Origin of the sequence: Kitasatospora cinereorecta (genome assembly GCF_024172095.1) — a bacterium.
GTDB lineage: Bacteria > Actinomycetota > Actinomycetes > Streptomycetales > Streptomycetaceae > Kitasatospora > Kitasatospora cinereorecta.
In genome coordinates, this window is sequence record NZ_JAMZDX010000001.1 from 827,980 (window position 1) to 885,650 (window position 57,671).

At 72.0% G+C, this 57,671-nt stretch carries 44 protein-coding genes, 1 pseudogene and 1 riboswitch (2 of these 46 only partly in view); of the genes and pseudogenes, 35 read left to right on the plus strand and 10 right to left on the minus strand.

The features are described from left to right. Window positions 1-1,624: the 5' portion of an ABC transporter ATP-binding protein gene (locus FHR36_RS03785; RefSeq protein WP_253793734.1), read on the minus strand. Its footprint begins 236 nt before the window's first position; only the first 1,624 of its 1,860 coding nucleotides appear in the window; the start codon lies at window positions 1,622-1,624; its stop codon lies beyond the left edge, outside the window. After that, complete coding sequence (locus tag FHR36_RS03790) at window positions 1,621-3,489, minus strand: ABC transporter ATP-binding protein (protein WP_253793737.1); 1,869 nt, start codon at window positions 3,487-3,489, stop codon at window positions 1,621-1,623. The genes FHR36_RS03785 and FHR36_RS03790 overlap by 4 nt, the downstream gene beginning before the upstream one ends. 234 nt (window positions 3,490-3,723) lie before the next feature. Between FHR36_RS03790 and FHR36_RS03795 the strand changes: the two genes are divergently transcribed. Continuing rightward, a complete protein-coding gene (locus FHR36_RS03795) occupies window positions 3,724-5,142 on the plus strand; it encodes a family 2B encapsulin nanocompartment shell protein (protein WP_253793738.1) in 1,419 nt (472 codons plus the stop codon). Window positions 5,143-5,159: 17 nt separating this feature from the next. Here the strand turns inward: FHR36_RS03795 and glgX are convergent, their stop codons facing one another. After that, window positions 5,160-7,391 (minus strand): glycogen debranching protein GlgX, encoded by a 2,232-nt coding sequence (gene glgX / locus FHR36_RS03800; RefSeq protein WP_253793739.1) that lies wholly within the window; start codon window positions 7,389-7,391, stop codon window positions 5,160-5,162. 224 nt (window positions 7,392-7,615) lie between these two features. Between glgX and FHR36_RS03805 the strand changes: the two genes are divergently transcribed. The 4 genes from FHR36_RS03805 to FHR36_RS03820 all read left to right on the plus strand — a co-directional run bounded on the left by FHR36_RS03805 (window position 7,616) and on the right by FHR36_RS03820 (window position 12,323). Beyond that, window positions 7,616-8,854: a L,D-transpeptidase gene (locus tag FHR36_RS03805; RefSeq protein ID WP_253793740.1), complete on the plus strand. Its 1,239-nt coding sequence runs from the start codon at window positions 7,616-7,618 to the stop codon at window positions 8,852-8,854. 136 nt (window positions 8,855-8,990) lie between these two features. Further along, window positions 8,991-10,256 (plus strand): L,D-transpeptidase, encoded by a 1,266-nt coding sequence (locus FHR36_RS03810; RefSeq protein ID WP_253793741.1) that lies wholly within the window; start codon window positions 8,991-8,993, stop codon window positions 10,254-10,256. A 193-nt stretch (window positions 10,257-10,449) separates the two neighbouring features. Then, on the plus strand, window positions 10,450-11,649 hold the full coding sequence (locus tag FHR36_RS03815; RefSeq protein ID WP_253793742.1) for a L,D-transpeptidase: 1,200 nt from the start codon (window positions 10,450-10,452) through the stop codon (window positions 11,647-11,649). 173 nt (window positions 11,650-11,822) lie between these two features. Further along, window positions 11,823-12,323 carry an ATP-binding protein gene (locus FHR36_RS03820; RefSeq protein WP_253793743.1) on the plus strand — a complete coding sequence of 167 codons (501 nt, stop codon included), beginning with the start codon at window positions 11,823-11,825 and terminating at the stop codon, window positions 12,321-12,323. A gap of 334 nt (window positions 12,324-12,657) precedes the next feature. On the opposite strand, the gene FHR36_RS03825 is transcribed toward FHR36_RS03820, so the two are convergent. The 5 genes from FHR36_RS03825 to gcvT form a co-directional block, all read right to left on the minus strand. Continuing rightward, window positions 12,658-13,440: a S1 family peptidase gene (locus FHR36_RS03825; RefSeq protein WP_253794712.1), complete on the minus strand. Its 783-nt coding sequence runs from the start codon at window positions 13,438-13,440 to the stop codon at window positions 12,658-12,660. Window positions 13,441-13,847: 407 nt separating this feature from the next. Beyond that, entirely contained in the window at window positions 13,848-15,215 is a 1,368-nt protein-coding gene (locus tag FHR36_RS03830; protein WP_253793745.1) for an L-serine ammonia-lyase, read from the minus strand. A 138-nt stretch (window positions 15,216-15,353) separates the two neighbouring features. Next, window positions 15,354-16,622, minus strand: a complete 1,269-nt coding sequence (locus tag FHR36_RS03835) for a serine hydroxymethyltransferase (protein WP_253793747.1) — start codon at window positions 16,620-16,622, stop codon at window positions 15,354-15,356. An 81-nt stretch (window positions 16,623-16,703) separates the two neighbouring features. Next, on the minus strand, window positions 16,704-17,078 hold the full coding sequence (gene gcvH / locus FHR36_RS03840) for a glycine cleavage system protein GcvH (RefSeq protein WP_253793749.1): 375 nt from the start codon (window positions 17,076-17,078) through the stop codon (window positions 16,704-16,706). A 103-nt stretch (window positions 17,079-17,181) separates the two neighbouring features. Then, window positions 17,182-18,300 (minus strand): glycine cleavage system aminomethyltransferase GcvT, encoded by a 1,119-nt coding sequence (gene gcvT, locus FHR36_RS03845; protein WP_253793751.1) that lies wholly within the window; start codon window positions 18,298-18,300, stop codon window positions 17,182-17,184. Window positions 18,301-18,449: 149 nt separating this feature from the next. After that, window positions 18,450-18,553, minus strand: a riboswitch (glycine riboswitch). Window positions 18,554-18,696: 143 nt separating this feature from the next. Between gcvT and FHR36_RS03850 the strand changes: the two genes are divergently transcribed. The 10 genes from FHR36_RS03850 to FHR36_RS03895 all read left to right on the plus strand — a co-directional run bounded on the left by FHR36_RS03850 (window position 18,697) and on the right by FHR36_RS03895 (window position 29,604). Further along, complete coding sequence (locus FHR36_RS03850) at window positions 18,697-19,473, plus strand: enhanced serine sensitivity protein SseB (RefSeq protein WP_253793753.1); 777 nt, start codon at window positions 18,697-18,699, stop codon at window positions 19,471-19,473. A gap of 103 nt (window positions 19,474-19,576) precedes the next feature. Continuing rightward, entirely contained in the window at window positions 19,577-20,428 is an 852-nt protein-coding gene (locus FHR36_RS03855) for an enhanced serine sensitivity protein SseB C-terminal domain-containing protein (RefSeq protein ID WP_253793755.1), read from the plus strand. Window positions 20,429-20,920: 492 nt separating this feature from the next. Further along, on the plus strand, window positions 20,921-21,919 hold the full coding sequence (locus FHR36_RS03860; protein WP_253793757.1) for an ABC transporter permease: 999 nt from the start codon (window positions 20,921-20,923) through the stop codon (window positions 21,917-21,919). A 39-nt stretch (window positions 21,920-21,958) separates the two neighbouring features. After that, window positions 21,959-23,728, plus strand: a complete 1,770-nt coding sequence (locus FHR36_RS03865; RefSeq protein ID WP_253793759.1) for an ABC transporter substrate-binding protein — start codon at window positions 21,959-21,961, stop codon at window positions 23,726-23,728. A 117-nt stretch (window positions 23,729-23,845) separates the two neighbouring features. Beyond that, entirely contained in the window at window positions 23,846-24,844 is a 999-nt protein-coding gene (locus tag FHR36_RS03870; protein WP_253794714.1) for an ABC transporter permease, read from the plus strand. Beyond that, window positions 24,841-25,887 carry an ABC transporter ATP-binding protein gene (locus FHR36_RS03875; RefSeq protein WP_253793761.1) on the plus strand — a complete coding sequence of 349 codons (1,047 nt, stop codon included), beginning with the start codon at window positions 24,841-24,843 and terminating at the stop codon, window positions 25,885-25,887. The genes FHR36_RS03870 and FHR36_RS03875 overlap by 4 nt, the downstream gene beginning before the upstream one ends. A gap of 28 nt (window positions 25,888-25,915) precedes the next feature. Continuing rightward, complete coding sequence (locus FHR36_RS03880) at window positions 25,916-26,968, plus strand: ABC transporter ATP-binding protein (RefSeq protein ID WP_253793763.1); 1,053 nt, start codon at window positions 25,916-25,918, stop codon at window positions 26,966-26,968. A 195-nt stretch (window positions 26,969-27,163) separates the two neighbouring features. Continuing rightward, window positions 27,164-27,955, plus strand: a complete 792-nt coding sequence (locus FHR36_RS03885; protein ID WP_253793765.1) for a class I SAM-dependent methyltransferase — start codon at window positions 27,164-27,166, stop codon at window positions 27,953-27,955. 131 nt (window positions 27,956-28,086) lie between these two features. Further along, the gene (locus tag FHR36_RS03890; RefSeq protein WP_253794716.1) at window positions 28,087-28,866 is read left to right on the plus strand and encodes a ferritin-like domain-containing protein; all 780 of its coding nucleotides are present in this window, start codon (window positions 28,087-28,089) and stop codon (window positions 28,864-28,866) included. Window positions 28,867-28,944: 78 nt separating this feature from the next. Next, window positions 28,945-29,604: a trimeric intracellular cation channel family protein gene (locus tag FHR36_RS03895; RefSeq protein ID WP_253793767.1), complete on the plus strand. Its 660-nt coding sequence runs from the start codon at window positions 28,945-28,947 to the stop codon at window positions 29,602-29,604. On the opposite strand, the gene FHR36_RS03900 is transcribed toward FHR36_RS03895, so the two are convergent. Then, a complete protein-coding gene (locus tag FHR36_RS03900; RefSeq protein ID WP_253793769.1) occupies window positions 29,540-30,361 on the minus strand; it encodes an IclR family transcriptional regulator in 822 nt (273 codons plus the stop codon). The two genes, FHR36_RS03895 and FHR36_RS03900, sit on opposite strands and share 65 nt — an antisense overlap. Before the next feature lie 120 nt (window positions 30,362-30,481). On the opposite strand from FHR36_RS03900, the gene FHR36_RS03905 reads away from it, so the two are divergent. After that, window positions 30,482-31,660: a cysteine desulfurase family protein gene (locus FHR36_RS03905; protein ID WP_253793770.1), complete on the plus strand. Its 1,179-nt coding sequence runs from the start codon at window positions 30,482-30,484 to the stop codon at window positions 31,658-31,660. Between the two features lie 166 nt (window positions 31,661-31,826). On the opposite strand, the gene FHR36_RS03910 is transcribed toward FHR36_RS03905, so the two are convergent. Continuing rightward, window positions 31,827-33,218: an IS4 family transposase gene (locus FHR36_RS03910; protein WP_253793771.1), complete on the minus strand. Its 1,392-nt coding sequence runs from the start codon at window positions 33,216-33,218 to the stop codon at window positions 31,827-31,829. Window positions 33,219-33,391: 173 nt separating this feature from the next. Here FHR36_RS03910 and mnmA point away from each other — a divergent pair, with 173 nt between their 5' ends. The 19 genes and pseudogenes from mnmA to FHR36_RS04005 form a co-directional block, all read left to right on the plus strand. After that, window positions 33,392-34,531: a tRNA 2-thiouridine(34) synthase MnmA gene (gene mnmA / locus FHR36_RS03915; RefSeq protein WP_253793772.1), complete on the plus strand. Its 1,140-nt coding sequence runs from the start codon at window positions 33,392-33,394 to the stop codon at window positions 34,529-34,531. 55 nt (window positions 34,532-34,586) lie between these two features. After that, entirely contained in the window at window positions 34,587-35,111 is a 525-nt protein-coding gene (locus FHR36_RS03920; RefSeq protein WP_253793773.1) for an LOG family protein, read from the plus strand. 14 nt (window positions 35,112-35,125) lie between these two features. Further along, window positions 35,126-35,815 (plus strand): SDR family oxidoreductase, encoded by a 690-nt coding sequence (locus tag FHR36_RS03925; RefSeq protein WP_253793774.1) that lies wholly within the window; start codon window positions 35,126-35,128, stop codon window positions 35,813-35,815. 97 nt (window positions 35,816-35,912) lie between these two features. Next, entirely contained in the window at window positions 35,913-36,866 is a 954-nt protein-coding gene (locus FHR36_RS03930) for a methionine synthase (RefSeq protein WP_253794718.1), read from the plus strand. Between the two features lie 23 nt (window positions 36,867-36,889). After that, entirely contained in the window at window positions 36,890-39,151 is a 2,262-nt protein-coding gene (ligA, locus tag FHR36_RS03935) for an NAD-dependent DNA ligase LigA (RefSeq protein WP_253794720.1), read from the plus strand. A 356-nt stretch (window positions 39,152-39,507) separates the two neighbouring features. Next, window positions 39,508-40,992 (plus strand): annotated as a pseudogene (locus tag FHR36_RS03940) (putative bifunctional diguanylate cyclase/phosphodiesterase); the annotation flags it as partial. Window positions 40,993-41,195: 203 nt separating this feature from the next. Then, window positions 41,196-41,492 carry an Asp-tRNA(Asn)/Glu-tRNA(Gln) amidotransferase subunit GatC gene (gene gatC, locus FHR36_RS03945; RefSeq protein ID WP_253793775.1) on the plus strand — a complete coding sequence of 99 codons (297 nt, stop codon included), beginning with the start codon at window positions 41,196-41,198 and terminating at the stop codon, window positions 41,490-41,492. Window positions 41,493-41,497: 5 nt separating this feature from the next. Then, a complete protein-coding gene (gene gatA / locus FHR36_RS03950; RefSeq protein WP_253793776.1) occupies window positions 41,498-42,991 on the plus strand; it encodes an Asp-tRNA(Asn)/Glu-tRNA(Gln) amidotransferase subunit GatA in 1,494 nt (497 codons plus the stop codon). After that, on the plus strand, window positions 42,988-43,227 hold the full coding sequence (locus FHR36_RS03955; RefSeq protein WP_253793778.1) for a hypothetical protein: 240 nt from the start codon (window positions 42,988-42,990) through the stop codon (window positions 43,225-43,227). Before gatA ends, FHR36_RS03955 begins: the two co-directional genes overlap by 4 nt. Window positions 43,228-43,259: 32 nt before the next feature. Continuing rightward, on the plus strand, window positions 43,260-44,759 hold the full coding sequence (gatB, locus tag FHR36_RS03960; RefSeq protein WP_308199152.1) for an Asp-tRNA(Asn)/Glu-tRNA(Gln) amidotransferase subunit GatB: 1,500 nt from the start codon (window positions 43,260-43,262) through the stop codon (window positions 44,757-44,759). A gap of 181 nt (window positions 44,760-44,940) precedes the next feature. Beyond that, on the plus strand, window positions 44,941-45,129 hold the full coding sequence (locus FHR36_RS03965; protein WP_253793780.1) for a hypothetical protein: 189 nt from the start codon (window positions 44,941-44,943) through the stop codon (window positions 45,127-45,129). 119 nt (window positions 45,130-45,248) lie between these two features. Continuing rightward, on the plus strand, window positions 45,249-48,326 hold the full coding sequence (locus FHR36_RS03970; protein WP_253793782.1) for a helix-turn-helix transcriptional regulator: 3,078 nt from the start codon (window positions 45,249-45,251) through the stop codon (window positions 48,324-48,326). Window positions 48,327-48,504: 178 nt separating this feature from the next. After that, window positions 48,505-51,477, plus strand: a complete 2,973-nt coding sequence (locus FHR36_RS03975) for a putative bifunctional diguanylate cyclase/phosphodiesterase (protein ID WP_253793784.1) — start codon at window positions 48,505-48,507, stop codon at window positions 51,475-51,477. 262 nt (window positions 51,478-51,739) lie between these two features. After that, window positions 51,740-53,590: an acetolactate synthase large subunit gene (locus tag FHR36_RS03980; RefSeq protein WP_253793785.1), complete on the plus strand. Its 1,851-nt coding sequence runs from the start codon at window positions 51,740-51,742 to the stop codon at window positions 53,588-53,590. Window positions 53,591-53,627: 37 nt separating this feature from the next. Then, window positions 53,628-54,152: an acetolactate synthase small subunit gene (gene ilvN / locus FHR36_RS03985; protein WP_253793787.1), complete on the plus strand. Its 525-nt coding sequence runs from the start codon at window positions 53,628-53,630 to the stop codon at window positions 54,150-54,152. A 109-nt stretch (window positions 54,153-54,261) separates the two neighbouring features. Beyond that, window positions 54,262-55,260 (plus strand): ketol-acid reductoisomerase, encoded by a 999-nt coding sequence (ilvC, locus tag FHR36_RS03990; protein WP_253793789.1) that lies wholly within the window; start codon window positions 54,262-54,264, stop codon window positions 55,258-55,260. A 219-nt stretch (window positions 55,261-55,479) separates the two neighbouring features. Beyond that, complete coding sequence (gene serA / locus FHR36_RS03995; RefSeq protein ID WP_253793790.1) at window positions 55,480-57,060, plus strand: phosphoglycerate dehydrogenase; 1,581 nt, start codon at window positions 55,480-55,482, stop codon at window positions 57,058-57,060. 279 nt (window positions 57,061-57,339) lie between these two features. Next, on the plus strand, window positions 57,340-57,492 hold the full coding sequence (locus FHR36_RS04000) for a hypothetical protein (protein WP_253793791.1): 153 nt from the start codon (window positions 57,340-57,342) through the stop codon (window positions 57,490-57,492). A 76-nt stretch (window positions 57,493-57,568) separates the two neighbouring features. Then, window positions 57,569-57,671, plus strand: partial view of a S8 family serine peptidase gene (locus tag FHR36_RS04005; RefSeq protein WP_253793792.1) — the beginning only. The gene runs 3,053 nt beyond the window's last position; 103 of the gene's 3,156 nt are visible here — the first part of the coding sequence; the start codon lies at window positions 57,569-57,571; its stop codon lies off the right edge, out of view.

The window sequence follows — 57,671 nt, forward strand, 5'->3', positions numbered from 1 at the left end:
CCTCGTCCAGGATCAGCACCGCCGGGTCGGCCAGCAGGGCGCGGGCGAAGGCGACCAGCTGGCGCTGGCCGGCCGAGATCCGGCCGCCGCGCTTGCGCACGTCGGTGTCGTAGCCGTCCGGCAGCTCGGCGATGAACTCGTGCGCGCCGATCGCCCTCGCCGCCGCCTCCACCTCCGCCCGGGTGGCGTCGGGCTTGCCGATGGCGATGTTCTCGGCGACCGTCCCGGAGAACAGGAACGACTCCTGGGTCACCATCACCACGTTGCGCCGCAGCTCGGGGGTGGCGAGGTCGCGCAGGTCGACGCCGTCCAGGGCGACCCGGCCGTCGGTCGGGTCGTAGAACCGGGCCAGCAGCTTGGCCAGGGTGGACTTGCCCGCACCGGTGGCGCCGACCACGGCGACGGTCTGCCCGGCCGGCAGCACCAGGTCGAAGGCGGGCAGCACCTCCTTGCCGTTCCGGTACGCGAAGCGCACCCCGTCGAAGCCCACGTCGCGGCCCTTGCCGGCGGCGGCCGGCAGCTCGACCGGCTCGGCCGGCTCGGCGACGCTGGGCTCGTGGGCGAGCAGGCCGGCCATCTTCTCCAGCGCGGCCGCGGCCGACTGGTAGCTGTTCAGGAACATGGCCAGCTGGTCGATCGGGTCGTACAGCCGGCGCAGGTACAGCACGAAGGCGGTGAGCACGCCGAGCGCCAGGCTGCCGTCGGTGACCAGGTAGGCGCCGACCAGGACCACGCCGGTGATCCAGACGTTGGCCGTGGTCCGGGACAGGCCCACGTACCGGGCCATCTCCAGCAGGCCGTCCGCGGTGGCGTCGGCGGACTGCCGGTTGACGGCGCCGAAGGCGCGCTCGTTGGCGGCCTCGCGGCGGAACGCCTGGACCGGGCGGATGCCGTTCATGGTCTCGGTGAACCGGACGATCAGCGCGGCCACCGCCGTCCGGGAGCGCCGGTACACCTTCTGCGAGCGGCGCCGGAAGGAGCGGACGATCAGGTACATCGGCAGGAAGGACACCAGTGCGGCCAGGCCGAGCCGCCAGTCCATCCACAGCAGCACCACGGTGATGTAGCAGACCGACAGAGCCACCATCAGCAGCTCCTGCAGGCCCTCGGCGAGCAGTTCGCGCAGCGCGTCCACGTCGCTGGTGGCGCGGGAGATGATCCGGCCGGAGGTGTAGCGCTCGTGGAAGTCCAGGCTGAGCCGCTGGGCGTGCCGGAAGATCCGGCCACGGAGGTCGAGCAGGATGTCCTGGTTGATCCGGCCGCTGAGCCGGATGAAGGCGCGCTGCAGCAGGGTGGCGACCAGCGCGCAGCCCAGGTACGCGGCGGTGACCGCGATCAGCGGGCCGCTGTCGTGGTCGCGCAGCGCCGGGATGCCGCGGTCCATGGCGACGGCGACCAGCAGCGGGCCGGACTGCATGGCGGCCTGCTGGATCAGGATCAGCAGCACCGCGACGGTGATCCGGCGGCGGTGCGGGCCGAGCAGCTGTCCGAGCAGCGCCCGGGCCGCGCCGGGCGGGACGGGGATGTCCTCGTCCTCGGCGGCGGCCAGGGCGGCCTGCGTGTCGGCTTCGGGCGGGGGCAGCTCGTCCTCGGCGGGCGTGGCCGGTTGGACGGTGGTGGTCATCGCGGGAGGGACCCTTCCAGCTCGGGGGCGGCCTCGCCGGACATCAGCGCCCGGTAGGCCGGGGAGCTGTGCAGCAGCTCCTGGTGCGTGCCGACCGCCTCGATCCGGCCGTCGGCGAGGAGGGCGACGCGGTCGGCCAGCAGCACGGTGGACGGGCGGTGGGCGACCACCAGCGCGGTGGTGGAGGCCAGCACCGTGCGCAGCGCCTGCTCGACCAGCGCCTCGGTGTGCACGTCCAGCGCCGAGAGCGGGTCGTCCAGCACCAGGAACCGCGGGTCGCCGACCACCGCGCGGGCCAGCGCGAGGCGCTGGCGCTGGCCGCCGGACAGGCTCAGGCCCTGCTCGCCGACCTGGGTGTCGGCCCCCTCCGGCAGGCCCGCGACGAAGCCGGCCTGGGCGGTGGCGAGCGCGGTGGCCAGCCGCTCCTCGTCGGCCTCGGGCGCGCCCATCAGGACGTTCTCCCGGACGCTGGCGGAGAACAGCGTCGGCTCCTCGAAGGCGACCGAGACCAGCTCGCGCAGCCGGAGCCGGGACAGGTCGCGGATGTCGGTGCCGTCCAGGGTGATCGAGCCGGCGGTCGCCTCGTACAGCCGGGGGATCAGCGCGGTGAGGGTGGTCTTGCCGCAGCCGGTGGCGCCGACCAGGGCCATCGTCTCGCCGGGGCGGACGTGCAGGTCGATCCCGGTCAGCAGGTCGGGCGTGCCCTCGGGCGCGTCCGGGTAGCGGAACCGGACGCCGGTGAACCGGATGCCCGGGTCGTCGGCGGCCGGGGCGCCGGAGGGGGCTCCCTCAGCGGCGGCGAGTGAGGAAGGCTCGGGCTCGTCCATCACCTCGAAGAAGCGGTTGGCGGCGCTGCCGGCCTCGGCGGCGAAGCCGAGCAGCCAGCCGAGCGACTCCACCGGCCAGCGCAGCGCCAGCGCGGTGGACAGGAAGGCGACCAGGGTGCCGGCCGACATCCCGTCCTCGGCCACCTGCCAGGCGCCGACCGCCAGCGCGCAGCCGAGCGCCAGCTCCGGCAGGCCGACGATCACCGCCCAGAGGTTGGCCAGCAGCCCGGCCTTGCGCAGCTCGGTGGTGCGCAGCTCGCCGCTGTGCTGGCGGAACTCCTCGGCCATGCTGCGGTGCCGGCCGAAGGCCTTGAGGATCCGGATGCCGAGGATGGACTCCTCGACCACGGTGGCCAGGTCGCCGTTCTGGTCCTGGGCCATACGGGAGGCGGTCTGGTAGTTGCCCTCGAACCGGCGGGTGTAGAGGATCAGTGGCACCGCCGGCACCAGGGTGATCAGCGCGAGCCGCCAGTCCAGGGTGAACATCAGCACGGTGCCGGTGACGAAGACCGTCGAGTTGACGATCAGGAAGACCAGCGGGAAGACGAAGAACAGCCGCATCACGAACATGTCCGAGGTCGCCCGCGAGAGCAGCTGGCCGGAGGGCCAGCGGTCGTGGAAGGAGACCGGCAGCCGCTGCAGCTTGGCGTAGAGGTCGCCGCGCATCGCGGTCTCCACCCCGGCCATCGGACGGGCCAGGATCACCCGGCGGGTGTAGAACAGTGCGGCCTCGGCCAGGCCGAGCACCAGCAGCAGCCCGATGAGCGGCCGCAGCGCGGCCAGGTCGTGGTGGGCGATCGGGCCGTCCACGATCCGGCGCAGCACCATGGGCACCGCGAGCACGCTGAGCGAGGCCAGCCCGGCGGCGGCGACGGAGCCGGCGATCCGCCAGCGGGCCACCCGGGCGTACGGCCACAGCCGGAGCAGCGCCCGCACGGTGGAGTGACGTGCGGGGGGTGATTCCGGTGGGTGTTCGGTTGACGCTCCGTCGGCGTCCGCGGGGGTGGGCGGGGCGGCGGGGTTCTGGTTCTCGGCCATCGCGGAGAGGGTAGGACGAGTCCGCGACATTTCTCACCAGGTTTTATGCCCCTGTCGGCGAGAACCGGCCAGCCCGGCCCCACGGGCGCGTGCGCGTGCGAACGGCGCGCACCGGCGCACCGCGGCCCGGTTGCGCCTCGGGCGCCCCTTGCGTACCACCGGTCCCGGCGCGATTCCATCTGTACCGAAACGGATCAGTGACGAAGCCGATCACCGGAGCACCAGGAGAGACGCATGACGGTCGAGACCGAGCCCGCGCCCGGGACCCACGTCGAGGTACGCGCGCAGCTCAGCCTCAGCACGGTCGCGGCGAGGAACCTCGCCACCACGACCAAGTCCAAGCCCCAGATGCAGGAGATCAGCTCCCGCTGGCTGCTGCGCAAGCTCCCCTGGGTGCACGTCAAGGCCGGCACGTACCGGGTCAACCGGCGCCTCAGCCACGCGGTCGGGCGGGGCCGGGTCGGCTTCGTCAAGACCGGCCGCGAGGTCAGGGTGGTCGCGCCCACCCTGTGCGAGCTGCCGGTGCTGCGCGGCTTCGTCGACGACGGCGTGCTCGGCGAGCTGGCCGGCCGCTTCGTCCAGCGCGACGTCGCCGCAGGCCAGGTGCTGGTAGAGGAGGGCGCCGAGATCTCCGAGGTGTTCCTGATCGCCCACGGCAAGCTGGAGCGGATCGGCACCGGCAAGTACGGCGACACCACGGTCCTCGCCGTGCACGCCGACGGCGAGCCGATCGGCGACGAGGCGCTGACCGTCGAGGACAACCGCTGGCCCTACAGCGTCCGGGCGGTCACCGCCGGCACCGTGCTGACCCTTTCCTGGTCGGCGTTCCGGGAGCTGGCGGGGCGCTCCCCGGCGCTGCGCGCCCAGATCGACCGCTACGTCGAGGGCGTCCGGCACCCGCAGAACGCGCACGGCGAGGCCGAGATCGGGATGTCCGCCGGGCACGAGGGCGAGTACGCGCTGCCCAGCACCTTCGTGGACTACGAGCTGGCGCCGCGCGAGTACGAGCTGAGCGTCGCCCAGACCGTGCTGCGGGTGCACAGCCGGGTCGCCGACCTGTTCAACCACCCGATGAACCAGACCGAGGAGCAGCTGAAGCTCACCGTCGAGGCGCTGCGCGAGCGCCAGGAGCACGAGCTGGTCAACAACCAGGACTTCGGGCTGCTCGCCAACTGCGCCTTCGACCAGCGGATCCAGACCCACTCCGGCCCGCCCACCCCGGACGACCTGGACGAGCTGCTCGCGATGCGCCGCGACACCGACGCGATCTTCGCCCACCCGAAGGCGATCGCCGCGTTCGGCCGCGAGTGCAACCGGCGCGGGGTCTACTTCTCCACCGCCGAGTTCGGCGGCCACCACGTGCCCGCCTGGCGGGGCGTCCCGATCTACCCCTGCGGCAAGATCCCGGTGGTCGGCGGCCACTCGACCTCGATGATCGCGATGCGCACCGGCGAGGACAACCAGGGCGTGGTCGGGCTGACCCAGATCGGCATCCCGGACGAGGTCGAGCCCGGCCTCAACGTCCGCTTCATGGGCATCGACGACAAGGCGGTCGTCAACTACCTGGTCTCCACGTACTACTCCGCCGCGATCCTGGTGCCGGACGCCATCGGCGTGCTGGAGAACGTCGAGATCTCCCGCCCGCGCGGCTGACCCCGGCCCCCGCCCCGCTAGGTGCGCGCCCGCAGCAGGAGCAGCGAGCGCGCGCCCAGCGGCACCCCCTCCAGGGCGCGGTGGGCGGCGTCCGGTTCGCCGGGCAGGGCGGTGTCCACCACGGTCTCCCAGGCGGAGGCCCAGGGCTCGCCGGGGAGGGTGAACTCCGCCGGCTCGTGGCCGCCGTTGAGCAGCAGCAGGAAGCTGTCGTCACGGACGGCGCAGCCGTGCTGGTCGCGCTCCGACATCGCCGCGCCCGACAGCAGCATGCCCAGCGCGTGGCCCGGGGCGAACCAGTCGGCCTCGGTCATCTCCCGGCCGGACGGGGCGAACCAGGCCAGGTCCCGCTGCCCGTTCGGGGCGGTGGCCCGGCCGGAGAAGAACGCCCGCTGCCGCAGCACCGGGTGCGCCCGGCGCAGCCGGATCAGCCGCGCGGTCAGCTCCAGCAGCGAGCGCCACTCCGGCCGGTCCGCCAGCGACCAGTCCAGCCAGCTCACCGGGGTGTCCTGGCAGTACGCGTTGTTGTTGCCGCCCTGGGTACGGCCCAGCTCGTCGCCGGCGGTGATCATCGGCACCCCGGTGGAGAGCAGCAGGGTGGCCATCAGGTTGCGCAGCTGCCGGGCCCTCAGCTCGGTGACCGCGGGATCGGCGGACTCGCCCTCGGCGCCGCAGTTCCAGGAGCGGTTGTCGTCGGTGCCGTCCCGGTTGTCCTCGCCGTTGGCCTCGTTGTGCTTGCGGTTGTAGGTGACCAGGTCGCGCAGGGTGAAGCCGTCGTGCGCGGTGACGAAGTTGACCGAGGCGTACGGGCGGCGGCCGCCGCGCTGGTAGAGGTCGGAGGAGCCGGAGAGCCGGTAGCCGAGCTCCCGGACGTCCGGCCGCGCGCCGCGCCAGAAGTCGCGGACGGTGTCCCGGTACTTGTCGTTCCACTCGGCCCACAGCGGCGGGAAGCCGCCGACCTGGTAGCCGCCCGGGCCGACGTCCCACGGCTCGGCGATCAGCTTGACCCGGCTGAGCAGCGGGTCCTGGGAGACCGCGGCGAGGAACGGGTGGTGCATCTCCACCCCGTCGCCGCCGCGGGCGAGCGCCGCGGCCAGGTCAAAGCGGAAGCCGTCCACCCCCATCTCGGCGACCCAGTACCGCAGCGAGTCGGTGATCAGCCGGATCACGTGCGGCTGCCGGGTGTCCAGGGTGTTGCCGCAGCCGGTGTAGTCGGCGTAGCCGCGCCGGGAGCGGTCGAGGCGGTAGTAGCCGCCGTTGTCGACGCCGCGGAAGGACAGCGACGGGCCCATCACCCCGCTCTCCGCGGTGTGGTTGTAGACCACGTCGAGGATCACCTCGATCCCGGCCGCGTGCAGCGCCCGGACCATCCGCTTGAACTCGCCGACCTGCTGGCCGCGGCTGCCGGAGGCGGAGTAGCCGGCGTGCGGGGCGAAGAAGCCGAGGGTGTTGTAGCCCCAGTAGTTGGTCAGCCCGCGGGCCTGCAGGTGGTCCTCGCTGACGTGGTGGTGGACCGGCAGCAGCTCGACCGCGGTCACCCCGAGCCGGACCAGGTGGTCGATCGCGGCCGGGTGCGCCATCCCGGCGTAGGTGCCGCGCAGGTGCGGCGGGATGTCCGGGTGCAGCCGGGTGAAGCCGCGGACGTGCACCTCGTAGATCACCGTCTCGGCCCACGGGGTCTTCGGCCGCTGGTCGTCGTACCAGTCGTCGTCGTCGTGGACCACCACCGCCTTGGGCACGTACGGCGCCGAGTCCCGGTTGTCGCGGACGGTGTCGGCGACGTCCCGCTCGGGCCAGCCGCGCACCGCCGCGCAGGTGGCGTCGTGCGCCAGGTAGTGGCCGTCGATGGCCCTCGCGTACGGGTCGACCAGCAGCTTGGCCGGGTTCCAGCGGGCGCCGGTCCACGGGTCCCAGCGGCCGTGCACCCGGAAGCCGTAGCGGGTGCCGGGGAGGACGCCGGGGAGGTAGCCGTGCCACGTCTGGAAGTTCTGCTCGGCGAGGCGGTGTCTGCTCTCCCGCCCGTCCTCGCCGAACAGGCAGAGCTCGACCGCCTCCGCGCCGGGCGCCCAGAGCGCGAAGTTGGTGCCGTGGGTGCCCTCGGCGTCGGTGCGGTAGCGGGCGCCGAGCGGCTGCCAGCTGCCGGGCCAGGGCGCGGCGGGTTCGGGGTGGGGGGCCGTGCCGTTCAGTGCGGCGGCCGGGGCGTGCCCGACGCCCCGGGCCGCGCCCGTTCCCAGCTCCCGCCATGCCGTCATGGCACCCTCCCAGCCATCCGGGGGCCCGTCCCCGTCCTCCTCTTGTTTCCCTGATCGGAGGCGGTCGTCACCCGCCCGACCGGGTCGTGACGCAGGGTGATCACCCGGTCGGTCTCCGGAGCCGGCGGGTGAAACGTTCACTCGTGTCCGTCACCGCGGGTGGTCGTTGGACGGTGCGACACCGGCCGGCACCGGCCGGACCGGGATCACGCGGGAGGACCGGGATGCGCCCAGGAGTACGGGTCTGGGCACGGCGGGCGGCGGCGTTCGGGCTGGTCCTGCTGGCCGGCTGCACGGGACCGGGCCCTGGTCCCGCGCCGGGCGGCCCGGCGGCCGCGGGCACGGCGCTGAGCATGGACGGCGCCCCGCCGAGCCCGCCGGTCTCCCGGGCGCAGCTGACCACCGCGCCGGCCGACGGTGCCCAGGAGGTCCCGCTGGAGGGCGCGGTCCGGGTCGCCGTGGCGCAGGGACGGCTGGTCCAGGTCCGCCTGGCCGACGACCGGGGCACCCCGGTGGCCGGCACCGCGGCCCCGGACGGCACCGGGTGGACGCCGGGCGCCCGGCTGGCCCCGGCCACCGCGTACACCCTGGACGTGGTCGCCGAGGACGCGTCCGGGCTGCGCGCCGCCCAGCACACCGCCTTCACCACCCGGACCCCCGAGCGCACCTTCGTCGCCTTCTTCACCCCGGAGGACGGTTCGACGGTCGGCGTCGGCATGCCGGTCTCGCTGCGCTTCACCCGTCCGGTCGCCGACCGGGCGGCGGTGGAGCGGGCGGTCGCGGTGACCGCGGACCCGCCGGTGCCGGTGGTCGGGCACTGGTTCGGCGACCAGCGCCTGGACCTGCGGCCCGAGACGTACTGGGCGGCCGGGACCAGGGTGACCGTGGCGCTGCGGCTGAAGGACGTCCAGGCCGCGCCCGGGTACGTCGGCACCCAGTCCAAGGACGTGCACTTCACGGTCGGTCGCTCCCAGGTCAGCGTGGTCGACCTGGCGGCGCACACCATGGCGGTCCGCCAGGACGGCCGGCTGCTGCGCACCCTGCGGATCAGCGGCGGCAGCCCGGAGCACGCCACCTACCTGGGCGCGATGGTGGTCTCGGAGAAGTTCGAGGTGACCCGGATGGACTCGCAGACCGTCGGCCTCGGTGACGAGTACGACATCAAGGACGTCCCGCACGCGATGCGGCTGACCGCCTCCGGCACCTTCGTGCACGGCAACTACTGGGCCGACCCGGAGGTCTTCGGCCGCGCCAACACCAGTCACGGCTGCATCGGCCTGGCCGACGCCAAGGGCGGCTGGGACCAGGCGCCGGCCGGCTGGTTCTACGAACACACCCTGGTCGGCGACGTGATCGAGGTGCGCGGTCCCACCGGCGACCGGGTGCCCCCCGACAACGGCCTGAACGGCTGGAACCTGTCCTGGTCGCAGTGGGTGAGGGGGAGCGCGCTCGCGCCCCGCTGACAGTTCACGGAACCGGCACCCACCTCCCGCTCAAGATTCACTCAGAGACGCCCGTTATCCTGCGAGTCCCGGTGCAACCGTCCCGGGCGAAGACGCGTGTGTATTCGCTGTGGATACCGGGAGGGGAGCAGACCGAGTGAAGCCGGTAAGGGCGGCCGACGCCGCGATACGTACGACTGCGCGGACGGCCGCGCGAGGCCGGGCGGCGCAGGCCGGTGTCGCCGTACTGATGGGGGGCGCGCTGCTGTTGACGGCGGCGTGCAGCGGTTCCAAGGGCGGCGGGTCGACCGACGCCGGCGGCAGTGGTGGCGGCGGCTCGTCGGCGGCCTCGCCGGCTGCGCCGAAGACCTCGACCGCCCAGCTGACGGTGACCCCGCAGGACGGGGCCACCGATGTCGCCCCCAAGGACGGCCTGCAGGTCAGCGTCGCCAGCGGCACGCTGACCAGCGTCGAGGTGACCGACAAGAACGGCAAGGCGGTGCCCGGCACCATCGCGTCCGACGGGCTGAGCTGGAAGCCGAGCGAGGCGCTCACCGTCGGCATGGTCTACAAGGTGAACGCCCAGGCGAAGGACGCCGCCGGCCTGGTGGCCGCGTCGACCACCAGCTTCACCACGCTGACCCCGGCCAAGACCGTCGCGACCAACGACAACATCGCCGACAACGGCACCTACGGTGTCGGCATGATCGTCTCGGTGGCGTTCAGCAAGTCGGTGAAGAACAAGGACGCGGTGCTCAAGGGCATCACCGTCGAGGGCTCCGACGGCACCGTGGCCAAGGGCCACTGGTTCGGCACCCAGCGCCTGGACTTCCGTCCGCAGGAGTACTGGAAGCCCGGCACCAAGGTGACCGTCAAGTACCACCTGAAGAACGTCGAGATCTCGCCCGGCGTCTACGGCGACGTGGACAAGGACGAGCCGTTCACCATCGGCCGCTACCAGGTGTCGGTGGCCGACGCCGGCAGCCACATGATGACGGTCAAGAAGGGCGACGGCTCCACCCAGCAGATCCCGATCACCGCGGGCAACGACGACAACCCGTCGTGGAACGGCACCATGGTCATCTCCGGCAAGGAGAAGGTGACCCGGATGAACTCCGCCACCGTGGCCAACGTCAAGGGCGAGGAGTACGACGTCCCGGACGTGCCGCACGCGATGCGGCTGACCGCCTCGGGCACGTACGTGCACGGCAACTACTGGGGCAACGCCTTCGGCAAGTCCAACGCCAGCCACGGCTGCATCTCGATGCAGGACGGCAAGGGTGGCGACGACAGCTCGACGGCCGGCAAGTTCTTCGCCGCCTCGATGATCGGCGACGTCGTGACGATCAAGAACTCCAAGGGCCAGACGGTCTCGCCGGACAACGGCCTGAGCGGCTGGACGCTGCCCTGGAGCCAGTGGTGACCCCGGCTCGTTGAGCCAGCACGGCCCGGCCGCTCCTCGGAGCCGCCGGGCCGTTCTGCGTTCGTGACCGAATCACGACGTTCGCTATGCAACTTCCCGCTTGGGTAGACCGTGTTATGAGCTGACGGACCGGGGTGGATCGCCCGCGCGGCCGTCGTAGCGACCGTGTGGGGAGTTGGGGAACGTGAAGTCGATGCGCAGGGGCCTCGCGGTGGGGGCGCTCGGAGGCGCCCTGGTGCTGATGGCGGTGACCGGGTGCAGTGCCGGTGGGACGAAGGACAAGGGCGGCGACAGCGGCGCCGCCGCCGCGAAGATCGCGGCGCCGGCCAAGCCGACCGTCTCGGCGGCGGTGGTCTCCATCGAGCCCGCCAACGGCACCAAGGACGTCAAGCCGGCCGGCGCGCTCAAGGTCTCGGTGGCCAGCGGCAAGCTGACCACCGTCAAGGTGACCGGCCCGGACGGCAAGGAGGTGCCCGGCGCCGTCGCCGCGGACGGCCTCAGCTGGCTCCCCACCGGCACCCTGGACGTCTCCACCGACTACAAGGTGAACGCCCAGGCCGTGGACGCCCAGGGCGTCGCCACCGCCGCCGAGAGCGGCTTCACCACCCTCACCCCGGCCAAGGACGCCGGCGCGCACGACAACATCACCGACAACGAGACCTACGGCGTCGGCATGATCGTCTCGCTCACCTTCCAGCGGCCGGTCAAGGACAAGGACGCGGTGGTCAAGGGCATCACCTTCGAGGCGTCCGACGGCACCGTGGTCAAGGGCCACTGGTTCGGCGACCAGCGGGTCGACTTCCGCCCCGAGAAGTACTGGACCCCGGGCACCAAGGTGACCGTCAAGTACCGGCTGAAGAGCGTCGAGGTGGCGCCCGGCGTGTACGGCGGGGTCGACCACGACGAGCCGTTCACCATCGGCCGCTCCCAGGTCTCCACCGCCGACATCAACACCCACCGGATGACCGTGGTCCGCGACGGCCAGCAGATCGACTCGGTCCCGTTCACCGCCGGCAAGGCGGGCTTCGACACCTGGAACGGCTCGATGGTGGTCGAGGCGATGGAGGGCACCACCCGGATGACGTCCAACGGCGTCACCTCTCCGGGTTCCGGCGACGAGTACGACCTGGTGGTTCCGCACGCCATCAGGTTGACGGACTCGGGCACGTACGTGCACGGCAACTACTGGAGCAGCGCCATCGGCAACTCCAACGCCAGCCACGGCTGCATCGGCGTCCAGGACACCCAGGGCGGCAGCGACAGCTCCCGCGCGGGCAAGTTCTACCAGTCCTCGATGGTCGGTGACGTGGTCACGGTGGTGAATTCCAAGGGGGACACGGTCTCCGCGGACAACGGTCTCGGTGGCTGGAACGTCGCCTGGGGCTCCTGGTAGGACGCGGGCCGGACGCCGCGGGCGTCCGGCCGTCCGTTCGGTTGCGGGCGGCATATGCCACCTGAATAGTGATCGTTTGGTCATTGTCCGTACGCACCCGCTCGCGTTCCGCAATGATGGGGCGCATGGCGGGAATCGGCGAAGCGACTCTGGTGGCACATCAGTTGGCCCGTTTGGAAGATGACGATCCGTCGGCGGCCGGCGAACACGTGGTGCTGGCGGATCTGGAGAAGCTGACGGCGGCGGAGATGGAGCGCGACTACACCGCGCTGCTCCGCGATCCCGCCGTGCCGCGGGAGGTGCCGCTGCCCTCCCGGCCCGAGTCGGCCGGGGTGGCCCGCCGGGTGGTGCTCGCCGTCCTGCGGCTGTGGGGGCTCCAGCAGCATCTGGAGGCGGCCGAGTTACTCACCGGCGAAATCGTCGCCAACGCGGTCCGGCACGCCGGTGGGCGGATGGTCGGACTGCGCCTGCACCGGCGGCCCGGCTGGATCCGGGTCGAGGTGCGGGACTCCTCACGGGCGCTGCCCTGTCTGATCCTCGCCAACGAGGCCGGCTACGAGAGCGGCAACGGCCTGCGGATCGTCGATGCCGTCGCCGACCGCTGGGGCGCCGACCTGCTGCCCCGCGGCAAGGGCGTCTGGTTCGAGCTGAAGGTCCGCGAGCGGGCCGCCTGAGGCCCGTACCGGGCCCGGAAAACCATGCGGGGCCCCCGTCCACCGATCGTGTGGTCTGGGGGCCCCTGCGGTGTCACCGCGCAGGCCAGGGGGGTGCGTGCCGCGCGATGGAACGGCCGAACCGGGTCAGGGAGGCCGTGGATCGTGGGCGATGTGCCCGACTTATTCGACTATCGCACGGTCTCACCGGGTGAAACAAATTGGATCCGAAGGTCTGTGGTCGAGTTCACCTTCGCATCCGAGGTTTCCGCCCCGGGTGGCCCGATCGGCACGCCGCGCGCGGCAACGAGCGGCGCCGTGCCGGGCGGGCCGGCCTGCCCCCGGGGCGGGCAGCTCAGAGGCTGTTGGCCGCGCGCGCTATGTCGGCGGCGAAATGGGACACCTGGGTGTACACGCCCGGGTAGCCCGGAGCGGCGCAACCCGCGCCCCAGCTGACGATGCCGACCTCGATCCACTTGCCGGAGTCGTCCTTGCGGAACATCGGCCCGCCCGAGTCGCCCGGGCAGGAGTTGACACTGCCTCCCAGGCGACCGGCGCAGATCTCGTCGCTGGGCACGAGGTTGTCCGGGTACTCCTTCCCGCAGGTCGCGTCGTCCACGAACGGGACGGTCGCCTTGCGCAGGTAACGTTGCTGGTCGCCGCTCCCGTCGTCGCCCCAGCCGGCGATGGTGAAATCGCCCTTGTCGTACTTCCCGTTGGTGGCGATGGGCAGGGTGGGCAGGTTGAAGGGCTTCGCGAGCTTGATCAGTGCCCAGTCCTTGCCCCACCCCGTGTAGCCCGGGGCCTCGAACACCTTGGTGGACTGGATGGAGACGGCCTTGCCCGACCGGAGGTCGACGCTGCCGGCGGTGACGGTGATCCTGGTCTCGTCGCGGGTCTCGCCGACGCAGTGCGCGGCGGTGAGCACGACGTCCTTCTTGTAGAGGGCGCCGCCGCAGCCCATCGACAGCCGGACCATGAACGGGAACTCGCCCTCGGCGGCCCGGGTTCCGCCGACCACGGCGGGGCTGCGGTCGGCGAAGGGCGCCGGCTCGGCGGCGGCCTGGGCGACCGGCTGGAGGGAGAAGGCGGCGAGGGCGACGGCACTGGCGGCCAGCGCTCGTCGGGGTGCGGGCATCTTGCGCAGCAGGGTCAACGCGCTTCCATTCGCGGGTAGGGGGATCCGACGCCTCGGCGGCGTGGATCGGCACGTGAACCAGGTGACTCCGCACGCGCATCGAGCAGGTTGAGCGTGAACCGGCCGGCTCTGACGAGTGCTGCGCGTGAGGCGCACCTGACAACTCCGAGAATTCCTGCCGCGACCTCGGCCGGCCAATAAGGGACGGCTGAAATACGTATCCCTAACCGGCGCCGCATGACGAGTACGCAGGCACGCAAGGAGACTGACGGTCCGTCACCGCATGCCGTCGTGGGGAAACGCATCGAGGCCCGGCCGCTGCGCGAACGCCTGCGGCCGGGCCCCGATCACCTGCTGGGCAGTGCCCGCCGAAACGGGCGCTGAACAGCGGGCCGGAGCGCCTGAACTCAGCACTCGATGACGTTGACGGCGAGGCCGCCGCGCGAGGTCTCCTTGTACTTGATCTTCATGTCGGCGCCGGTCTCCTTCATAGTCTTGATCGCCTTGTCGAGGGAGACGTGGTGCCGACCGTCGCCGCGCAGGGCCATCCGGGCCGCGGTGACCGCCTTGACGGAGGCCATGCCGTTGCGCTCGATGCAGGGGATCTGGACCAGACCGCCGACCGGGTCGCAGGTGAGGCCGAGGTTGTGCTCGATGCCGATCTCGGCGGCGTTCTCGACCTGCTCGGGGGTGCCGCCGAGGACCTCGGCGAGGCCGCCCGCGGCCATCGAGCAGGCGGAGCCCACCTCGCCCTGGCAGCCGACCTCGGCGCCGGAGATGGAGGCGTTCTCCTTGAAGAGCATGCCGATCGCGCCCGCGGCGAGCAGGAAGCGGACGATGCCGTCGTCGTCGGCGCCCGGGATGAAGTTCAGGAAGTAGTGCAGGACGGCCGGGATGATGCCGGCGGCGCCGTTGGTCGGTGCGGTGACCACCCGGCGGCCGGAGGCGTTCTCCTCGTTGACCGCCATCGCGTAGAGGGTGACCCACTCCATCGCGTTGGCCGGGCCGATGCCCTCGGCGCGCAGCGCCCGGGCCCCGGCGGCCGCCCGGCGGCGGACCTTCAGCCCGCCCGGCAGGATGCCCTCGCGGGCCATGCCGGCCGCCACGCACTCCTGCATCACGGCCCAGATCTCCAGCAGCCCGGCGCGGATCTCCGCCTCGCTGCGCCAGGCCTTCTCGTTCTCCAGCATCAGGCCGGAGATGGACAGGCCGGTCTCCCGGGTGAGCCGCAGCAGCTCCTCGCCGGTGCGGAAGGGGTAGCGCAGCTGGGTGTCGTCGGGGACGACCCGGTCGGCGCCGATGGCGTCCTCGTCGACCACGAAGCCGCCGCCGACCGAGTAGTAGGTCTTCTCCAGCAGGGTGGAGCCGTCGGCGGCGAAGGCCCACAGGGTCATGCCGTTGGCGTGGTACGGCAGCGCCTTGCGCCGGTGCAGGACCAGCTGGGTGTCGGGGTCGAACGGGATCTCGTGCAGGCCGAGCAGGTTGATCCGCTTCTCGGCGCGGATCCGCTCCACGTCCTGGTCGGCCCGGTCGACGTCGACCGTCCGGGGCGAGTTGTTCTCCAGACCGAGCAGCACCGCCTTGGGCGTGCCGTGGCCGTGGCCGGTGGCGCCGAGCGAGCCGTACAGCTCGGCGCGGAGCGAGGCGACCTCGGTCAGCAGGCCCTCGGACTTCAGGCGCCGGGCGAACATCCGGGCGGCGCGCATCGGTCCGACGGTGTGCGAGGAGGACGGCCCGATGCCGATGGAAAAGAGGTCGAACACGCTGATGGCCACGGGGTGACGTCCTTGTCTGGTCTCGTGGGACGAACTGGGGCGGTGCATGGGACGGGGCACCGCACGCACGTGTTCCAGTGTGCGCGGTGCCCCGGAAAGCGGGGGTGACGGGCCGGGTGAGGCCCGTCACCCACCGGGTTACAGCTCGGGGTAGAGCGGGTGCTTGGCGGCCAGCGCGGTGACGCGGGCCTTGAGCGCCTCGGCCTTGGCCTCGTCGAAGCCCGGCAGCAGGGTCTCGGCGATGACGTCGGCGACCTCGCGGAAGTCCTCGGCCTGGAAGCCGCGGGTGGCCAGGGCCGGGGTGCCGATGCGCAGGCCGGAGGTGACCATCGGCGGGCGCGGGTCGTTCGGGACGGCGTTGCGGTTGACCGTGATGCCGACCTCGTGCAGGCGGTCCTCGGCGTCCTGGCCGTTCAGCTCGCTGTTGCGCAGGTCGACCAGGACCAGGTGCACGTCGGTGCCCCCGGACAGGACCGAGACGCCGGAACCGGCCACGTCCTCCTTGAGCAGGCGCTCGGCGAGGATCTTGGCGCCGTCGAGGGTGCGCTGCTGGCGCTCCTTGAACTCCTCCGAGGCGGCGACCTTGAAGGCCACGGCCTTGGCGGCGATCACGTGCTCCAGCGGGCCGCCCTGCTGGCCGGGGAAGACCGCCGAGTTGATCTTCTTGGCGTGCTCGGCCTTGGAGAGGATGACGCCGCCGCGCGGGCCGCCCAGGGTCTTGTGGGTGGTCGTGGTGACCACGTCCGCGTACGGCACCGGCGAGGGGTGCAGACCGGCGGCGACCAGGCCGGCGAAGTGGGCCATGTCGACCATCAGCAGGGCGCCGACCTCGTCCGCGACGCGGCGGAACTCGGCGAAGTCCAGCTGGCGGGGGTAGGCGGACCAGCCGGCGATGATCAGCTTGGGCTGGTGCTCCTTGGCGAGGCGCTCGACCTCGGCCATGTCGACCTGGCCGGTCTTCTCGTCGACGTGGTACGCGACCACGTTGTAGAGCTTGCCGGAGAAGTTGATCTTCATGCCGTGGGTCAGGTGACCGCCGTGGGCCAGGTTGAGGCCCAGGATGGTGTCGCCCGGCTGGATCAGGGCGAACATCGCGGCGGCGTTGGCCTGCGCACCGGAGTGGGGCTGGACGTTGGCGTGCTCGGCGCCGAACAGCTCCTTGATGCGGTCGATGGCGATCTGCTCGACCACGTCGACGTGCTCGCAGCCGCCGTAGTAGCGGCGGCCGGGGTAGCCCTCGGCGTACTTGTTGGTCAGCACCGACCCCTGGGCCTCCATGACCGCCACCGGGGCGAAGTTCTCGGAGGCGATCATTTCGAGGGTGGTCTGCTGGCGGTGCAGCTCGGCGTCGACCGCGGCGGCGATCTCCGGGTCGAGCGCGTGCAGGGACTGGTTCAGAACCGTCATGAGGTGGATCTCCCCGTGGGGCGGTGGGCGGGAGGCGGGGCGGCCGCCGCGCTGCGGCCGCCCCCGGGAACGCGCGTCGGGTCAGGCGCCGATGAAGGCGGTGTACTCGTCGGCGCCGAGCAGCTCGTCGGTGGCCTCGACGCGGACCTTGAAGAGCCAGCCGCCCTCGAAGGGCTCGGCGTTCACCAGGGCCGGCTCGTCGACGACGGCCTGGTTGACCTCGGTGACCTCGCCGGTGGCGGGGGAGTAGAGGTCGCTGACCGACTTGGTGGACTCGAGCTCGCCACAGGTCTCACCCGCGGTCACGGTGTCGCCGACCTCCGGGAGCTGGACGTAGACGATGTCGCCGAGGGCGTCGGCGGCGTGGGCGGTGATGCCGACGGTCGAGACACCGTCCTCAGCGGCGGTCAGCCACTCGTGCTCCTTGGTGTACTGCAGGTGCGTGGGGTTGCTCATGACGTCATTCTCCAGGATCGCAAGAGGGTAGGGCGGAGCCGTCCGCTGAGCGGACCGGGCGGGGGGAACGTCGGGAAGGCGTTCGGGAGGAGCCGCGGCGGGGTCAGCGGGCGCGCTTGTAGAACGGCAGCGCGACGACCTCGACCGGCTCGTGCTTGCCGCGCACGTCGACCGCGACCGCGGTGCCCGGCTCGGCGTGGGCGGCGTCCACGTACGCGATGGCGATCGGCTTGCCCAGGGTCGGGGAGGGGGAGCCGGAGGTGATGGTGCCGATCGGGGCGCCCTCGGTGGAGACCACGGTGTACTCGGCGCGCGGCACCCGCTTGCCCTCGGAGACCAGGCCGACCAGCTTGCGCGGCGCCTTGGCCTCGGCCTGGGCGGCGGCCGCCTCCAGCGCCTTGCGGCCGACGAACTCGCCGCCGTTGGTGGTCTTGTCGAAGCGCACCACGCGGCCGAGGCCGGCGTCGAACGGGGTCAGCTCGGTGGTCAGCTCGTGGCCGTACAGCGGCATGCCGGCCTCCAGGCGCAGCGTGTCGCGGCAGGACAGGCCGCACGGCACCAGGCCCTTGTCGGCGCCGGCCTCGGTGAGGGCGGTCCACAGGTGCTCGGCGTCGGCCGGGGCGCAGAAGATCTCGAAGCCGTCCTCGCCGGTGTAGCCGGTGCGGGCCAGCCAGACGTCCTTGCCGGCCACCGTGGCGGGCAGCAGGGCGTAGTACTTCAGACCGGGCAGGTCGGCGTCGGTCACCGAGGCGAGGATGCCGTTGGCCTCCGGGCCCTGGACGGCGAGCAGGGCGTACGCGTCGCGGTCGTCGCGGACCTGCACGTCGAAGCCGCCGGTGCGCTCGGTCAGCGCGTCCAGCACCACCTGGGCGTTGGAGGCGTTGGCGACCACCATGTACTCGTTCTCCGCGGTGCGGTAGACGATCAGGTCGTCCAGGATGCCGCCGTCCTCGCGGCAGATCATGGTGTAGCGGGCGCGCAGCACGCCGAGCGCGGAGATGAAGCCGACCAGGGCGTGGTCGAGGAACTCGCCGGCCTGCGGGCCCGAGACGGTGATCTCGCCCATGTGCGAGAGGTCGAACAGGCCGGCCTTGGTGCGGACCGCGATGTGCTCCTCGCGCTCGCTGCCGTAGCGCAGCGGCATGTCCCAGCCGGCGAAGTCGGTCATGGTGGCACCGAGAGAGCGGTGCAGTGCGTCGAGCGCGGTGAGGCGGAGGGACATGACGGCAGAGCTCCTTGGCAGCGAAAGGGCATGCGGGGGTGGAGTCTCCCCGTCTGTCGTCACAACCTGAGAGCTTCACCGCATCCAAGGATGGCGGCTTGCACCGTGGGTGGGCGCACGGCGCGGCCGTGTCCACTTTCCAGATGTGCCTCGCCCGTGCGGTATGGGGGCCTGAGAGATTCCGGGGAGGACTTGCTCCTTCGGCGCCGGTCGCGCCCGGTCAAGGGCGTTCCGGCTCTCCCGCACGGGTTCGAGCGGCCAGTATGAAGTTCGGCGCGCACATCATGGCATGCCGCGGGCCCGCAAGGGGAGTGGGGTCCGAATCGTGCGCGTGCGGGGTCGGCCGCGCGCCGACCGCTACCCTTCTGGACAGGAGCGGTTCAGGAGGGGTGGTCGATGGGATTCCCGGTGGGTGAGGCGCTGCAGGGCGGCGGCTGGCCGGCCAACGAGCTGGAGCAGGTGCTGACCGCGGCCCTGGGCGATCCCGGGGCGACGCCCCGGGTGATCGAGGTGCTCGGCCGCAGCCAGGTGTGGATCCCGCTGCCGTCCGGCGCCGACCCGCAGGGCGGCTCGCTGGACCTGCCGACGATCGAGCTGGCCGGTGCACCGTACGTCCCGGTCTTCTCCTCCCAGGAGCAGTTCCTGCAGCACGCGCCGGGCATGGCGTTCGCGGTCGCCCCGATGTGGGAGTTCGCCCGCGGCCTGCCGCTGGGCATCGGCATCGCGGTCAACCCCGAGGCGCCGGTGGGCATCCCGGTGCCGCCGGAGGGCGTCGGCGAGCTGCGGCGCGGGCCGCGCGGCGACCGCTGGTCCGGGGACGGCGCCGAGGCCGTGCCGGAGGGCGCCCGCGTGGTGCTGAAGGAGCCCGAGGCGCACCAGGAGCCGTTCGCCTTCCTGGCCGCCGTCACCGGCGAACTTGCCGCACTGCCGGGCGTGTTGACCGCCCGCCGGGCGCTGGCCCGGGTGGAGGGTGAGCCGACCCTGCTGTACGTCGCCGTCCAGCTGGACCCGGCGGCGCCCGCCGACCCGGCCGAGGTCAACCTGGCGCTCGGCCGCGCCCTGGGAACCGCCCCGCCGAGCTGGGGCGTCCACCTGGTGCTGCTCGACGTGGCGGCGGACCCGGTGGTCGACTGGTTGCTGACCCGGGTGCAGCCCTTCTACGTCCGGCAGTGACCACCCGACGGCAACCGGCCAGTAGGGGGACGGCGGCATGACGGCTGTCGGGCACGCCCCATAGGGTTGGCCCCGACACGCCAGTCGGACGGAAGAGGGCGACGTGACGGGAGCAGCCGGCGACCCGGGCGCGATCGAGCGCGCCCTCAGAGCGGTCGCGCCGGAGCGCTGGGAGGCGTACGAGACGCTGCTGGGCGCGCTGGCCGCGGGGCAGGTCTGGATGCTGCTCTGGCACGGTACGCCGGGCAGCCCGGACGCCCAGTACGGGAACATGGAGATCGGCGGCCACGGCTACGCGCCCTGCGTCACCTCCCCCGAGCAGCTGACCGCCAGTGGCTGGGCCCGCGGCCACGAGGTGATCTCCGGCCTGGAGATCGCGAACGCGCTGTACCGCACCCGCTGGGGCCTGTGGCTGGATCCGCACCGCCCGGGCGGCGGCGTCGGCGTGCCCTGGGCCGACCTGCGGAGGATCGCGGTCGGGCTGGACCGGCTGCCGGCCGGCCCGCTGCGGCTGAGCGAACCCCAGGTGCAGGCCGGGCAGTTCTACACCGTGCTGGAGCAGCAGGCGGGCGAGGTGCGCCCGCTGCGCTCGCTGCGCCGGTGCTGGGTCCAGCCGGTACTGGGCCAGCCGTACCTGGCCATCGGTCTCGACCTGTACGACACCTCGCCGCCGGCCATCGAGGCGGCCCGGGCGCTGGTGCAGCGCGCCGCGGCGCTGGCGCCGGAGGGGCTGGCGGTGTCCACCGTGATGATGGCCGACGAGTTCGACCCGGTGGCGCTGTGGCTGTGGGCCAACGCCCGGCCGTTCTTCGACCGGGACGCCGGCCACGGGCATCCGGGACCGGCCGCTCCGGCTCCGCAGCACCCGACCGGTTTTGGTTACGGAGTGCCACCACAGCAGGCGCCGGCCCAGCCGTGGCCGCAGCAGCCGTGGCCGGGATATCCGGGCCGCTGAAAGAAGTTCGCACACCCCCGCAATGACCTTTCCTCAGGTCGGCGGGGGTGTTTTCGCGTTCATGCCCACTCGCGGCCGACCTGGCACTTTTCCGCCACTGGCGAGGTCCCGTCAGCATGCGTCTTGACGGATCTGCAACAGCTGTGTGAAGAGCGATATGCGGTGGCAACGGTCGTGCATGCCAACAGATCACAGGTTCGCATCCTTCCCCGGAGGGGTCTTCCGCCCGGCACTTCCCATGACAGAGAGTGCTGCGCAATGCGACATGCGGACGCGAACCCCACAAAGGTGAACGCACGGTCGCCGCAGCATGAACCGCACGACGCGTATTCCGTGCGGCTGCTCCATGCACGCCAGCAGTACACCGCCTGACCCTGCTCGCACGAACTTCTGCACCGCCGCAACGGCGTACGGCACCACCGCACCGCTCTGCACCGCACCCGCTGCGACTCCGTGGGCCGGCCACCGTCGGCGAGGGGAACGAACTGACTCATGACCACACCCACCGAGACCACCGGCCCCGCGGCCGGGGCCGAGCCCGAAGCGAACTCCGCCGCGGCTGTGGCCAAGAAGATCGAGGGACGGTCGCCCGGCCGGATCGCCTGGGACCGCCTCAAGCGTGACAAGGTCGCCCTCGCGGGCGGCGCCGTGGTGATCCTGCTGATCCTGGCCGCGATCTTCGCGCCCGTCCTGACCGCGCTGTTCGGCCACCCGGTCGACCAGCCGCACCCGGACCAGATCAACCCGGACCTCGGTCTGCCCAAGGGCTCCTTCGGCGGCATCAACAGCGACTTCCTGCTCGGCGTCGACCCGACCTTCGGCCGCGACGTCTTCAGCCGCATCCTCTACGGCGCCCGGATCTCCCTGCTGGTGGCCTTCCTCGCCGCCACCGTCTCGGTCCTGATCGGCGTCGTGATGGGCATCATGGCCGGCTACTTCGGTGGCTGGGTGGACTCGGTGATCAGCCGCGTCATGGACGTGCTGCTGGCCTTCCCGCAGCTGCTGTTCTCCATCGCCCTGGTCTCGGTCATGCCCAACTCGCTGCTCGGCCTCAACGACACCGGCGTGCGCGTGCTCGTCCTGGTCGTGGTCATCGGCTTCTTCGGCTGGCCCTACATCGGGCGCATCGTCCGAGGACAGGCCCTGTCCCTGCGCGAACGGGAGTTCGTGGACGCCGCCCGCAGCCTCGGCGCGGGCAAGGCCCACATCCTGTTCCGCGAACTGCTGCCCAACCTGGTGGCCCCGATCCTCGTCTACGCGACGCTGATCATCCCCACCAACATCCTCAACGAGGCCGCGCTCAGCTTCCTGGGCGCCGGCGTCCGACCCCCGACGCCGTCCTGGGGGCAGATGCTCTCGGACGCGGTCGCGATCTACCAGTCCGACCCGACCTACATGGTCGTCCCTGGCCTCGCGATCTTCATCACGGTGCTCGCCTTCAACCTCTTCGGTGACGGCCTGCGCGACGCGCTCGACCCCAAGGGCAACTGAGCCCCCTCTTCAGTTCCATCCCAGGAGGATTTCCTTCCCATGAAGCGAAACAGGACTCTCGCCGCCGCTGCCCTGGCGGCCACCCTCGCGCTGACCGTCTCCGCCTGCGGCGGCCACAAGGGCGGCACCACGGGTGACAGCGCCGGCGCCAAGGGCGCCGCGGGCTTCAACGCCGCGGTGGACAAGGTGGTGAACGCGTCCGACAAGAAGGGCGGCACCCTCAACCTGTGGTCCAGCACGGACGTCGACTCGCTCGACCCGGGCCGCGCCTACTACGCGTCGGTGTGGAACTTCGAGCGCTTCTACGCCCGCACCCTGCTCGCCTTCGACGGCAAGCCGGGCAAGGACGGTCTGAAGCTCGTCCCCGACCTGGCCTCCGCCCAGCCGGAGATCTCGGCCGACGGCAAGACCTACACCTTCAAGCTGAAGTCCGGCCTGAAGTACGAGGACGGCTCGGTCATCACCTCGAAGGACATCAAGTACGGCATCGAGCGCGTCTTCGCGCAGGACGTCATCTCCGGCGGCCCGACCTACCTGATCAACGAGCTGGACCAGGGCCAGGGCTACAAGGGCCCCTACACCGACACCGACCCCAACAAGCTGGGTCTGAAGTCGGTCGCCACCCCGGACGACTCCACCATCGTCTTCACCCTGGCGAAGCCGAACTCGGACTTCCCGTACCTGCTCGCGATGGGCTCGGCCTCGCCGGTCCCGCAGAAGCTGGACACCGGCGCCAAGTACGGTGACAAGCCGGTCTCCTCGGGCCCGTACAAGTTCAAGAGCGTGGACCCGGGCAAGGGCTACGAGCTGGTCCGCAACGAGAACTGGGACCCGGCCTCCGACCCGTTCCGCAAGGCCCTGCCGGACTCGGTCAAGCTGACCATCACCACCAACGCCGACGACATGGACTCCCGTCTGCTGGCCGGCACCGCCGACCTCGACTGGGGCCAGACCGGTCTCTCCCAGGCCGCCCAGGCGAAGGTCCTGCAGGACAACGCCCTCAAGGACAACACCGACGACGCCTACAACGGCTTCATCCGTTACGTGTCGATCGTCCCCAAGGTCGCGCCGTTCGACAACATCCACTGCCGCAACGCCGTGCTGTACGCGGCCGACACCACCGCGCTGCAGACCGCGCGCGGCGGCTCGGTGGCCGGCTCGCTGTTCGGCTCGATGCTGCCCCCGAACATCCTCGGCTCGGACGACTACGACCCGTACGGCCTGACCAAGGGCAAGCCGAACCTGGACAAGGCCAAGGACGAGCTGAAGCAGTGCGGCAAGCCTGACGGCTTCAAGACCACGGTCGCCGTCCGCGGCAACAAGGCCAAGGAGGTCAACTCGGCCGTCGCGCTGCAGACCGCCCTCAAGGCCATCAACATCGACGTCACCGTCGACCAGTACGACGGCAAGCTGATCTCCTCGGTGATCGGTGCGCCGGACGTCGTCCACAGCAAGAACTACGGCCTGATCGTGATGGGCTGGGGCGCCGACTACCCGACCGGCTCCGGCTACCTGCAGCCGCTGGTCGACGGCCGCTTCATCACCAGCAACGGCAACAACAACTTCTCGGAGATCAACGACCCGGCGATCAACGGTCTGTTCGACCAGGCCGCGGCCGAGAAGGACCCGGCCAAGGCCGCCGACCTCTACAAGCAGGTCAACCACAAGGTCGTCGACGGCGCGTACTACCTGCCGATCGTGGCCGACAAGGCGCTCAACTACCGCAACCCGCGCCTGACCAACGTGTACATCACCGACGCCTTCGGCGAGGTGGACTTCCAGGCGCTCGGCGTCTCCGACGGCAAGTGACCTGACCCTCTCCCGTAGTTCGCACAGCTAGTCCGAAGGGCAGGTGAAGGCTCTGTCCGGTCCGGCCGGAGAACTCCCACCGGAGTTCCCGGCCGGCCCGTGGCAGGGCCGACCGCAGTGCTCGTGTACGTCTTCAGGCGACTCGTCAACGTCGTCTTCATGCTGCTGGTGGTCGCCGCGGTGACCTTCGGCATCTTCTTCATGGTGCCCAAGCTCACCGGTAGTGACCCCGCCCTGCTCTATGTCGGCAAGATCGCGGACAAGGCGGCCGTCGAAGGTATCCGCCACAAGATGGGCCTCGACAAGTCGATCATCGAGCAGTTCTGGCTGTTCCTGAAGGGGATCTTCGTCGGCCGCGACTTCAACGCGGGCGTCGACGTGACCCACTGCTCGGCCCCCTGCCTCGGCTACTCGTTCAAGACCGAGCGCGAGGTCTGGCCGCTGCTGCTCGACCGGGTCGGCGTGGACTTCTCGCTCGCCGTCGGCGCCTCGATCCTCTGGGTCGTGCTCGGCACCGGCACCGGCGTGGTCTCCGCGCTGCGCCGCGGCACCCTGCTCGACCGCATCACCATGACCGGCGCGCTGGCCGGCGTCTCGCTGCCGATGTACTTCACCGGTCTGGTGGCGCTGGCGGTCTTCGCCAACAACCTCGGCTGGTTCCCGAACAACTACACGGACTTCGCCGACGATCCGCTGCTCTGGTTCGAGGGCCTGGTCCTGCCGTGGATCACCCTGGCGTTCCTGTTCGCGGCGACCTACGCCCGACTCAGCCGGGCCACCCTGTTGGACGTGCTCGGTGAGGACTACATCCGCACCGCGCGCGCCAAGGGCCTCGCCGAGCCGGTGGTCATCGGCAAGCACGCCATGCGCTCCACGCTGACCCCGATCCTGACCATCTTCGGCATGGACCTCGGCGGTCTGCTCGGCGGCGCCGTGCTCACCGAGAAGACCTTCAACCTCCGCGGCCTCGGCTACGAGGCCGTCACCTCGATCGCGTCCAGCGACCTCCCGGTGATCATGGGCGTGACCCTGTTCGCCGCCTTCTTCATCATCATGGCCAACCTGCTGGTGGACATGCTGTACGCCGTCGTCGACCCGCGGGTGAGGCTGGGATGAGCATCAACGACAAGCCCTTCCTCTCGGTCCGCGACCTCAAGGTCCACTTCCCGACCGACGACGGCCTGGTCAAGTCGGTCAACGGGCTCAGCTTCGACCTGGAGAAGGGCAAGACCCTCGGCATCGTCGGCGAGTCCGGCTCCGGGAAGTCCGTCACCTCGCTGTCGATCATGGGTCTGCACCGCGCCGGCGGCAAGCGCGGCGCCCCGCAGATCAGCGGCGAGATCTGGCTGGACGGCGAGGACCTGGTCGCGGCCGGCCCGGACCGGGTCCGCAAGCTCCGCGGCCAGAAGATGGCCATGATCTTCCAGGACCCGCTGACCGCGATGCACCCCTACTACACGGTGGGTGCGCAGATCGTCGAGGGCTACCGGGCGCACCACCCGGGCGTCTCCAAGCGGGAGGCCCGCAAGCGCGCGATCGAGATGCTCGACCGGGTCGGCATCCCGCAGCCGGACAAGCGGGTGGACAACTACCCGCACGAGTTCTCCGGCGGCATGCGCCAGCGCGCGATGATCGCGATGGCGCTGGTCAACGACCCCTCGCTGCTGATCGCCGACGAGCCGACCACCGCCCTGGACGTCACCGTCCAGGCGCAGATCCTGGACCTGATCCGGGACCTGCAGAAGGAGTTCGGCTCCGCGGTCATCATCATCACGCACGACCTCGGAGTGGTCGCCGAGCTCGCCGACGACATCCTGGTGATGTACGGCGGCAAGCCGGTCGAGCGCGGCCCCGCCGCCACCCTCTTCGAGTCCCCCGAGCACCCCTACACCTGGGGTCTGCTCGGCTCGATGCCCCGGCTCGACCGGGAGCTCCAGGACCGGCTGACCCCGGTCAAGGGCACCCCGCCGAGCCTCATCAACGTGCCGTCCGGCTGCGCGTTCCACCCGCGCTGCCCGTACGCCGAGCTCACCGGCGGGCGCTCCACCACCGAGGTGCCCGTGCTGGCCGAGGCGGCGCCCCAGCATCACGCCGCCTGCCACCTGCCGATCGCCGAACGCCACCGGATCTTCGCCGACGAGATCGCGCCCCGGCTGTGAGCACGTACCACCCACTTGGAGACAACCGATGACGGACAGCCAGACGGCGGCCCCCCAGACAGCGACGGTGCCCGCTCCTGCTCCCGCCTCCGACCGTGAGCCGCTGCTCAGGGTGACCGGCCTGACCCGGCACTTCCCGGTGACCAAGGGTCTGTTCAAGCGTCAGGTCGGCGCCGTCCGCGCGGTGGACGGCATCGACTTCAGCGTCAACGCCGGCGAGACCCTCGGCGTGGTCGGCGAGTCCGGCTGCGGCAAGTCGACCATGGGCCGCCTGGTCACCCGGCTCGACGAGCCGACCGGCGGGAAGATCGAGTTCGAGGGCGCCGACATCACCCACCTGGGCGTCGGCGCGATGCGGCCCTACCGCCGCGACATCCAGATGATCTTCCAGGACCCGTACTCCTCGCTGAACCCGCGGCACACCATCGGCACCATCGTCGGCGCGCCGTTCCGGCTGCAGAAGGTGGCCACCGAGCACGGCGTCAAGAAGGCGGTCCAGGACCTCCTGGAGCTGTGCGGCCTCAGCCCCGAGCACTACAACCGCTACCCGCACGAGTTCTCCGGCGGCCAGCGGCAGCGCATCGGCATCGCCCGCGCGCTGGCGCTCAAGCCCAAGATGATCATCGCGGACGAGCCGGTCTCGGCGCTGGACGTGTCGATCCAGGCGCAGGTGGTCAACCTGCTCGACGACCTCCAGCAGGAGCTCGGGCTGACCTACCTGATCATCGCGCACGACCTGTCGGTGGTCCGGCACGTCTCGGACCGGGTCGCCGTCATGTACCTCGGCAAGGTCGTCGAGATCGCCGAGCGCGACTCGCTGTACGCCTCGCCGATGCACCCGTACACCAACGCGCTGATGTCGGCCGTGCCGGTGCCGGACCCGCGCCGCAAGGAGCGCCGCGAGCGCATCCTGCTGACCGGTGACGTCCCGTCGCCGCTCAACCCGCCGTCCGGCTGCCGCTTCCGCACCCGCTGCTGGAAGGCCCAGGACATCTGCGCCAGCCAGGAGCCCCCGCTCACCGCGGCCAAGGCCGGCCACCAGGTGGCCTGCCACTTCCCGGAGAACTCCGCTACGGAGTGACCCGTCAGGGGCGCGGGGAACTGCGCGACCGGCCATGTGCTCAGGTGGAGCGATGGTCGGTCGCGCAGTTCCCCGCGCCCCTTTCCCGTGGTCGGCCGCACTCGCAAGGCACGCCGGCCCCGTGGTCGGCCTCGCAGTTCCCCGAGCCCCTGTTACGGTTCCCGTGGTACGGCCGTGAGGCCTGGAGAAGTGAGCATGGAATTCGCCGAGTTCGAGCGACAGGGGTGGGCGCGGCGCAGCGGGTCGTACGACAGCGGCTTCGGTGCGATGACCGCCGGTCTGCACGCGCGGCTGCTGGACGCGGCCGGAGTCGGCCCCGGGACCCGGCTGGTGGAGGTCGGCTGCGGGACGGGCCGGCTGGCCGGACTTGCGCTGGCCCGCGGGGCGCGGGTGGTGGCCACCGACGCCGTCCCGGAGATGGTGAAGGAGGCGTCGGCCGCGCTGCCGGGTGCCGAGGTCACGGAGGCGTCGCTGCCCGGACTGCCGTTCCCGGACGGGGCGTTCGAGGCGGCGGTCGGGGCGTTCGTGATCAACCATGTGCCGGATCCGCCCGCGGCGGCCGCCGATCTTCGGCGGGTGCTCGCGCCGGGCGGGCGGGTGGCGCTGTCGTGCTGGGACGCCCTGCGGCGCAACCGGGCGCAGGGCGTGTTCTTCGACGCGGTCGCCCAGGCCGGGGTCGATCGGCCGGAGGGCCTGCCGAGCAGCTCGCCGTTCGCCGCCCATGCCTCCCCGGACGGGCTGGCCGCACTGCTGGCGGCGGCCGGGTTCACCGACGTCCGGGTGGAGCGGGTCGGCTGGACCCACCGGGTCGACCCCGAGCAGTGGTGGCACGACGTCCTCGGCGGTACGGTCCTGACGTCCGCGCTGATCGAGGGCCGGCCGCCCGCCGAGGTCGAGCGGATCCGCGCCGCCTACCTCCGCCTCGCCGCCGCCCACCCCGACGGCTTCCCGGTCGCCGCCCTGCTCGCCACCGGCACCCGGCCGTAGCGCGCGGGTAGGCCGACTGCGGCACGGCTGTCCTTCGGACGGCGCAGCCTCCGGCCCCCTCGGTTGCAGGCGGGGCCGGAGGCCGCCTTGACTGGATCGGTGGTGCTGGTCCGGTCCGAGGGGTGATCCCGATGCTCTCTGCGCGCAGTCTTTTCATGGAGATCCACGACCACGACGAGGCGTTCCGCCTGTTCTGCTCGATCGCGGCCAAGGGGGAGGACCAGGGCGGCTGGGAGAACGGCCGGATCGCCAAGCTGGTGCCGGACCTGGTGCTGGCGCCGAAGGTCGCCCGGCACGGCGCGGACGAGGACAAGCACGGCCGGATCTTCAACGCGCTGCTGCACAAGCGCGGCCTGAACCCGGTCGACGTCCCGGACGACACCGACTACACCATGCTGCTGGAGCGCCAGGGCATCGGCCTGGCGCACTCCCGGCTGAAGCGCGACGAGCCGCTCACCGAGCAGGACGTGATCACGTACCTGGCGCACAGCCGGGTCACCGAGCAGCGGGCGGCCGAGCAGATGCAGCTGCTGAAACGGATCTTCGGCGACCACCCGGACGTGGGCCGCGCGGTGAAGATGATCTCCAGTGACGAGGACAACCACCTGGCGTTCTGCCACGAGGAGCTGCTGCGGCTGGCGGCGCAGGGGCACGGCCGGGCGATCCTGAACACCCTCGACGCCACCGCACACGCGGAGATCCGCACCTACCGGGACGTGAGCCTGGCGGTGATGGGGCACATGGGCGAGATCCTTCGCTGGCCGCGGGCGAAGTCGGCGGTGCTGGCGGCCGGGGTGCACGCGGTGTTCCAGTACGAGCGGCTGGGCGGCTGGCGGCGGATGACCAGCCTGAAGATGCCGGAGCGGCTGAACGCGCTGGGCGGTCCGGCGCCGCAGGAGACCTTCGCCTGAGCCCCACCCCGCCGAGAGCCCTGTGATTCGCAGCTCATATGGTTCATTCACCTGCTTCTCGCAGGAGAAAATAGGTCAGTGACCTCAGAGATCTTCCCGCACGGGGTCCAGCAGGCGCTGGACCTCGTCGGCATTTTCGTCTTCGCCCTGTCCGGCGGCCTGCTGGCCGTCCGCAAGAACATGGACATCTTCGGCATCTGCGTCCTGGCCGAGGCGACCGCACTGGGCGGCGGCGTCCTGCGCGACCTGGTGATCGGCGCGACCCCGGTGGCGGCGTTCGCCAACCTCGGGTACTTCGTCACGCCGCTGGTCGCCGGACTGGTGGTGTTCTTCCTGCACCCCGAGGTCGAACGGATCAACCTGGCGGTGCAGACCCTGGACGCGGCCGGCCTCGGCCTGTTCTGCGTCACCGGCACCATCAAGGCGCACGACTACGGCCTCGGCTCGGTCTCCTCGGTGGCCTGCGGCATGCTCACCGCGGCCGGCGGCGGCGTGATCCGCGACCTGCTCGCCATGGAACCGCCCTCGCTGCTGCGCTGGGACCGGGAGATCTACGCCGTCCCGGCCCTGGTCGGCTCGGCGGTGGTGGCCGTCCTGATCGCCACCGACCACCTCGACCCGCTGAACGCCTCGCTGGCCGCCCTCTCCGCCTTCGTCATCCGCCTGCTCGCCCTCAGGTACGGCTGGCGCGCACCTCGTGCTTGGCACCGCAACGGTTCTCGCACCAGCGAGGAGTAGGCGCGCCGCCGTACGCCAGCGAGATCGCCTCGACGGTGCACAGCAGCTCCGGCAGCAGCCGGCTCAGCTCCGTCACGCTCGCCACCCGGACCGGCGCCGAGATCGAGCACGCCGCGATGGCCGTGCCCTCGGTGCCGGCGATCGGCGCCGCGATGCAGTTCACCGCGTCCTGGTACTCCGCCTGGTCGACCGCCCAGCCGCGGCGCTGAACCTCCGTCAGCTCGGCCCGGAAATGCCCGGCGGTGCGGATCGAGCGCGGTGTACGGGCCGGGAACTCCTGCTCCGCCAGGAACGCCGACAGCCGCTCCTCGGCCCAGTCCGCCAGCAGCACCTTGCCCGCCGCCGTCGCCACCGCGGGCGCCCGGCGGCCGATCCGGCTCGCCTCGCCCAGCCACGTGCCGGCCGTCTCCGGGTAGCGGGCCTCCACCTTGTCCAGGTAGAGCACCTCGCCCTCCTCCAGCACCGACAGGTGCACGGTGTGCCCGTACCGCTCGTTCAGCGACGCCAGGTACGGGGCGGCCACCTGGCGGATGTCGATGCCCTCCAGCGCCTGGTGGGCGAGGGCGAACAGCCGGCCGCCGAGCCGGTAGCGGTGATCGGCCTGGCGGGTGACGAAACCGTGCTCCTGCAACGTCCGCAGCAGCCGCAGCGCCGTGGACTTGTGCACGCCGATCCGCCCCGCGGCCTGCTCCAGCGAGGCCGGCCCCTCGCCCAGCGAGGCGAGGATGGTCAGCGCGCGGTCGACCGTCTGGGACACGGCGGTCCTCACCCCCTTGCTTCCGCGTTCGCACCCGGCAGTGGCCAGGAGGCTAACGGCGCGTTGCAGAGGGTGCAATGGCCAAATCGTGACTCTGACGGCGCCTACACTGGAGCGGCTATGGCATACCTGGACCACGCCGCCACCACGCCGATGCTGCCCGAGGCGATCGCCGCCATGAACGCGCACCTCGGCGCGGTCGGCAACGCCTCCTCCCTGCACGCCGCCGGCCGGCGCGCCCGTCGCGTGGTCGAGGAGGCCCGCGAGTCCCTGGCCGACTCGCTCGGCGCCCGGCCCAGCGAGATCGTCCTCACCGGCGGCGGCACCGAGTCCGACAACCTCGCCGTCAAGGGCCTGTACTGGGCCCGCCGCGACGCCGACCCCGCCCGCACCCGGGTGCTCAGCAGCCCCGTCGAGCACCACGCCGTGCTCGACGCCGTGCACTGGCTCGCCGAACACGAGGGCGCCCGGGTCGAGTACCTCCCCGTCGACGCCCACGGCCGGGTCCACCCCGCCGCCCTGCGCGAGGCGATCGAACGCGACGTCGCCTCGGTCGCCCTGGTCACCGTCATGTGGGCCAACAACGAGGTCGGCACCCTCCAGCCCGTCGCCGAACTGGCCGCCGTCGCCGCCGAGTTCGGCATCCCCATGCATGCCGACGCGGTCCAGGCGCTCGGTCAGGTCCCGGTCTCCTTCGGCGAATCCGGTCTGACCGCACTGACCGTCACCGGTCACAAGATCGGCGGCCCGTACGGCGTCGGCGCGCTCCTGCTCGCCCGTAACGCCGTCCCCGTCCCGCTGCTCCACGGCGGCGGCCAGGAACGCGACGTCCGCTCCGGCACCCTCGACGTCCCCGGCGCCGCCGCCTTCGCCACCGCCGCCGCGCTCGCCGTCGAGCGCCGCGCCGACCACGCCGCCACCGTCGGCGCCCTCCGTGACGACCTGGTCGAGACCGTCCTCAAGGCCGTCCCCGACGCCATCCTCAACGGCGACCCCGGGCCCGAGGGGCGACTGCCCGCCAACGCGCACTTCTCCTTCCCCGGCTGCGAGGGCGACGCCCTGCTGATGCTGCTCGACGCCCAGGGCATCGAGTGCTCCACCGGCTCCGCCTGCTCCGCCGGCGTCCCCCAGCCCAGCCACGTCCTGCTCGCCATGGGCGCAGACCCGCTGCTCGCCCGCGCGTCGCTCCGCTTCTCGCTCGGCCACACCTCCACCGCCGCCGACCTCGCCGAACTCGCCGCCGCGCTGCCCGGCGCGGTCGAACGCGCCCGCAACGCGGGCCTCGTCGGCCGGCGGTAATCCCACCAGGGGCTCGGGGAACTGCGAGGCCGACCACGGGAGCGGGTATCCCGGTCGGGTGGGGCCGACCACGGGGGCGGTTTCCCGGAGCGGACGGCTGCGGGCCCGTACTGGCCAGTCGCGCAGTTCTCCCCCAGCCTTCGGCCGGGAGGTACCCCCAATGCCGTCAAGTTTGGTGTTGGGGCTGGTAGGGGTGGGAGTTCGGGCTGTTGTGGTCGATGGTGGCGGTCAGGGTGGCTCTGCCGGCGGGGATGATCTGTCGCTTCTTGCCGTTCCCGATCTTTCCGGCCGCGTATTTGGACAGGGGTCGTTTGACCAGGCGGTTGTAGATCCGTAGGCGGCGTTCGGGTAGGGGGTGGTCGCGCAGATAGGTGCCGACCGCCCCCAGCAGGTGGGCATCGGTGGGGCCCTCGATCTGTACCGCGGCGGTGATGCCGTTGACGGCTTCGCGCAGGGCGAGGGTGAAGCCCATGGCGGTGCAGCGCAGTCCGGCTGCGGCCCCGGCGCGGGCCATGACCAGTCGCAGCAGTTGGTAGGCGATGAGCAGGGCGTGCAGTTCCTGGGCCAGGCCGGCGGGGCCGGTGCAGTGCAGGACCTTCCCGTCGAGCATCGTGGACTTGATCGAGCAGAACGCTTCCTCGACTTCCCAGCGGTCGTGGTAGCAGGCCACGACCTGGTCGGCGGGGTGGGTGCGCCAGTTGAGAAGAGTGGTGGCGAACAGCCAGGTGCTGGTGCGGGTGCCTTCGCCGGTGGTGATCTGCACGGTGACGGCGATCGCGCGGACCTTGCGTCCGGCCCGGACGGTGAGCCATGAGCCGTCCGGGTAGCGCTCCAGGGCGACCAGACGGGCGGTGCGAGGCAGCCGGACGACGAAGTCGGCGCCGGTGGCGGCCACGTCCGACAGGAACCCGGCCGCGTCGAAGCCCGCGTCCAGCAGGACCAGCATCCCCGTGTGCAGGCTGCGCAGCAGACGCCTGGCCGGGACGAACTCGCGGCCGGCCACCGGACCGAACACGGCGTCGATCAGGGCTCGGGTGGTGCAGTAGACCAGGACGATCACCTGTACCTGCGGATAGCCGGCCGTGCCGTGGCGGTGCGCGTGCTTACCCAGCCAGGCCCGGTTCGCCCCGGAGTCGGGGACGTCGAGGACCGTGCCGTCGATCGCGCAGACCTCAAGGCCGCGCCACAGGCCCGGCACCGTGTCGGGGTGGCGGCACAACTCGCCGAGCAGCAGTCGCAGCGGTCTTGTTCCCAGCCGGGCCCGTGCGGCGTGCAGGCCCTGCCGAGTCGGGTCGGGCAGCCCCGGCCCGACCAACGCGGCACACAGCATCCGGTAGGCCGCACTCAAGGGTGCCGACCCGCACAACCCCTGGACGACCAGCAGGTAGACCACCACCCGGGCCGGCAGGTCACGCACCCGACGCTGCACCGTGCCGGTCCGCGCGAGCGCGTCATCCACCGCCGAGAACGGCAGCAACCAGGTCAGCGGGCCCAGATGCCCCGGCGCGAAACACCCAACAGCTGCGGACAGCGTGCGCGTGATGACAGACTTGGACACCGGCAGGGCTCCTCCACGGAAACGGACTCGACACCCAAATCCGTAGCGGGGCCCTGCCCTCGTTGTCCCCAAAACCGGCGAAACACCAGCCCATACCCCCAACCCGCCATAACTTGACGGCATTGGAGGTACCCCCACGCGCCCCTGTCGGGTCGCTTACTCTGGAGCCCATCATGACTGAGTTCCCCGGCGCCCCCACCACCCCCTCCGACGGCCGACGCCTGCGCGTGCTGGCCGCGATGTCCGGCGGGGTGGACTCCGCCGTCGCCGCCGCCCGGGCCGCCGAGGCGGGCCACGAGGTGACCGGGGTGCACCTGGCGCTCTCGGCCAACCCGCAGTCCTTCCGGACCGGCGCCCGCGGCTGCTGCACCATCGAGGACTCCCGCGACGCCCGCCGCGCCGCCGACGTGATCGGCATCCCGTTCTACGTCTGGGACCTCGCCGAGCGCTTCCGCGAGGATGTGATCGACGACTTCGTCGCCGAGTACGCGGCCGGCCGCACCCCCAACCCGTGCCTGCGCTGCAACGAGAAGATCAAGTTCGCCGCGCTGCTCGACAAGGCGATCGCGCTCGGCTTCGACGCGGTCTGCACCGGCCACTACGCCCGCATCGTCGACCTCCCCGACGGCACCCGCGAGCTGCACCGCGCCGTCGACGCCGCCAAGGACCAGTCGTACGTCCTCGGCGTGCTCGACGCCGACCAGCTCGCCCACTCGCTCTTCCCGCTCGGCGACACCACCAAGGACGCCATCCGGATCGAGGCCGAGCAGCGCGGCCTGGCGGTCGCCAAGAAGCCGGACAGCCACGACATCTGCTTCATCGCGGACGGTGACACCCAGGGCTTCCTGGCCAAGCACCTCGGCACCGCGACCGGCGACATCCTGGACGTCGACGGCACCAAGCTCGGCGAGCACGACGGCGCGTACGGCTTCACCATCGGCCAGCGCAAGGGCCTGCGGATCGGGCGTCCGGCCGCCGACGGCAAGCCGCGGTACGTGCTGGACATCTCGCCGGTGAACAACACCGTCACGGTCGGCCCGGTCGAGGGCCTGGACGTGCACGCGCTCACCGCGATCAGGCCCCGTTGGTGCGGCACCCCGGCCGCCGGGGAGGGCCGCTACACCGCGCAGCTGCGCGCCCACGGCGAGGAGGTCCCGGTGACCGCCGAGCTGGCCGGCGAGGAGCTGCGGGTCCGCCTGGACAGCCCGGCCCGCGGCATCGCCCCCGGGCAGGCGGTCGTCCTCTACGACGGCACCCGGGTGGTCGGCTCCGCCACCATCGCCACCACCGAGCGCACCGCGCTCGCCCGGTAGCGGGGCGTACGCGCGAGCCAACCCGGTTGCGCGGCGTGGTAGACCTGATCCCACCATGAACATCACCGTCTTCTGCTCCGCGTACTCGCTCGACGCCCGCTACACCGCCCCCGCCGCCGAGTTCGCCCGGCTGCTCGGCGAGGGCGGCCACACCCTGGTCTGGGGCGGCTCCCACGCCGGCCTGATGGGCCTGCTCGCCGACGGCGTCAAGGAGGCCGGCGGCCGACTGGTCGGCATCTCGGTCGAGCTGCTCGCCCACAAGACCTACGAGGGCGCCGACGAGCTGGTGATGACCGCCGACCTGGCCGAGCGCAAGGCCCAGCTGCTGGCCCGCGCCGACGCCGTGGTGGTCCTGGTGGGCGGCCTCGGCACCCTGGACGAGGTCACCGAGGTGCTGGAGCTCAAGAAGCACGCCCTGCACGACAAGCGGGTGGTCGTCCTGGACACCGAGGGCTTCTACGGCGGCCTGCGCACCCAGCTGGAGCGGATGGACGCCGAGGGCTTCCTGCCCCGCCCGCTCGCCGAACTGATCACCTTCGCCGCCACCCCGGCCGAAGCGCTCGCCCACCTCGAGTCCTGAGAGAGAGTCAGTCCATGGGAGTCCACCTGATCACCGGCGCCGGCTCCGGCATCGGCGCCGTCGTCGCCGAGCGACTGGCGGCCCGCGGCGAGGAGTTGTGGCTGCTGGCCCGGGACGCCCGCCGGGCGGCCGAGCTGCGCGAGCGGTTCGCCGGCGCCCGGACCGTGGTCGGCGACCTGGCCGACCCGGCCAAGCTGTCCTGGGCGTTCGGCCACCAGACCCTCCCGGTCGAGCTCGACTCGCTGCTGCACATCGCCGGCGTGGTCGAACTCGGCACCGTCGGCGACACCCCGGTCAAGGCGTGGCAGCACCAGCTGAACGTCAACACCGTCGCCCCCGCCGAGCTCACCCGCCTGCTGCTGCCCTCGCTCCGGCTCGTCCGCGGCCACGTGCTGTTCGTCAACTCCGGCGCCGGCCTGCGCGCCGACGCCACCTGGGGCTCGTACGCGGCCAGCAAGTTCGGCGTCCGCGCGCTGGCCGACGCGCTCCGCGCGGAGGAGCACGACAACGGCGTCCGGGTCACCACCGTGTACCCGGGCCGCACCGCCACCCCCATGCAGCAGAAGGTCCACCAGCAGGAGGGCAAGGAGTACGACCCCGCCCGCTGGATCGCCCCGGAGTCCGTCGCCACCGCCGTCCTCACCGCCATCGACCTGCCCCGCGACGCCGAGATCACCGAGATCACCGTCCGCCCGGGGCAGTGAGGACCGGCCGTCGGACCGGCCGCGGCACTAGGCTCGGGGCGTGAGCGACGAGAACGGGTTCCCCGAGGTGTACGGCGCGGCGACGGGTGTCGGGTCGATGCCCGGGACGGATGCGCGGGAGGCCGCCAAGACGGTGGTCGGCGAGCTGGAGCAGCTGCCGCACCTGCCGGAGCTGCCGGCCCGCGGGCCGGGCGCGGACATGATCGGCCGCGGCGCCGGCCTGCTGGTCGAGCTGTTCGCGCAGACCGAGCCGAGCGGCTGGCGGTTCGCCGACCGGCCGGGGCGCGACACCCGCCGCGCGCACTCGTGGCTGGGCGAGGACCTGGACGCCCTGGAGGAGTTCACCCAGGGGTACGAGGGGCCGCTGAAGCTGCAGGCGGTCGGGCCGTGGACGCTGGCCGCCTCGATCGAGCTGCACTACGGCGAGAAGGCGCTGTCGGACCGCGGCGCCTGCCGGGACATCGCCGAGTCGCTGACCGAGGGCCTGCGCCGCCACCTCGCCGAGGTCCGCAAGCGCATCCCGGGCGCCCGGCCGGTGCTGCAGCTGGACGAGCCGTCGCTGCCGGCCGTGCTGGCGGGCTCGGTGAAGACCGCGAGCGGCTTCCAGCGGCTGCGCGCGGTCGACCGGCAGCAGGCGGAGGAGGCGCTGCGCGGGCTGATCCGGGCGCTGGACGTGCCGGTGGTCGTGCACAGCTGCGCCCCCGGCGTGCCGATCCCGCTGCTGCGCCGCGCCGGCGTGGCGGGTGTGTCGCTCGACTTCTCGTTCCTGACGCAGCGTGACGACGACGACCTGGGCGAGGCGATCGAGGGCGGCACCGCGATCCTGGCCGGAGTGGTGCCCTCCACCGGCACGGAATTGTCGGACCCTGCCGGTAGTGTCCAGGGTGTCAGGACGTTGTGGCGAAGGCTCGGGCTGGACCCGGAGCTCCTGGGCCGCCGGGTGCTGGTGACACCGACCTGCGGGCTGGCGGGGGCCTCCCCGGCGTACGCCCGCCGGGCGCTGTCACACACCGTGCAGGCGGCGCGGAGCCTGGTGGACAGCCCGGAGTAGGACGGGAGGACCGGGTGGCGGTCGTGGAGGGCTGGGAGGAGATCCCGGCCGAGGTTCGCAAGCGGCACACCGAGCTGGCGGCCGAGATCGAGGAGCACCGCGCCCGGTACTACGAGCAGGACGCGCCGACCGTCAGCGACGCCGAGTTCGACCGGCTGATGCGCGAGCTGGAGGCGCTGGAGGCCGAACACCCCGCGCTGGTCACGCCGGAGAGCCCGTCGCAGAAGGTCGGCGGCGCGGCGGTGGAAGGCTTCACCAAGGTCGAGCACCGCGAGCGGCTGCTCAGCCTGGACAACGCGATGAACGAGGAGGAGCTCGCCGCCTGGGCGGAGCGGGTCGCCACCGAGCTGTCCGGAGTGCAGTACCACTACCTCTGCGAGCTCAAGGTCGACGGCCTCGCGGTCAACCTCACCTACGTGCGGGGCGAGTTGGTGCAGGCCGCCACCCGCGGCGACGGCCGGGTCGGCGAGGACATCACCGCCAACGTCCGCACCATCGAGGAGATCCCGCACCGGCTCAGGGGGGAGAACATCCCGGAGCTGGTGGAGATCCGCGGCGAGGTCTACTTCCCGACCGAGGCGTTCGAGGAGCTCAACGCCTCGTTCGCGGCGGAGAACGAGCGCCGCCGGGCCGCCAACGAGCAGCGGGCCGCCGAGGGCAGGCGTCCGCTGGCCCTGGTCAAGCTGTTCGCCAACCCCCGCAACGCCGCCGCGGGGTCGCTGCGCCAGAAGGACCCGCTGGTCACCGCCTCCCGCCCGCTGCACATGGTGGTGCACGGCATCGGTGCCCGCGAAGGCTTCGACATCGACTGCCAGTCACACGCCTACGAGCTGCTGCGCGGCTGGGGCCTGCCCACCGCCCGGCACAACCGCGTGGTGTCCACGCTCGACGAGGTGCGCGCGTTCATCCGCACCTACGGCGAGCAGCGGCACTCGGTCGAGCACGAGATCGACGGCGTGGTGGTCAAGGTCGACGAGATCGCCCTGCAGGGGCGGCTCGGCGCCACCTCCAAGTCCCCGCGCTGGGCCATCGCCTGGAAGTACCCGCCGGAGGAGGTCACCGCCAAGCTGGCGTCCATCAAGGTCGGCATCGGCCGCACCGGCCGGGCCACCCCGTACGCGGTGCTGGCCGAGCCGGTGAAGGTGGCCGGCTCGATGGTGCAGTACGCCACCCTGCACAACCAGGACGTGGTGAAGGCCAAGGGCGTGCTGCTCGGCGACACCATCGTGCTGCGCAAGGCCGGCGACGTGATCCCCGAGATCCTCGGCCCGATCGAGGACCTGCGCGACGGCACCGAGCAGGAGTTCGTGATGCCCTCGCACTGCCACGAGTGCGGCACCGAACTGCGGCCGATGGCCGAGGGCGACATCGACCTGCGCTGCCCCAACGCGCAGTTCTGCCCGGCGCAGATCCGGGAGCGGCTGGCCTACCTCGGCGGCCGGGAATCGCTCGACATCGAGGGCCTCGGCTATGTCGCCGCGACCGCGCTGACCCAGCCGCTCGAGCCTGCCGACCCTCCTGTCAAGAACGAGGGGGACATCTTCGGTCTCTCCGCGGAGCAGCTCCTGCCGATCAAGGTGCTGGTCCGCGACCAGAAGACCGGCATGCCCAAGCTGGACGACCAGACGGGTGAGGAGAAGGTGGTGGACTTCTTCGCCACCATCAAGGGTGAGCCGAAGAAGTCCCTCGGTCTGCTGCTCGACAACCTCGCCGCCGCCAAGGACAGGCCGCTCTGGCGCTACCTCAACGGTCTGTCGATCCGCCACGTCGGACCGGTCGCCGCCCAGGCGCTGGCCCGCGAGTTCCGCGACCTCGACCGGATCCTCGGGGCGAGTGAGGAGGAGCTGGCCGCGGCTGAGGGGGTCGGCCCCAAGATCGCCAGCGCCATCAAGGAGTGGTACGCCGAGGAGTGGCACCGCGACATCGTGGAGCAGTGGCGCCGTGCCGGGGTGCAGTTCGTCGAGGAGTTCTCCGAGGAGGAGTCGGAGCGTCCGCTGGAGGGCCTGACCGTGGTGGTCACCGGCACCCTCGCCGGCCACACCCGGGACGGTGCCAAGGCGGCGCTCACCTCGCGCGGTGCCAAGGTGACCGGTTCGGTGTCGAAGAAGACGCATTTCGTGGTGGTCGGCGACAACCCCGGTTCCAAGTACGACAAGGCGGTGCAGCTGGGCGTCCCGGTGCTGGACGACGCGGGGTTCGCGGTGCTGCTCGACCGGGGCGCCGACGCGGCCCGCGCCCACCTGGGCCTCGACAACGTGGACTCCGAAGCGGAACCGGAGTCCTGACGCGTCGTTACCGTCCTGACATCGCGTCACCCGGGTGTCCCGGAGCGAAATCGGGCATTGTGTCACTGAGCAGCGCGCGGTGACCGGTGACGCGCTCAGGGATGTCCGAAAGTCCGCCCATCCGGCGGCCATCGGCATACCCTGTGTGCAACCAACTGTCAGCAGGGGTGTGTGGCGGAGGCCTTGGCTCGAGCCCGCGGGGACACCCCCTCGCCTGACGTCCCACCGGCACCCCTGCGGGTGCCTCACCGTAAGGCGGCCTGACGGGGCGGGCCCGACGGAGGACAGGGCTTATGGATCGTACGACCGGCGGTGCGCCCACACGCCCGCCGCAGGGGGTGGCGGGTGCGGTCCTGCTGCTCGGCGTCCTGCTGGCTGGCGCCGCGCCGCTCATCCCGCTTGCCGTCCTGGTCTACCGGTACGAACCCGAGCTGCTCCCGCTGTTCGCGGTGCCGCTGGCGGTGCTCGTCGCCGCCTGGCGGATCGCCCGGGACCGCGCCCGGGACCAGCTGACCGATCCGCTCACCGACCTGCCCAACCGGCAGGCGCTGCTGCTCGCGACCCAGGAGGCGCTGGGCCGGCACGAGGGGGAGACGGGATACAGCGTCGGGCTGATCCTGCTCGACCTCGACCGGTTCCGTTCGCTGAACGACGCGCTCGGCCACACCGCCGGCGACCGCCTGCTGGTGCACATCGCCCGCCGGCTGCACCGCGCGCTGCGCGCCGGCACCAGCCACCCGCGGGACGCCGCCGACGAGCTGGCCGCCGCCCTGCCCCCGCCGTCCCAGCGCGGGGAGCGGCCGGTGGTGGCGAGGCTGGGCGGCGACGAGTTCGCCGTCCTGCTGCCGGGCGTGGGCAGCACCGAGGTGCTGGAGCGTGTCGCCAAGGCGCTGATCGCCGAGCTGGCCGCGCCGATCCGGCTGGACGGCCTGCTGCTGGTGCTGGAGGCCAGCGCCGGCGTGTGCGTCTACCCGACCCACGCGCAGGACGCCGAGTCGCTTCTGCGCCGCGCCGACGTGGCGATGGGCCACGCCCAGCGCAGCCGCAGCGGCGTCGAACGCTACGACGAGGCGCGGGACGTCGACACCCCGTACCGGATCGGCCTGCTCGGCGACCTGCGGCGGGCCCTGGAACTGGCCGAGGTGCAGCTGCACTACCAGCCCAAGGTCGCCTTCGACGGCCGGGTGGTCGGCCTGGAGGCCCTGGTCCGCTGGAAGCGGGCCGGGCAGGGCCAGGTGCCCCCGGACGAGTTCATCAGCCTCGCCGAGTCCAGCGGCCTGATGCCCCGGCTCACCGACTACGTCCTGGAGGCCGCGGTCGGCCAGCTGGCGCTCTGGCGCGCCCAGGGGCTGATGGTGCCGGTCGCGGTCAACGTCTCGCCGCGCGACGTGCTCAACCCCGGCTTCGCCTCCCGGGTCGCCGGCCACCTCAAGCGCCACCAGGTCCCGGCCGACGCGCTGCAGTTGGAGATCACCGAGCGGCTGCTGCTCGACGACTCCCGCCGCGCCGCCGACACCCTGGCCGAGCTGCGGCGCTACGGCGTGCGGATGTCGCTGGACGACTTCGGGACGGGGCACTCCTCGCTGGTCCGGTTGCGCAGCCTGCCGGTCGGCGAGCTGAAGATCGACCGCTCCTTCGTGTCGCGGATGGTCGCGGACGACCACGACGCGGCGGTGGTGCGGTGCTCGGTGGAGCTGGCCCACTCGCTCGGGCTGACCGTGGTCGCGGAGGGCGTCGAGGACGACGAGACCTGGGAGCGGCTGCAGCTCATGGGGGTGGACGCGGTCCAGGGCTGGCTGGTCTCCGCCGCCCTTCCGGCCGACCAGGCCACGGCGTGGCTGCTGGTGCACCGCACGGAGATGCCGCAGGTGGAGCGCTTAGCCCCGCAGTAGGGCTGCGAGCATCTGCGCGACCGGCTGCGCACTCCGGTGGAGGGTGGCCGGGCGCGCAGTTCCTCGCGCCCCTGGGATCACCAATAGGATGGGGCCACAGACCATGAGGGCGGACTCCCGCTCAACCAGAACTCAACCCTGAGGATCGCTGCATGCCTGGCATCACGCGCGAGGAGGTCGCTCACCTCGCTCGGCTGTCGCGTCTCGAGTTGCAGGCCGAAGAGCTGGACCACTTCGCCGAGCAGCTCGACGTGATCATCGGCGCGGTCGCCCGCGTTTCCGAGGTGGCCGGACAGGACGTCCCGCCGACCTCCCACCCGCTGCCGCTGACCAACGTCATGCGCGCCGACGAGGTGCGACAGTCGCTCACCCCCGAGCAGGCGCTCTCCGGCGCGCCCGCCGGCGAGGACCAGCGTTTCCGCGTTCCCCAGATCCTCGGGGAGGACTGACCGAGATGACCGAGCTGATCAAGTTCACCGCCGCCGAGACCGCCGCCGCGATCTCCAAGGGCGAGGTCTCGGCCGTCGAGGTCGCCCAGGCCCACCTGGACCGCATCACCGCGGTCGACAAGAAGGTCAACGCCTTCCTGCACGTCGACACCGAGGGTGCGCTGAAGGCCGCCCGTTCGGTGGACGACAAGCGCGCCCGCGGCGAGGAGCTCGGCCCGCTGGCCGGCGTCCCGCTGGCGCTGAAGGACGTCTTCACCACCAAGGGCATCCCGACCACCTGCGGTTCGAAGATGCTCGAGGGCTGGATCCCGCCGTACGACGCCACCCTGACCTCGCGTCTGAAGGACGCGGGCGTGGTGATCCTCGGCAAGACCAACATGGACGAGTTCGCGATGGGCTCCTCCACCGAGAACTCGGCGTACGGCCCGACCGGCAACCCGTGGGACCTGACCCGCATCCCGGGCGGCTCCGGCGGCGGCAGCGCCGCGGCGCTGGCCGCGTACGAGGCCCCGCTGGCGATCGGCACCGACACCGGCGGCTCGATCCGCCAGCCGGGCGCCGTCACCGGCACGGTCGGTGTGAAGCCGACCTACGGCGCGGTCTCCCGCTACGGCCTGGTCGCCTTCTCCTCCAGCCTGGACCAGGGCGGCCCGTGCGCCCGCACCGTGCTGGACGCGGCGCTGCTGCACGAGGCCATCGCCGGGTACGACCCGCTGGACTCGACCTCGATCGACGCGCCGGTCCCGGCGGTGGTCGAGGCGGCGAAGATGCGCGACATCCGCGGCATGCGGGTCGGCGTGGTGAAGGAGTTCGCCGGCGAGGGCTACCAGGCCGGCGTCATGCAGCGCTTCAACGAGTCGGTGGAGCTGCTGCGCGAGCTGGGCGCCGAGGTGGTCGAGGTGTCCTGCCCGTCGTTCACCCTCGCGCTCCCCGCGTACTACCTGATCGCGCCGAGCGAGTGCTCGTCCAACCTGGCCCGCTTCGACGCGATGCGCTACGGCCTGCGGGTCGGCGACGACGGCAGCCGTTCGGCCGAGCAGGTCACCGCGCTCACCCGGGAGGCGGGTTTCGGCCCCGAGGTGAAGCGCCGCATCATGCTGGGCACGTACGCGCTCTCCTCGGGCTACTACGACGCGTACTACGGCTCGGCGCAGAAGGTCCGCACCCTGATCTCGCGCGACTTCGACGCCGCGTTCGCGGGCGTTGACGTGCTGGTCTCGCCGACCACGCCGACCACCGCCTTCCCGATCGGCGAGCGCGCCGACGACCCGATGGCCATGTACCTGGCCGACCTGTGCACCATCCCGTCGAACCTGGCGGGCAACGCGGCCATGTCGCTGCCGTGCGGCCTGGCCCCGGAGGACAATCTCCCGGTCGGCCTGCAGATCATCGCTCCCGCGATGGCGGACGACCGCCTGTACCGCGTGGGCGGCGCCGTCGAGGCCGCACTCAACGACAAGTGGGGACACTCCCTGCTGGAGGAGGCACCGGCACTGTGAGCAGGATCGAGAAGGCCAAAGGCTTCAAGCACTCCAAGCCCGGCCTGTGGCTGTCCATCGGTACCACCGCGTTCGGGGCGGTCACGATCGTCAAGGACGTCAAGAAGGCGCGTACCGAGAACGACACCCTGAAGCTGATCAACGCCCTGGTCGGCGCCGCCGCCATCCTCACCGGCACCGCACTCCTCGTCCGCGAGCTCCGTCAGCTCGGCGACGACGACGTGCTGCTCGGCTGACGGACCTCCGAGAAAGAAGTGAAGGAAACGCTGTGAGCGTCATCAGCCTGGTCCCGTACGACGACGCGCTGGCCTCGTACGACCCGGTGATGGGCCTTGAGGTCCACGTCGAGCTGGGTACCAAGACCAAGATGTTCTGCGGTTGCTCCACCGAGCTCGGTGCCGAGCCGAACACGCAGACCTGTCCGACCTGTCTCGGCCTGCCCGGCTCGCTGCCGGTGGTCAACGCCATCGGCGTGGAATCGGCGATCAAGATCGGCCTGGCGCTGAACTGCGAGATCGCCGAGTGGTGCCGGTTCGCCCGGAAGAACTACTTCTACCCGGACATGCCGAAGAACTTCCAGACCTCCCAGTACGACGAGCCGATCGCCTTCAACGGCTACCTCGACGTGCAGCTGGAGGACGGCGAGGTCTTCCGGGTCGAGATCGAGCGCGCCCACATGGAGGAGGACACCGGCAAGTCCACCCACGTCGGTGGCGCGACCGGTCGCATCCACGGCGCCGAGTACTCGCTGCTGGACTACAACCGGGCCGGCATCCCGCTGATCGAGATCGTCACCAAGCCGATCGTCGGCGCCGGTGAGCGCGCCCCCGAGGTCGCCAAGGCGTACGTCACCGAGCTGCGCGAGCTGATCCGGGCGCTGGGCGTGTCCGAGGCCCGGATGGACAAGGGCCAGATGCGCTGCGACGTCAACCTGTCGCTGCGTCCGCACGGCCGGGAGAAGTTCGGCACCCGCTCGGAGACCAAGAACGTCAACTCGCTGCGTTCGGTCGAGCGGGCGGCGCGCTTCGAGATCCAGCGGCACGCCGCCGTGCTGACCGACGGCGGGACGATCGTCCAGGAGACCCGCCACTTCCACGAGGACAACGGCACCACCACGGCCGGCCGGATCAAGGAGGAGGCGGAGGACTACCGCTACTTCCCCGAGCCCGACCTGGTGCCGATCGCCCCCTCCCGGGAGTGGGTCGAGGAGCTGCGGGCCGGTCTGCCGGAGCTGCCGCGGGTCCGCCGGGCCCGCCTGCAGACCGAGTGGGACCTGTCCGACAAGGACATGCAGTCGGTGCTCAACGCGGGTGCGGTCGAGCCGATCTCGCAGACCATCGCGGCCGGCGCCCCGGCCGACCAGGCCCGCAAGTGGTGGATGGGCGAGCTGGCCCGCCGCGCCAACGAGACCGGCACCGACCTGTCCGAGCAGCCGATCACCCCGGTCCAGGTGGCCCGGGTCTGCGCGCTGGTCGCCGAGGGCAAGCTCAACGACAAGCTGGCCCGCCAGGTCATCGAGGGCGTGCTGGCCGGCGAGGGCGAGCCGGACGAGGTCGTCGCGGCCCGCGGCCTGGCCGTGGTCTCCGACGACTCCGCGCTCGGCACGGCGGTCGACGAGGCCATCGCCGGCAACCCGGACATCGCGCAGAAGATCCGCGACGGCAAGGTCCAGGCGGTCGGCGCGCTGGTCGGCGCGGTCATGAAGGCCACCCGCGGGCAGGCCGACGCCGCGAGGGTCAAGGATCTGATCCTGGAGAAGCTCGCCTAAGGAGCTCATCCGCAGCACCAGGGCCCGTACCCGCCCCCACTAAGGGCGGGCACGGGCCTTCTGCGTCCCCTCCCGGCCCCGCCTAAGCCCTCCCGGTGCCGGAAGATCGGGCATGCTCCCGATGCCCCGCCCCCGCCTGGGAGAGGAGTCTCGGGACCAGGAACGAGGCAAGGGGACCGTGATGATCGAGTACGAGCTCCACCAGCAGCGCGGGCGGGAACTCCAGCAGCAGGCGCTCCACCACCACCTGGCCAACGAGGCCGCCCGGGCGGGCGAGCCGCGGGTCGGCGCGCTGCGCCGGTTCGCCCACAGCCTGCGGCACGGGATCACCACGGTGCCGCTGCGGACCGCCGGACCGGCCGGCTACTGATGGCCGGGGCCGGCTCCGGCCGTGCGAGGGAGGACGCCCCGGGCGCCTCCCTCTCCGGCCGTCCAGACCCTGGGACCGCGTCTCAGTTCGTGTCCGTACCCTGTGGCATGCTCCCCACTATGGAGCAGATGTGGGTCAGCCCCGTCTTCGTCGGTCGCCGTCCGGAGACCGAGTTCCTCACCGGAGCGCTGGCCCGGGCCCGGGCGGGCGAACCGCAGGCGGTGCTGATCGGGGGAGAGGCCGGCATCGGGAAGACCCGGCTGGTCGAGGAGTTCCTCCGGACGGCCGAGCGGGAGGGCGCGGTCACCGCGGTCGGCGGATGCCCCGAGGTCGGCGCCGAAGGGCTCCCGTACGGCCCGCTGGCCACCGCGCTGCGCCGCCTGCACCGGGGGCTCGGCGCCGAGTTCGAGCGCGCCGCGGCGGGCATGGAGGGGTACCTCGCGCGGCTGCTCCCGGAGTTCGGCGAGGCGCAGGCGGAGCCCAACGACGTGTTCGGCCGGGCCCGGCTGTTCGACCACGCGGCCCGGCTGTTCGAGCGCCTGAGCGCCGAGCACACCGTGGTCCTGGTGGTGGAGGACCTGCACTGGTCCGACCGCTCCACCCGGGAGCTGCTCGGCTACCTGATCCGCACCCTGCACAGCTCCCCGGTGCTGGTGGTCGCCACCTACCGCAGCGACGACCTGCACCGCCGCCACCCGCTCCGCCCGTACCTGGCCGAGCTCGACCGGCTGCGCAGCGTGCAGCGGATCGAGCTGGAGCGCCTGGGCCGGACCGAGGTGGCCGCCCAGCTGGCCGGGATCCTGGGCGCGGGGGCCGACCGGGAGCTGGTGGACCGGATCGACCGGCGGGCCGAGGGCAACCCGTTCTTCGTCGAGGAGCTGGCCACCGCCCAGCGCCAGGGTTGCATCGTCGGCATCCCGGACAGCCTGCGCGACATCCTGCTGGTCCGGGTCGAAACGCTGCCCGACGACACCCAGCGGGTGCTGCGGACCGCCGCGGAGGGCGGCAGCTACGTGGAGCACGACCTGCTCGCCGCGGTGCTGGACGAGCGCGAGGACCGGCCCGGGCACCCGCCCGGCGACGACGAGGTGCTGATCGAGGCGCTGCGGACGGCCGTCGGCGCCGGCATCCTGCGGCCCGACTCCGACGGCGACGGCTACTGCTTCCACCACGCGCTGGTCCGCGAGGCGCTCTCCGACGACCTGCTGCCCGGCGAGCGGCACCGGATCAACCGCCGCTACGCCACCGTCCTGGAGGCCGCCCCCGACCTGGTCCGCCGCGAGGCCTGCGCGGCCCGGCTGGCGAACTACTGGTACTGCGCGCACGACCCGGAGCGGGCCCTGCCGGCCGCGCTGGAGGCCGCCGGGCAGGCCCGCCGCCGCAACGCCTTCGCCGAGCAGCTGCGGATGCTGGAGCGGGTGCTGGACCTGTGGGACCAGGTCGCCGAGGAGGTGCGCGCCGCCCCGGTGCGGCCGGCCGACCGGGCCGAGACCTACCCCTCGTGCGGTTGCCCCGGCGACGCCCACGACCCGTCCTGCTCGGGCCTCCAGCTGGTGGACGTCCTGGCCGAGGCCGTGGTGGCCGCCCGCAACAGCGGCGACTGGGACCGCGCCCTGGCCCTGGTCCGGCGCGCCCTGGAGCTGGTGGACGAGGAGCAGCACCCGATGCGCGCCGCCTGGTTCCGGGTGCAGCTGGCCAAGACCTGCGGCTACCTCAACCGGCCCGGCGGCGGGGAGACCGCGTACGCGTACCGGCTGGTCGCCGGGCTCGGCCCGTCCCCGGTCCAGGCCGAGGTGCTCGCCATGGACGCCGCCCAGGGCATGCTCTGCAACCCCACCCCGGCGCACATGGAGGTCGCCGAGCGGGCCGCCCGGATCGCCCGGGAGGTCGGCGCCGGCGCCGTCGAGCAGCACGCCCGGATCACCCTGGCGGGCCTGTACTCCGACTTCGGCGACACCGACGGCGCGCTGGCCCTGCTCGCCGACGCCATCGAGCGGACCCGGACGATCGGCGCCGCCGACGTGCTCTGCCGCGGCCTCAACAACCTGGGCTGCCTGCTCCAGCTCACCGGCCGCTCCGAGGAGGCGGTGGAGCGCTGCCGCGAGGGGCTGCAGGTGGCGCGGAGCACCGGACTGCTCGGCACCATCGGCGCCTGCCTGATCGGCAACCTGGTGGAGGCGCTGATCGCGGTCGGCCGGCACGCCGAGGCCGCCGAGACGCTGTCCGACTGGGACAACGGCCCGTCGCGCGGCTCCTTCCCCGAGTACCTGGACCGGCTCAGGGGCGAACTCGACCTGCTCGACGGCGACTTCGAACAGGCTACGGCGCACAACGAGCGGGCCCGCGCCGCCGACCTGGCCCAGCAGCCGCAGAACGTGCTGCCGGCCGCCTCGCTGGCCCTGCGGATCGCCGCCCGGCAGGGCCGTCCGCTGGCCGCCCGGGCCGAGCTGCTCGCCGTGCTCGACCTCGAACTCAGCGCCGGGTTCGAGGGGTTGATGCTTCCGCTGCTGGTCCACGGCGCCGCCGCGGAGGCCGACTCCCGGGGGCTGCCCGCCGCCGACCTCGGCCGGCCGGTCATACTGCAGCGGATCGCGGCGACGGCCGCCCGGCTGCGCCCCGAGCTGCCACTGCACCGGGGCTGGGCCCGGCTGCTGGACGGCGAACTGGCCCGGGCCGACGGCGCCGCCGACCCGGCGCCGCACTGGGCCGCCGCGATCGACCAGCTGCGGCCGCTCGGCCTGCCCGAACCGCTCGCCCTGGCGCTGCTGCGCGCCGCCGACGGCGCCGCGGCGGCCGGGCGCCGGGACGAGGCCGCGACCCTGCTGCGCGAGGCCGAACCGCTCGCCGCGCGCTACGGCGACCGGCAGCTGCGCCGCGAGATCGCCCACCTCGCCGAACGGGCCGGCCTGGCGCTGGACTCCGCACCTGGCGGGCTCGCGGCCGAGGCAGCCGAACCCGTCCCGGCCGTCGAGGCGTTCGGGCTCACCCCGCGCGAGACCGACGTGCTGCGGCTGCTGGCCCTCGGCCGGACCAACCGTCAGATCGCCGAGGAGCTGTACATCTCGCCGAAGACCGCGAGCGTCCACGTCTCCAACATCCTGGCCAAGTTGGCCGTCGGCGGCCGCGGGGAGGCGGCCGCGCTGGCGCACCGGCTCCGGCTGTTCCCCGAGGAGGAGCCCGCCGCGGCCGGCGGCTGAGCCCGCCCGTCCCTCGTCCGAGCGCTGGGCCGATCGGGCGATCCCGGGCCGAATCGGACGTCTCTCATCAGGCTCTCATTACTCTAAGTTGAGGATGCGTGTCATTGAGTGACCGAAGTGGTGTAGGGTCCGGATCGGGAACACCGTTACGGCCGCTGGTCGGAGGGGGAGATGGCGATTGAACTCCACCGATTCGGTGCTGTCGGTCCGGGCCTCCCGTCTCCCCGGCACCGTTCTCGTCGCGCTCTGCCTCGGCTACACGGCCGGCGCCGGAGTCGGCTGGGGAACGCCTGAACTGGCCCTGTTCATGGGGGACTTCGGTCTCGCCGGGGCGGCCCTCGCGGCCGCGCTCTCCTGCCTCGCGCACGGCTGCACGGTCGGTGGCCACACCCGACCGGCCTGGCTGCTGTTCGGCCTGTCCTCCGCGATGGTCGCGCTCGGCAACGGCACCTGGGGCTGGTACGAGGTGGTGCTCCGCGCCCCGGTGCCGAAGGACTCGCTGGCCGACTACGCCTTCCTGCTGTTCGCCCCGCTGGCCATCCTCGGGCTGCTGGTGCTGGCCCAACGGCCGCGGACCCCGGCCGGCTGGCTGTGCCTCCTGCTGGACGGCTGGCTGGTGGCCGGCTCGCTGTTCACCCTCAGCTGGAGCCTGGCGCTCGGCCGGGTCGCCGCGGGGGAGGGCAACGACCCGCTGAAGCTCGCCCTCGGCCTGGGCTACCCGGTGCTGGACATCCTGCTGGTCAGCCTGGTGGTCGGGCTGCGCTTCCGCGGCCGGGACGGCAACCGCGCCGCCGTGCACACCGCGATGGTCGGGCTGGCCGTGACGGTGGTCTGCGACGCCCTGTTCACCTCGCCGGTCTTCCGCAGCAGCTACCACTCCGGCGAGCTGCTGGACGCCGGCTGGTTCGCCGGCAGCGTGCTGCTGGCCTGGGCGCCCTGGTCGCACGAGCGCCGCCCCACCCGCGAGCACCACCCCTCCAGCGGCGGCCTGCCGCGCCGCCGGGTGGCGTCCACCTTCAGCGCCCTCACCCCGTACGTGGCGGCCGCGGTCTGCACCGCCGGGATCCTCTACAACGCGCTGGGCGGCCACGCCGTCGACCGGGTGGTGCTCGCCGCCGCCTGCACGGTCGGCCTCGCGCTGATCGTCCGGCAGGGCGTGATGCTGCTGGACAACCTCTCGCTGGCGCAGGAACTCGCCCACAAGGAGGCGCACTTCCGCTCCCTGGTGCAGGGTTCCAGCGACGTCATCATGATCGCCGGCGGGGCCGGGGTGCTGTCCTACGTCAGCCCGGCGGCGCTGCGGGTCTACAGCCGCGACCCGGAGGAGCTGGTCGGCGGCAACCTGCTCAACCTGGTCCATCCGGAGGACGTCGACCGGGTGCTCTCCGAGGTCCGCCGGATCCTCGCCCGCTCCCGCGGCCGGCTCGCCGCCGAGCCCTCGGCCCGGGTGGAGTGCCGGATCCGCTCCGGCAACGGCGAGTGGCTGCACGTCGAGTCGACCGTCAACCGGTACCGGGACGGGCTGATCCTCAACAGCCGGGACGTCTCCGAACGCGTCCGGCTGCAGGCCCAGCTCCAGCACAACGCCTTCCACGACCCGCTCACCGACCTGCCCAACCGCGCCCTGTTCGCGCACCGGGTCCGGGCCGCGCTCGGCACCGCCGGACCGGACGGCACCACCGTCGCCGTGCTCTTCCTCGACCTGGACGGCTTCAAGGCGGTCAACGACACCGCCGGGCACCAGGTCGGCGACGAGCTGCTGATCCAGGCGGCCCGCCGGCTGCAGGGCTCGGTCCGGGCCGACGACACGGTGGCCCGGTTCGGCGGCGACGAGTTCGCCGTGCTGGTGCGCGGCCGGCTCGGCCGCACCCAGGTCCAGGAGCTGGCCGAACGCGTCCGCTCGGCGCTCTCCGAGCCGTACTGGATCGGCGACGCCGAGCTCGGGGTGGCCGCCTCGATCGGGATCGCCATCGGCCCGAGCGCGGCCGCCACCGGCCCCGGGCCCGCCGCGGTCGGTGACTGCACGGGCGGTGACTCCGCCGCCGAGCGTGACCACGGCGCCGGGCGCGACCCCGCAGGCGCCGCCGCCGACGAACTGCTGCGCAACGCCGACCTGGCGATGTACCGGGCCAAGTCCGAGGGCAAGGGCCGGGTGGTGCTCTACAGCCCGGCGATGCGCGCCGAGCTGGAGCGCCGCAGCGAACTGGAGGAACGGCTGCGGGTCGCCGTCCGGGAGGGCGGCTTCACCCTGCTCCACCAGCCCGTGGTGGAGCTCGCCGGCGGCCAGGTGAGCGGCATCGAGGCGCAGGCCCGCTGGCGCTCCGCCCAGGGCCTGCTGCTCACTCCGGCCGAGTTCCTGCGCACCGCCGAGCAGGGCGACGCGGCCACCCGCTTCGCCCGCTGGATGCTCCAGGAGGCGGTGGCCGCCGCCGCCCGCCGCCGTAGCGACGGCCTGGGCTCGCCGCCCGTCCCGGTCACCGTCCGGCTCGCCGCCGACCGGATCTGTGCCCCCGGCATGTACGAGACGGTGGCCGCCGCCCTGCGCGACAGCGGCCTGCCGCCGGAGCTGCTGGTGATCGAGGTGGCCCGGACCGCCCAGGACTCCTCGGCCGACGAGCTGGGCCGCCGGCTGACCGCGCTTCGGCGGCTCGGGGTGTCCACCGCGCTGGCCGGCCTCGGCGCCGGCGGCGGCTCGCTCGGCGCGCTGGCCCGGCTCCCGTTCGACGCGGTCAAGCTGGACCGCGGCCTGGTCCAGGACATCGGCGACTCCACGCTCAGCCGCACCCTGGCCGGCCACGCCCTGCGGCTCGGCCGCGACCTCGGCATGATCACCGCCGCCGACGGCGTCGACCACCCGCGCCAGGTCGCCGTGCTCCAGGAGCTCGGCTGCCGGCGGGCCCAGGGGCTGGCCTTCGCCCAGCCGCTGGACGAGGCCAGACTGCGCCGCGCCCTGGCGCGCCGGGCGTACCCGCTGCCGCGTCCGGTGGGCGCACTGGCCGCCCGCCGGCCGCACCTCGCGCCGGACCCCCGAACGGGTGCTGTTCCGGCCCGGACGGCCCACCTGCACGGCCCGCTTGACCTGCCGCAACGGCATGTCGTCGGCGGTCCGGGTGGTGGACCGCATGGTGAGACGCCGGTCCCACCAGCTTGACACCCGCCACTGCGTGGGAGGAAGGTCGGTGCCATGCGCACCCGAATTCTCGTACTTGGCGGGCGCGTCGGCTGAAGCAGACCGACGCGCCACCCCTCGCATGCCCTTGGCACGAGGGGTTTTTTGTTGCACGAAACCTGCTTCGCCCCCGCAAGACCACTGGCCCCAATCACCACGAATCGGGACGATTGAGGCAGAGCCGGAGATCGGCCCCGGAACCCTCCTCCGCCCGGGCCGGCAGAACCCGAGAAGAGACAGGCAGATGACTGAGCACGCCGCAACCCCCCGCCGCGGGGACCACCCGGCCGCGCACGCTCCGGGTCCCCAGACCATCGAGACCATGACCGGCGCGCAGTCGCTCATCCGCTCGCTCGAAGCCGTGGGCGCGGACACCGTCTTCGGCATTCCCGGTGGCGCGATCCTCCCGGCCTACGACCCGCTGATGGACTCCCAGAAGGTCCGCCACATCCTGGTCCGCCACGAGCAGGGGGCCGGCCACGCCGCCACCGGCTACGCGCAGGCCACCGGCCGGGTCGGCGTCTGCATGGCCACCTCCGGCCCCGGCGCCACCAACCTGGTCACCCCGATCGCCGACGCCTACATGGACTCCGTCCCGATGGTGGCGATCACCGGCCAGGTCTCCTCCAAGGCGATCGGCACCGACGCCTTCCAGGAGGCGGACATCTGCGGCATCACCATGCCGATCACCAAGCACAACTTCCTGGTCACCGACCCGGCCGAGATCCCCCGGGTGATCGCCGAGGCGTTCCACATCGCCGCCACCGGCCGACCCGGCCCGGTCCTGGTCGACGTCGCCAAGGACGCGCTGCAGGCCACCACCACCTTCCGCTGGCCGGTGGAGACCTCGCTGCCCGGCTACCGCCCGGTCACCAAGCCGCACGCCAAGCAGATCCGCGAGGCCGCCAAGCTGCTGGTGAACGCCAAGCGCCCGGTGCTGTACGTCGGCGGCGGCGTGCTCAAGGCCCAGGCCAGCGCCGAGCTGCGGATCCTGGCCGAGCTGACCGGCGCCCCCGTGGTCACCACCCTGATGGCGATCGGCGTCTTCCCCGACAGCCACCCGCAGCACCTGGGCATGCCCGGCATGCACGGCTCCGTCCCGGCGGTCACCGCGCTGCAGAAGGCCGACCTGCTGTTCACCCTGGGCGCCCGCTTCGACGACCGGGTCACCGGCAAGCTGGACTCCTTCGCTCCCGGCGCCAAGGTCGTCCACGCCGACATCGACCCGGCCGAGATCGGCAAGAACCGCCCGGCCGACGTGCCGATCGTCGGTGACGCCCGCGAGGTCATCGCCGACCTGATCGTCGCCGTCCAGGCCGAGTACGACGCCGGCCACAAGGGCGACTACAGCGAGTGGTGGACCCGGCTGAACGAGTGGAAGAACACCTACCCCCTGGGCTACGAGGCCGCCCCGGCCGGCGAGCTCTCCCCGCAGCAGGTGATCGAGCGGATCGGCCAGCTGGTCGGCCCGGACGCCATCTACGCCGCGGGCGTCGGCCAGCACCAGATGTGGGCCAGCCAGTTCATCCAGTTCGAGAAGCCCGCGACCTGGCTGAACTCGGGCGGCGCCGGAACCATGGGCTACGCCGTGCCGGCCGCGATGGGCGCCAAGGCGGGCATGCCGGACGCCCAGGTCTGGGCGATCGACGGCGACGGCTGCTTCCAGATGACCAACCAGGAGCTGGTCACCTGCGCGCTGAACAACATCCCGATCAAGGTCGCGATCATCAACAACGGTTCGCTGGGCATGGTCCGCCAGTGGCAGACCCTGTTCTACAACCAGCGCTACTCCAACACGGTGCTGCACTCCGGCCCCGGCCACGACGGCATCGAGCCGCCGGCCCAGGGCACCCGGATCCCCGACTTCGTGATGCTCTCCGAGGCGATGGGCTGCGTCGGCCTGCGCTGCGAGCGCCCGGAGGACCTGGACGCGGTGATCAAGCAGGCGATGGAGATCAACGACCGTCCGGTGGTCATCGACTTCATCGTCCACCAGGACGCCATGGTCTGGCCCATGGTCGCGGCCGGCACCAGCAACGACGAGATCCTGTTCGCCCGGGGCGTCCGCCCCGACTTCGGCGACGACCTCGACTAGTAGCTCCGACGACCCGATAGAGAGTCCCATGACCGTCATGTCCAAGCACACCCTCTCCGTCCTGGTCGAGAACAAGCCCGGCGTGCTCGCCCGGATCGCCGCGCTGTTCTCCCGTCGGGGCTTCAACATCGACTCCCTCGCCGTCGGCCCGACCGAGCACCCGGACATCTCCCGGATGACCATCGTGGTCAACGTCGAGGACCTGCCGCTGGAGCAGGTCACCAAGCAGCTCAACAAGCTGGTCAACGTGATAAAGATCGTCGAGCTGGACCAGACCCAGGCGGTCCAGCGCGAGCTGGTCCTGGTCAAGGTCCGCGCCGACGCGGAGACCCGCTCGCAGATCGTCGAGATCGTGCAGCTGTTCCGCGCCAAGACCGTCGACGTGTCGCCCGACGCGGTGACCATCGAGGCCACCGGCTCCTCCGACAAGCTGGAGGCGATGCTCAAGATGCTGGAGCCGTACGGCATCAAGGAGCTGGTCCAGTCCGGCCTGGTGGCCATCGGCCGCGGCGCCCGCTCGATCACCGACCGCTCGCTGCGCGCCCTCGACCGCTCCGCCTGACCGACGGTCCGTCTCACACCCTGAAGCACCGCCCCACGACCCCGCCGGGTCCTCGTACGGTAGGAAGCGCAAGACCCGGCACCACCACCACGCAAGGAGATGTGCCCCCGTGGCCGAGCTGTTCTACGAAGACGACGCCGACCTGTCCATCATCCAGGGCCGCAAGGTCGCGATCATCGGATACGGCAGCCAGGGCCACGCCCACGCGCTGTCGCTGCGCGACTCGGGTGCGGACGTCCGGGTGGGTCTGCTCGAGAGCTCCAAGTCCCGTGCCAAGGCGGAGGAGGCCGGCCTGCGCGTCGTCACCCCGTCCGAGGCGGCGGCCGAGGCCGACGTCATCATGATCCTGGTGCCGGACCCGATCCAGGCCGACGTCTACGAGGAGGCCATCGCGCCGAACCTGAAGGCGGGCGACGCCCTCTTCTTCGGCCACGGCCTGAACATCCGCTTCGGCTTCATCAAGCCCCCGGCGGACGTCGACGTCTGCATGGTGGCCCCGAAGGGCCCGGGCCACCTGGTCCGCCGCCAGTACCAGGAGGGTCGCGGCGTCCCCGCGATCGTCGCGGTCGAGCAGGACGCCACCGGCAAGGCCTTCGAGCTGGCGCTCTCGTACGCCAAGGGCCTGGGCGCCACCAAGGCCGGCGTCATCAAGACCACCTTCACCGAGGAGACCGAGACCGACCTGTTCGGTGAGCAGGCCGTCCTCTGCGGTGGCACCGCCGCCCTGGTGAAGGCCGGTTTCGAGACCCTGGTCGAGGCCGGCTACCAGCCGGAGATCGCCTACTTCGAGTGCCTGCACGAGCTGAAGCTCATCGTCGACCTGATGTACGAGGGCGGCCTGGAGAAGATGCGCTGGTCGGTCTCCGAGACCGCCGAGTGGGGCGACTACGTCACCGGCCCCCGCATCATCACCGCCGACACCAAGGCCGAGATGAAGAAGGTCCTCGAGGAGATCCAGGACGGCACCTTCGCCAACACCTGGATCGCCGAGTACAAGGCCGGTCTGCCGAAGTACAACGAGTACAAGAACGCGGACGCCGACCACCTGCTGGAGACCACCGGCAAGAAGCTGCGCAAGCTGATGAGCTGGGTCGACGAGGAGGCGTAACCCCCACGAGGGGGCGCAACTCCCTTGTACACCGAGGCTGCTCCCGTCCGGGTGATTTCGCCGGACGGGAGCAGCCCCGCATCCGGACCGCCGATAGACTCCCGAGTGCGCGTCAGGCCCACAGCGTCGTGCGTCTAGCTACGCGACATGCCACCTTCCCCCGGAGAGTCACGCCACCTTCGTGCCGGGGTGAACCGGACAGTTAAGGACAACACTGTCGTGAGCAAATCCGTAGTTCTCATCGCCGAAGAGCTGTCGCCCGCCACCGTCGACGCCCTCGGTCCCGACTTCGAGATCCGCCACTGCAACGGTGCGGACCGTACCGAGCTGCTGACCGCCATCGCGGATGTCGACGCCATCCTGATCCGCTCCGCCACCAAGGTGGACGCGGAGGCACTGGCCGCCGCCAAGCGCCTGAAGGTCGTCGCCCGCGCCGGCGTGGGCCTGGACAACGTGGACGTCGCCGCCTCCACCAAGGCCGGCGTGATGGTCGTCAACGCCCCGACCTCCAACATCGTGACCGCCGCCGAGCTGGCCTGCGGCCTGCTGATCTCGGTCGCCCGCAACATCGCGCCCGCCAACGCCGCGCTCAAGCAGGGCGAGTGGAAGCGCAACAAGTACACCGGCGTCGAGCTGAGCGAGAAGGTCCTCGGCGTGGTCGGCCTCGGCCGGATCGGCGTGCTGGTCGCGCAGCGGATGTCCGCGTTCGGCATGAAGATCGTCGCCTACGACCCCTACATCCAGGCCGCCCGCGCGGCCCAGATGGGCGTCAAGCTGCTCTCCCTGGAGGAGCTGCTGGAGGTCTCGGACTTCATCACCGTCCACCTCCCCAAGACCCCGGAGACCATCGGCCTGATCGGCGAGGAGGCGCTGCACAAGGTCAAGCCGAGCGTGCGCATCGTCAACGCAGCCCGCGGCGGCATCGTCGACGAGGCCGCCCTCGCCTCCGCGCTGCGCGACGGCCGGGTGGCCGGCGCCGGTCTGGACGTGTACGCCAAGGAGCCGTGCACCGACTCCCCGCTGTTCGCCTTCGACAACGTGGTGGCCACCCCGCACCTGGGCGCCTCCACCGACGAGGCGCAGGAGAAGGCCGGCATCGCGGTCGCCAGGTCGGTCCGCCTCGCGCTGGCCGGCGAGCTGGTGCCGGACGCGGTCAACGTCCAGGGCGGCGTGATCGCCGAGGACGTGCGCCCGGGCCTGCCGCTGGCCGAGAAGCTCGGCCGGATCTTCACCGCGCTGGCCGGCGAGGTGGCCGTCCGGCTCGATGTCGAGGTCCGCGGCGAGATCACCCAGCACGACGTCAAGGTGCTCGAACTCTCCGCGCTGAAGGGCGTGTTCGAGGACGTGGTGGCGGAGACGGTGTCCTACGTCAACGCTCCGCTGTTCGCCCAGGAGCGCGGCGTGGAGGTGCGGCTGACCACCTCCAGCGAGTCGCCCGAGCACCGCAACGTGATCACCGTCCGCGGCACCCTGTCCGGCGGCGGCGAGGTGTCCATCTCGGGCACCCTGTCCGGCCCGAAGCAGGTCCAGAAGATCGTCGGCGTGGACGGCTTCGACGTGGACGTGGCGCTCACCGACCACATGGCCTTCTTCCAGTACGAGGACCGCCCGGGCGTGGTCGGCACCCTCGGCCGGATCCTCGGCGACGCCGGCATCAACATCGCCGGCATGCAGGTGGCCCGCGACGGCTCCGGCGCGCTCGCCTCGATCACCGTGGACAGCGAGGTCTCCCAGGAGGTCCTGTCCGAGATCGCCGGTGCGATCGGCGCCCGGTTCGCCCGCGCGGTGAACCTCGGCTGACGTCCGTTCAGACCGTGTGACGGCCCTCTCACCTGCGGTGGGAGGGCCGTTCGCGTGCACAGGGGTGAAGCTCGTCTCAGATAGTAGGAAATCCAAGTATTCCTGGAGACAGCGCCGACTCCGCGTCGTACCGTGGAGGAGTCATACGGTGTGCCACCCCTGCAAGCCAGGGCGTGTGGCCCGTGTGTCCGTACGCTCCTTCGCAGGCGATCCCTGCTCCGCGTACCCCTCTCCCCACCCTCGCGCGCCGTCCGGCGCAGTTGCACCAAGGAGTCCGGTATGCCCCCCGTCGCAGACCGCCACACCGTCCCCGCCGCCACCACCGACCGCGCCCCGCGCCGCCGTCGCCGCGCCGAGCCCAACCCCCGCGCCGCGGCCGCGCTGCAGCGCGCGCTGGACCGCCGCGACAACGGCGGCGAGACCGGCCACTGAGCCGAACGGCTGACGCGTCGTCACCTGCGGGTGACATCGCTCGCACGGAGCAGCGCGCGCTCCCTAGGTTGGGGGCGTGCGCGCCCCATTCACCGTCCTCGGTGTCGCCCTGGCCCTGCTCGTGCCCGCCGCCCCGGTGGCCGCCTCACCGCTCGCCCCACGGCCCGCCCGCGGGACGG

Coding starts and splice junctions, on each gene's coding strand:
- FHR36_RS03925 (WP_253793774.1), top strand. CDS start 35,126: ATGGGAGTCCACCTGATCACCGGCGCCGGCTCCGGCATCGGCGCCGTC.
- ilvN (WP_253793787.1), top strand. CDS start 53,628: ATGTCCAAGCACACCCTCTCCGTCCTGGTCGAGAACAAGCCCGGCGTG.
- FHR36_RS03980 (WP_253793785.1), top strand. CDS start 51,740: ATGACTGAGCACGCCGCAACCCCCCGCCGCGGGGACCACCCGGCCGCG.
- FHR36_RS03825 (WP_253794712.1), bottom strand. CDS start 13,440: ATGCCCGCACCCCGACGAGCGCTGGCCGCCAGTGCCGTCGCCCTCGCC.
- FHR36_RS03965 (WP_253793780.1), top strand. CDS start 44,941: ATGATCGAGTACGAGCTCCACCAGCAGCGCGGGCGGGAACTCCAGCAG.
- gcvH (WP_253793749.1), bottom strand. CDS start 17,078: ATGAGCAACCCCACGCACCTGCAGTACACCAAGGAGCACGAGTGGCTG.
- mnmA (WP_253793772.1), top strand. CDS start 33,392: ATGACTGAGTTCCCCGGCGCCCCCACCACCCCCTCCGACGGCCGACGC.
- FHR36_RS03875 (WP_253793761.1), top strand. CDS start 24,841: ATGAGCATCAACGACAAGCCCTTCCTCTCGGTCCGCGACCTCAAGGTC.
- FHR36_RS03865 (WP_253793759.1), top strand. CDS start 21,959: ATGAAGCGAAACAGGACTCTCGCCGCCGCTGCCCTGGCGGCCACCCTC.
- FHR36_RS03835 (WP_253793747.1), bottom strand. CDS start 16,622: ATGACGGTTCTGAACCAGTCCCTGCACGCGCTCGACCCGGAGATCGCC.
- gatC (WP_253793775.1), top strand. CDS start 41,196: ATGCCTGGCATCACGCGCGAGGAGGTCGCTCACCTCGCTCGGCTGTCG.
- FHR36_RS03790 (WP_253793737.1), bottom strand. CDS start 3,489: ATGGCCGAGAACCAGAACCCCGCCGCCCCGCCCACCCCCGCGGACGCC.
- glgX (WP_253793739.1), bottom strand. CDS start 7,391: ATGACGGCATGGCGGGAGCTGGGAACGGGCGCGGCCCGGGGCGTCGGG.
- FHR36_RS03815 (WP_253793742.1), top strand. CDS start 10,450: ATGCGCAGGGGCCTCGCGGTGGGGGCGCTCGGAGGCGCCCTGGTGCTG.
- FHR36_RS03795 (WP_253793738.1), top strand. CDS start 3,724: ATGACGGTCGAGACCGAGCCCGCGCCCGGGACCCACGTCGAGGTACGC.
- FHR36_RS03805 (WP_253793740.1), top strand. CDS start 7,616: ATGCGCCCAGGAGTACGGGTCTGGGCACGGCGGGCGGCGGCGTTCGGG.
- FHR36_RS04000 (WP_253793791.1), top strand. CDS start 57,340: ATGCCCCCCGTCGCAGACCGCCACACCGTCCCCGCCGCCACCACCGAC.
- FHR36_RS03890 (WP_253794716.1), top strand. CDS start 28,087: ATGCTCTCTGCGCGCAGTCTTTTCATGGAGATCCACGACCACGACGAG.
- FHR36_RS03920 (WP_253793773.1), top strand. CDS start 34,587: ATGAACATCACCGTCTTCTGCTCCGCGTACTCGCTCGACGCCCGCTAC.
- FHR36_RS03905 (WP_253793770.1), top strand. CDS start 30,482: ATGGCATACCTGGACCACGCCGCCACCACGCCGATGCTGCCCGAGGCG.
- FHR36_RS03850 (WP_253793753.1), top strand. CDS start 18,697: ATGGGATTCCCGGTGGGTGAGGCGCTGCAGGGCGGCGGCTGGCCGGCC.
- gatA (WP_253793776.1), top strand. CDS start 41,498: ATGACCGAGCTGATCAAGTTCACCGCCGCCGAGACCGCCGCCGCGATC.
- FHR36_RS03970 (WP_253793782.1), top strand. CDS start 45,249: ATGGAGCAGATGTGGGTCAGCCCCGTCTTCGTCGGTCGCCGTCCGGAG.
- FHR36_RS03885 (WP_253793765.1), top strand. CDS start 27,164: ATGGAATTCGCCGAGTTCGAGCGACAGGGGTGGGCGCGGCGCAGCGGG.
- FHR36_RS03860 (WP_253793757.1), top strand. CDS start 20,921: ATGACCACACCCACCGAGACCACCGGCCCCGCGGCCGGGGCCGAGCCC.
- FHR36_RS03930 (WP_253794718.1), top strand. CDS start 35,913: ATGCCCGGGACGGATGCGCGGGAGGCCGCCAAGACGGTGGTCGGCGAG.
- FHR36_RS03880 (WP_253793763.1), top strand. CDS start 25,916: ATGACGGACAGCCAGACGGCGGCCCCCCAGACAGCGACGGTGCCCGCT.
- gcvT (WP_253793751.1), bottom strand. CDS start 18,300: ATGTCCCTCCGCCTCACCGCGCTCGACGCACTGCACCGCTCTCTCGGT.